We start from the raw sequence: 50037 nt of genomic DNA on the forward strand, positions 1-50037 counted from the left end.
CAAACTATGAAGGCTTTGCCTTCTAAGGATAAGCTGGCCCGCGCTTTAAAACGCTACTGGCGTTTATTGGTTAAGGATGCGGCCAAACTCAACTGGCACGATTTTAAGCGGCGAATAGGTTTTGGTGGTGCCCAGTTGAATGAACGTGAAGTGATCGATTGGCTGACCGCTACGAGTGATGCGCTTAGTACGGCGTATGGTTACTACCAACAACTGTTGTGTGCCCTTCATTTTCAAAGTTCAGAAGTCTTGGCAGAGTTATTAAAAACCAAGTTGACAGCTTTGCCTAAACCTTGTCAAAAGGCTCAACGCACGCTACGGAATCACCGTGAAGAAATCGAGCGTAGTTTTGAACAACCTTACAATAATGGCTCGTTAGAAGGGACGAACAACGTCATCAAAACGATCAAACGAGTTGCCTTTGGTTTCCGGAGCTTCCCCAATTTCCGACTTCGAATTCTACTAGTCGCTAAATCACCATATTTTAACGTCAAAACAGCTGCCTGAAAAAAGGCAGCTGTGGGGGTAGACCAATTATTCTTCTAAAAGTTCATCAGTACCAGTTGACGAAGAACCGCAAATACACTTAGTCGTCCTCTTTCGATTTACCTACCTAAATAATACATCGTAGGTATACACCTACTAACAACACAAAAAACAACATCCCCAACACAGGGAAACGACACAAAACCGAATAACTACATAGCTATCCAAAAGATCAAATATAATCAATCTTTATACCTTAAGGATAGCAAGTTAACTATGATTTGTCGATAGAAAAATATCATCTCGAGGTACTTTTCCTAGTTTTGATTAGTCAGCTCTACAGCCTTGAAGGTGCGTGGATGGTTCCATAAAGCAGCTTTCCAATCACCCACCCCAACGGCGTAATCCCAGCGGCCGGGTCTTGTGCGATATTTATTTGGTATTTCTATTGTTTGGATTCCCTCAGCGTTTAATGAGTTAATCATTTCATCGGTAACAGTGGCATAGGCTACATATCGATAATCTTCCCTGCTAACACGTGATAGACCTTCTACATATTTCTTTAAATCGGCTAAATCAGCAGAAGCAATGGGCAGAGTTTGCTTTTTGTGACGAATTAAGTACCACACGTTAACGATAAAACTGCGTTCAGTAAAGAAGACTAATTCTAGTGATTCTTGATCAGGGGCATCGAAAATCCCATCGTAAATGTACCACCGCTCAAGTTCCACTCCATTCATGGCCATCATTAACATGGCTTGATGGGAATCAGCTTTTAGTGATTTTGACTTTGCCATAATCCAGTAGTAACCAAGCAGGTAACTCAGCATCATTAAGATGACAATCGTAACCAAACCCGGCATTTTCTTAGCAACTGGTGGGATAACAGTCAAACAGGCAAAGCAGATGATTAAACCTAAATAACGACCTAACCAACGCATTGATCGTTGATAAGCATGGTAACTGCGATAGTGAGTTGCGTTACTCAGTGTATTGAGCACGCTGTTAGCCGCTTTAATTCCTCTTAATTGAGCTGCTTTCTTTTTTCTTCGTCCATTTTGCACCCTCCTGTGAACTTTTTCTTTGAACTAATAACCTAAGTCTGATTAGCTGGCTTATATGTTCAACACGGTTCTTAGAATTTGCCCATTTTTCAGCAATCTAAGCATTCCACCCCAACTCTTTCTTGAAGTGCTACTTTATAGCTATATAACAATCTGATTTGAGGTGAAATAATGTTTCAATTTGTAGCTCCTAAACATAAAACCCCAATTAATCTTTTGACCAATCATATGCGCTTGTTAACTCTAATTGGACACTTGGGTTTTGTAACTGACCAGCAACTAGATATGCTGTGGTCTGTTTGTGTACATTACCCAACTACCTTTACACGCTCTATTTTAAGGGAATGGTGCAGTTATGGTGGAATCCTTAAGAAACACGAAAAAAGCCCCTCTAGTAAGAAGAGTGGCATTTTATACACTGCTTATTCTCTAACTGATAATGGCAAGGCATTCATTTTAAAACATGCTTATTTAAGCGCTGAAGAGCTTGCTGTTGATACTGTTAGTGTCAACTCTCATAACTTACAAGCTATTGAGGTTGTTGTACAAGGCTTATATGCTGCCAGCTTTAAACATCACACTTTAGGTACTGATACCATTGCCTATACATCCCCTTTTAACAAGCAAACCATAACCTTAGCCAATCCTTATCTAAACACTGCTATCAACTTTAGTTCAGGTGGCGAGGAAGGGCCGGACGGTGCCGGCCCTTCCTCTTGTAGAACCCCGTTGGGGGCGGTGCCCCACGGGGTTGTAGACATGCTGATGAGAAGAAAAAAAGAAGAGCCCGGTGGGCAAGAAAGCCAGCGTTTGGCCAAGGGAAAACAGCAATACATGGCGTGTGTGCCGGTAAGCTTGTTGAAAGCAGTGAATGAGATCGTAACGGCAACGGTAAACCCAGTAGCATCCCCAGCCGAAGCTTCGCGCATAACAACAGAGGATAATCTTAACGATGGTCCAGTAGCTAGCATACCTAATGCTTACTTAGCCATGGTCCCGACCTTAACTAACCAGCTCAGTAGTTGGTTGGTTACAGGACTAGTGGATATCAAGATGGTGGCAATGGTTAACCCAGTGGATAGCCAAATGGTGATCCAGCAACAGGTCTTAAGGTCATTTATTAAGCGGCTAACTGATTACCAAACAGGTACCCAAGGAGTGCTGCAGTGGGTGGCAATAAGACACCTACTGACTATGGGGACCTTAGTAGCGGGGAGCATGACCCAATCGGGTTCGGTAGGCAATATGGACACGGGCGGACAAGAGCCGGTACCTTCCACGGCCATGCCAGCAGATTCGAAGGGCCAGCCCGGGAATGCGGGGGTTGCAAAACGCCACCCACGGGCCACTTCATTTGGTAGCAAACTCCCCGCCCTTAAACAAGCGGGTCAGCCTTCTACTGGTCACTCAATAGGTAAAACTGACGCAACGCCTACCCCCCAAGCAAGTGGTAATTCGAATAATGTTAACCCATTGGGTTGGTCCGGGCCAGTCGTTGATGCGTTTGATGAGTTGGGCTTGGTCCCTGAATCACCAACCGAGGACCAAACGACGGATCAAGTGGTAACTGCCCAAGCGGCGGCCAATTCAGACTTACTGGATCCTTCAGCCTTAATGGCGTCTTCCAACTTAACGGATTCTGTTGTTACCACCGGAAACAACTTCAGCAATCCTATCCATGATTTACCAGACGCGGCTACTAAGGCTAAGGATGCCACCCATGGGCCACAGGAACCCCTTGAATCAGCACCGGCCACAACAAGAACGGCTTCCGCAAGGTCATTACCAGTTAAGGCTCCCGCAGCAAGTGATCCCACTAAGGCTGCTAGCGACCTCACTACTAACGATGCCACGACTAACAATCAAGCGAAGAACAACCCAGTTGCCACCCAATTGACACCCAACCAAGCGCCATCCGTAAGAATGACTAGGACGGCTAATCGTCCAGCTAATCAGTCGCAAGCGGGTGAACTGGCGCGTGAGCAAACCGATAGACAGGTGGGTGCAGCGGGTAATCCGGGGGTGGCAAATCGCCCCACAAATGACACCAATTTGCCGGTTGATGGTAACACTGCTGATACCACACAACGTCACCCAACCGATGCTACCCAAGTAACTATTGGGGATGCCATTCAGGGGACCCCTAATGATTTTAATCGCCACCCAGTAATGACTCCTGCGCCACCCATGGTTTCGGATACGTTGGGACCATTGCCCTTTAACGACGTTGGCTGGTTGCCAATTTTGCAAACCAGTGTGACGAATCAAATCACGATGGTCGGGTGGTGGCGTCGGGGGGTTGCAATTCGCCACCCAAAGAGTGACCACAATGGCAACCCAAGCGCCACCCAGAATGGGGCTGATTTAGACTCTCATGGGGTCGCCGCTGGTACGCTGGGCTTAACTGATCCGTTGGCTGGTTCCTTGTCTAACGTTGCGCCTAATGGCCTGCAAACAGCGTCTCAGGAGCATTTAGGGCACTCTGGCGTACTGGACAACCCCGTAGGAACCACGGCTGGGCAGCACAGTTCTTCCTATGAAGCTATTAAAGCTGCTGATCATCAGGGGGGCTTGCTACCTTTAGGGAGTTTACGTGACCTCCAAGCGGGTACCGTTTGGGTGGCAAATTGGCTCCCAACTAGTTACCACTTAGCAACTAATTCAGTAACCCATGATGGCACAACATTAGCAACCCGTAACCGCACAACAAAAGCAACCCACCATGATCCTCATAATGCAAGAGATATAAGGGAAAAACCGGACGTACCGGACGCACAGAATGCATACGATACCTCCAAGCAGCACAAGCACACTGCACACAAAAATGCGCTTACTGGGGATGTGGGGCATTCTGGGGGCACTGATCGTTATGGGGATGTTGGGCGTACTGGGGATGCTAAGGGCACTTCCACGGACCCAAGCAACTCTTCCTTCAGCTCAACAGGCCGTGTGGCGCCAACTGCCCTACCCGATTGTGTCTTACAGCAATTGCTCCAAGCCAGCTTGGTGACGATCTTGGCCTTACAAAAGTCCGCCTTGCCTTCAGCACAAAAACCAACCTTGTCTTCAGCGCCTGCGCCGGATAAAGCTATGACCAGCGCGGCAATGATCACTGGGGATGTTAACCATAACGCTCCCCTCACCGCTTCCGGGACTTCGCCAAGGAAGACTGGCATTTTTAACCGTGATGCCCTTACTGGGGGTGCTGGCCAAACCAGTGGGGATGAATTGGGTACCCTGTCAGAGCGGCCCTCACGTCGCAGTGCGGATGCAGCGACTTATTTGGCCTCAACGGCTTGGGACGAAATTCGGTTAGCTAAGCCCCCGGTGCAAACCACATTCGCGTCAGGCGGTACCCACGATCAAACCGCCCCCGGGGATGCAATAAAAAGCATGGCAAAGCATTCAACGAACAGGAGCGGCCGATACAGTGGAGACAGCAGAGACGGAGCAAACGGAGAAGAAAATGGCACCAGCGGCCGTCATCCTTCGAACATTAAGCAGTCAGCCAGTTCACACTCCCTTAATCGGTTCACACTATTCGGGCAACGCCCTACCGACTTGATCAGCAATCCCACTTTCCACTTGGAAGACTACAACTTAGCTTCCTTTAGCCATCAATTTAAAGTCCGCAACCCGCAGCTATACCAAGCAACACACCGTTTAACCGTTAACGACCGCGGGGAATTCGTTCGGCAAGCCATTGACCCTGACACCAGCACGGCTGATTTCCCATTTGTCGCAGATGAAATGATCAGCTTCAAACGCGCGGGCCGGCCCCACGAACTATTCGTTGAACTCGATAATCGGACTGAAGGCAATGCGACCCAAATCCAAAAGGTCCTTAATTACATTTGGTATGCCTTAGAGCACCCCGAAAAAGAAATTATGATGGTGCTGGCCATTGCGGATGGCTCCGTACCCACGAAACAAATCTCCCAATATGGCAATATTGGCCGGAAGCTTGGCAATTTAGCCACCCGCCTGTTCCGGGCCTATGTACCGAATACTCATCATACACACTCACAGCAAGCCAATTTGAATGGGGATGATGGGCACGAAGAAATGGTGTACTTGACTGACCTCTATCAGCAAGCCACTAATCTCTCTGTCCGGTTAACTGGGGTTGGCGAAGCGCACCTTGATGTAGCTGAATTCCTTTTAGGGAGCGACTATTTCCTTGATTATGTAAGCAGTGTCTCACGATTGGTAGCTCACTATAATAATCGCGCTAACGACTGGCAGGCACGCTTTGAGCCGAGTGCTCAGTATCGTTCTTATGTATCGCAATTGCCAACCCGCTATGGGTTACAATACCACCCAAGTGGTACCCATTTAGTTAATCAAAAAACTCGCCATAATGATCCATCAAAGGACCACAATAGTAGTTCTAATGGGTGGCCAAATAGTGTATTTGCGGACCCTACTTTACGAAATCCCCCGGGGGATGCAGCTAGTGTCATCCCTCAAGGCACTAATCAAAACACCTTTGGGGATGAAAAATGCCACCCAAACAGCACCCAACAGCACCCATTAGTCCACGATACATTTGATCGCTGGGGGACCTTAGTGCTCACCCGGCAACAGTCTGACTACCAACGCACCCAACCAATTCTCTTTGGTCACGAACACAGCCTTGATACCCTCTGGCACCAATACCAATTATCTACCGCCCCACCGGCCTTAGGGCTGCCAACAATTCCACCTATTACAATCTACCCACACCGCGAGCGTTCTGTGACCGCCATCTCTCTTCCTGAGTACCGAACGATGTTTAACTACCCCACTACCCACGCTTTTCAAACCCCGCTGTTAATCCAGCCTTACTGGGGATTAACACAAAACTTACAATTGCAGCAAGAACTACGCTGGTTAATCTATCAATACCAACGTGACATTATCAAATACTTCCAGACTGGCGAACTTAATCCCTCATCGTCAGCACTCGCGGCCCTTCCCTTTAATTATCTCCCTTGTTTCAACCCCCTGTTTGGGGATGGAAACGCTCAAGCTAGCTTTTTTACAGGTTATGGTCAGTCGTTCAATCATCGTGGATGGGTTAGTGATGGAGTAGTTACAGGGGATGGTATCTACGTTGATCCTCTCAACACACCACCATTATCTACCATTTTTGCACCTATGCGCTCATGGCATGAGCTACATGCGCTTTTACAAGTACTATCTCCAGCAGCATTTATTAATCAACTTCGGCTTGACGAAGTTCCCTTACGACTGTTTCAACAGTTACTTCACCGGTGGCCAAAAACTGCCTTTTCACAACCCGTGATCCAGCCTTTAGCCCACTGGCTATCGCCCAACGTTGTTAACCACATGGATCAGTTACTGCAATTTCCTTCGTTAAGCTTAACGTACCCTAGTAACTTACTCCCTGATAGTCGGTTGCGCCCCAAAATCTAAATTATCCAGCCAAATCAAAAAGCCTAGTCCACTGGAAATGAAGTGGTACTAGGCTTTTCTCATGGCAAAATGATTAATTACTCCCATTTGGTGTTACATGATGCTAGCATCAGCCCCCGACGTGGGGGAAAGTTTTGCCTAACGTCGCCAAATAATTAATAGCCGCAGGTTCAGCCCCCGGTGTGGGGGAAAGAGACTAAATAATTGGCGGTCTCAACGCTTTTCTAATATCAGCAACCGACTTTTTCGGTTAACTTGTTATTAGTGTACTGGGTTAACTCCTAGAAAGCAACTAACGAAAATTGAGAAATGTAAGGGGTTCCTCCCGTTTTGCGTTGGGCCAAGTACAATAATCCCAAATGGAAAAAGTCTCTTAAATGCAACGACAGGAGGAAAACTGATGGTTTCAAAAAATAACTGAAACTTGAAAGCAAAAAAGAGCATAAAAATTCCCTATTCCCTTGATATAAGCGGGATATCACTGCATTAAATTAGTTTTTTTCACGCCTTTTGAAGCTGGAAAGCTATGCTTTGTGGTAGGCTGCTGATAAATTTATCAACTGTCTCATTAAGTTGTTTTATTGGTGCCACTGGTTCACTTTCTACAAGCTGATTTAGTAGTTTTATAAACCATACCAATACATCAGTCAGACTCAAATCAGGCATTGCTTCGCCCATGATATAGAACAGGTCTCCGATAGTACGTTCATCTTTTTCTTGGCGTTCTTGCCAAGCTAACAAATCATAGGTCATCATCACAATAGCTAAGTGACCACAAAGGCCGTCATAATTTTGAACTTGAGTCTTATCAAAGCGCAAATACTATTTAGCAGCCTTGAAATACGTCTCTATCTGCCATCTTCTACCATATAGTTGAATAATTTCATCTGGATGGAGTGATACTTTAGTAGTTGCAAGAACTAAGTAATTGTTGGCTTTGCGTTGATTGCGTACAAACACTAGCCGTAGTTCAATCCCACTATCACTTTTTACAACACAACTGTATTGATAAGTCGCCTTGGGCGACCGTTTTTCAGAACGTAGCCGTTCATAAAGTGCTTTAACAGAGTACAAACGTCCGCGATAACGATAGTATACCTTGGTAGACCTTTTAAGCATACCGATCCCATCTAATCCTAGTTGTTTAATTTGGTCAAACATCTTAGGCGAGCTATACCAACTATCAAAAAGAACATATTGAGCCGGAATATTATGTTTTAATGCTTGAGAAACAAGCTCGACAGCAACTTGATTCATTTTAGACTGTGCTTGATAACGCCTGCGACCAGCCAAAGATCGGCGGTCAAGATTATGACATGGCCCCAGAATATTTTTAGGATCCTTACTCGACATCAAAGCAAAGTTAACTGGTAAAAAAGTATTAGCGTCACTCCAACCAAGTGTAAGTGCACGATAACCGTGCAGAAATTCGTGTTTATCATGGTCATAAACACGAGCGAGTAGCTCGGTTCTCTTTGAATAGGGACGAGCAAAAAGACTATCATCGATTATTAGAGCTAGCCGCCGTCTTGAATCAATAAAGGGACGTAAGCACTTAATTACCGCACTAGCCAAAAGGCAGACAAACTTTTGCCAATTAATGCGACCATCATTCAAAAAATTACGAACAGTTCTAGTAGTGAAAGCGGGAGTTTCTTTAGCACGATACAAAGATTGACGTGCAAAGATAGCAGTAAGCAACCACTTGATAAACTCTGTCGGGTTAATTGGGGTATGTCGTTTGAAATTAACCTGGCGAATAATTTTAACTATACCAATTTGCTTAAAAAATGTATCAATTGAAAAATATGACTCGTTATTTTCTTGAGAATGATTTATACTGGACATGGCGCAAGGACCCCTTTGTTTTTTATTTGTGCACTTAAATTATAACGCGGGTGTCCCTGCGTTTTTCTATTTTTTAGTAAAAAAATAGCATAAAAATCTAGTTATCCGCATAAAAACTGGACTTATCACACTTTATCAAGGTCAAAACCACTCAATTTACTACTAATTTACTACTTATGAATGAGCTTTGATACGACGATTTATCCTTGAAAAGTGAAGATATAAAGATACTTCCAATAAAATTTGAATATTTAATAGGTAGACACTTCAAAAAATGAGGTGTCTATTTTTTTACCCGATTTTGAAAGGAAGTGAACTTATGAAAACAAAAAATCAAGAATTAAAAGGTCGTTCCCCACTCTTTAAGACCATCAAACATTCATTCAGCCAATAAAAAAGAAAGGATAGGTAAAAATATGGAACTTAAATTTGTGATTCCCAACATGGAAAAAACATTCGGCAATTTAGAATTTGCTGGCGAGGATAAAGTCGTTCAGCGAAGAATCAACGGACGGCTAACTGTCTTATCAAGAAGCTATAATCTCTATTCTGATGTTCAAAGAGCAGATGATATTGTGGTGGTGCTTCCTGCTGAAGCTGGCGAAAAACATTTCGGCTTTGAGGAACGTGTGAAGTTAGTCAATCCACGTATTACCGCAGAGGGCTACAAAATCGGCACTCGTGGTTTTACAAATTACCTTTTACATGCTGACGACATGATAAAAGAATAAAGAAAGAGAGGAAAAATGATGAGATTAGCAAATGGCATTGTATTAGATAAAGACACGACTTTTGGAGAATTGAAATTCTCTGCTCTACGTCGTGAAGTGAGAATCCAAAATGAAGACGGGTCGGTTTCAGATGAAATCAAGGAACGTACCTATGACTTAAAATCCAAAGGACAAGGACGCATGATTCAAGTAAGTATTCCTGCCAGCGTGCCTTTGAAAGAGTTTGATTATAACGCACGGGTGGAACTTATCAATCCCATTGCGGACACCGTTGCTACTGCCACCTATCAAGGAGCAGATGTTGACTGGTATATCAAGGCAGACGATATTGTGCTGACAAAGGATTCTAGTTCATTCAAAGCTCAACCACAAGCAAAGAAAGAACCGACACAAGACAAATAGTCGCTAGGTAGAAAGGAGACTTTTTCGCATGAAACAGCGTGGTAAAAGGATTCGCCCATCTGGTAAAGATTTAGTCTTTCATTTTACGATAGCGTCACTCCTGCCTGTTTTCCTGCTGGTTGTCGGACTGTTTCATGTGAAGACAATCCAGCAGATCAACTGGCAGGATTTTAACCTATCACAAGCAGATAAGATTGACATTCCCTATTTAATTATCAGTTTCAGTGTCGCAATTCTTATCTGCTTGCTGGTAGCGTTTGTATTCAAACGGGTTCGCTATGATACGGTTAAACAACTTTACCACCGTCAAAAACTGGCAAAGATGATACTTGAAAACAAGTGGTATGAATCTGAACAGGTCAAAACAGAGGGTTTCTTTAAAGATAGTGCTGGTCGTACAAAGGAAAAGATAACCTACTTCCCTAAAATGTATTATCGACTTAAAAATGGCTTGATACAGATACGGGTGGAAATCACGCTGGGAAAATATCAAGACCAACTCTTACACTTGGAAAAGAAATTAGAGAGTGGCTTGTACTGTGAGCTGACGGATAAAGAGTTAAAGGATTCCTATGTGGAATATACTTTGCTCTATGACACCATAGCCAGTCGTATTTCTATTGATGAAGTAGAAGCTAAAGATGGTAAACTTCGCTTAATGAAAAACGTATGGTGGGAATATGATAAGCTCCCTCATATGTTGATTGCTGGTGGTACAGGTGGCGGTAAAACTTACTTTATACTGACACTGATTGAAGCCTTGCTTCATACAGATTCAAAACTGTATATTCTTGACCCGAAAAATGCTGACCTTGCGGACTTAGGTTCTGTGATGGCAAATGTCTACTATAGAAAAGAAGACTTGCTTTCTTGCATTGAAACATTCTATGAAGAAATGATGAAACGTAGTGAGGAAATGAAGCAGATGAAGAACTATAAGACTGGCAAAAATTATGCTTACTTAGGTCTCCCGGCACACTTCTTAATCTTTGATGAATACGTCGCTTTCATGGAAATGCTGGGAACAAAAGAAAACACCGCAGTTATGAATAAGCTGAAACAGATTGTCATGTTAGGTCGTCAAGCTGGCTTCTTTCTAATACTGGCTTGTCAACGTCCAGACGCAAAATATTTAGGCGACGGAATCCGTGATCAGTTTAATTTCAGAGTGGCTTTAGGTCGTATGTCTGAAATGGGCTATGGCATGATGTTTGGCAGTGACGTACAAAAGGATTTCTTCTTAAAGCGAATCAAAGGTCGTGGCTATGTTGATGTAGGAACAAGTGTCATATCAGAGTTTTATACTCCCCTTGTACCAAAAGGATATGATTTCTTGGAGGAAATTAAAAAGTTATCCAACAGCAGACAGTCCACGCAGGCGACGTGCGAAGCGGAAGTCGCAGGTGTGGACTGATCTTGCTGGCTGGTGTGGCAATAGCCACGCCAGCACTTAACCCCCCGTATCTAACAGGGGGGTACAAATCGACAGGAAACAGTCAAAAAAACATTAGAAAATCCTTTGGTTACAAGGGATTTACAAAATTTCAGCGTATGTCAAATGGGCTTTAAAAGTTGACATACGCCTTTTTGATTGGAGGGATTTTTACTGAATGAACAAACTTGGTTACAGCATTTAAAAGAAAAACGCTTGGCTTATGGACTATCTCAAAACCGTTTAGCTGTTGCGACTGGTATTACAAGGCAGTATCTAAGCGATATTGAAACAGGAAAAGTCAAGCCATCAGAGGATTTACAGCAGTCCCTTTGGGAAGCTCTGGAACGCTTCAATCCCGACGCTCCCCTTGAAATGCTGTTTGATTATGTAAGGATTCGCTTTCCGACAACAGACGTACAGCAGGTGGTCGAAAACATCTTACAACTGAAACTGTCCTATTTTCTTCATGAGGACTATGGTTTCTATTCTTATTCAGAGCATTATGCTTTAGGCGACATATTCGTCCTTTGCTCCCATGAACTGGACAAAGGAGTTCTGGTGGAATTGAAAGGTCGTGGGTGCAGACAATTTGAAAGCTATCTTCTGGCACAACAAAGAAGCTGGTATGAGTTCTTTATGGACGTTTTGGTGGCTGGCGGTGTGATGAAACGCCTTGACCTTGCCATTAACGATAAGACAGGGATTTTGAATATCCCTGTACTCACTGAAAAGTGCCAACAGGAAGAATGTATCTCCGTCTTCCGCAGTTTTAAAAGCTATCGCAGTGGCGAACTGGTACGCAAAGAGGAAAAGGAATGTATGGGAAACACCCTCTATATCGGTTCATTACAAAGTGAAGTTTATTTCTGTATCTATGAAAAGGACTACGAGCAGTACAAGAAAAATGATATTCCCATTGAAGACGCAGAAGTAAAAAACCGTTTTGAGATTCGATTGAAAAATGAGCGTGCCTATTATGCAGTCCGTGATTTACTCGTCTATGACAATCCAGAGCATACCGCCTTTAAAATTATCAATCGGTATATCCGTTTTGTAGATAAAGACGATTCCAAACCTCGTTCTGATTGGAAACTGAATGAAGAATGGGCTTGGTTTATTGGGAACAATCGTGAACGATTAAAACTAACCACAAAACCAGAGCCTTACTCCTTCCAAAGGACGCTGAACTGGCTATCTCATCAAGTTGCCCCGACCTTAAAGGTTGCGATTAAACTTGATGAAATCAACCAGACGCAGGTTGTAAAAGACATTCTCGACCATGCGAAACTGACAGACCGACACAAGCAGATTTTGAAGCAACAGTCAGTAAAAGAACAGGACGTGATAACAACAAAAAAATAACTCAAATACAAATTCATTGAATATAGAGAGGAGAACATTTTTATGAATTTTGGACAAAACCTTTATAACTGGTTTCTATCAAACGCTCAATCACTGGTGCTTTTAGCAATCGTTGTGATTGGCTTGTATCTTGGCTTCAAGCGTGAGTTTAGCAAACTGATTGGCTTTTTAATTATTGCGATTATTGCGGTTGGCTTAGTCTTCAACGCTGCTGGAGTAAAAGACATTTTACTAGAGCTATTCAATCGCATTATTGGTGCTTAAATAAAACCGTTCTTTTGTGGAATATAAGTGGTTTTCTTATGTTCCGCAAAGGAATGGTACACCAAACGAAGTGCGGTAGGGATTTTTGAATCTCTACAAAGAAAGGACGTGAATATATGGACGATATGCAAGTCTATATTGCGAATTTAGGCAAATACAATGAGGGCGAATTGGTCGGTGCGTGGTTTACCTTTCCCATTGACTTTGAGGAAGTCAAAGAGAAAATCGGCTTGAATGATGAATATGAGGAATACGCCATTCATGACTACGAGTTACCCTTTACGGTTGACGAATACACTTCCATTGGCGAACTCAATCGACTATGGGAAATGGTATCGGAATTACCCGAAGAATTACAATCGGAGCTATCTGCTCTGCTCACTCATTTTTCAAGCATTGAAGAACTAAGCGAACATCAAGAGGATATTATCATTCATTCCGATTGTGATGATATGTATGACGTGGCACGCTACTACATTGAAGAAACGGGTGCTTTAGGCGAAGTACCAGCTAGTCTTCAAAACTATATTGATTATCAAGCCTATGGTCGGGATTTAGACCTTTCAGGAACGTTTATCTCAACCAATCATGGGATTTTTGAAATCGTCTATTAAATCTGTCGGTACATTACTACTGGCAGATTTTCTATTTTACGGGGTGGCTCAATCAGCTACCCCTATTTTTTATGAAAGGATTGATTACATGAAGAAAATACGAAGCTATACCAGTATCTGGTCTGTGGAAAAGGTACTGTATTCTATCAATGATTTTAGACTTCCGTTTCCCATAACCTTTACGCAAATGACATGGTTTGTCGTGTCACTCTTTGCAGTGATGATACTTGGCAACTTGCCCCCTCTTTCCATGATAGAGGGAGCATTTCTCAAATACTTTGGGATTCCTGTGGCTTTCACATGGTTTATGTCTACAAAAACTTTTGATGGTAAAAAGCCTTATGGATTTTTGAAGTCTGTCATTGCTTATGCACTGCGACCAAAGCTGACCTATGCAGGAAAAAAAGTAACGCTTGGCAGAAACCAGCCACAAGAAGCCATTACAGCAGTTAGGAGTGAATTTTATGGCATATCCAATTAAATACATTGAAAACAATCTCGTCTGGAATAAAGACGGGGAATGTTATGCTTACTATGAGCTTGTTCCTTACAATTACTCATTTCTAAGTCCAGAACAGAAAATACAAGTGCATGATTCTTTCAGACAGCTTATCGCACAAAATCGTGATGGCAAAATTCATGCTTTACAAATCAGTACAGAATCCAGCATACGTTCTGCACAAGAGCGTTCCAAAAATGAAGTCACTGGCAAGCTCAAAGCGGTTGCCTATGACAAAATCGACCAACAGACAGACGCTTTAATATCCATGATTGGCGAAAATCAAGTGAACTACCGTTTCTTTATCGGCTTTAAGTTGCTTCTCAACGATCAGGAGTTTTCTATGAAAAGTCTTACCGTTGAAGCAAAAAATGCTTTGTCTGATTTTGTCTATGATGTGAACCATAAGCTGATGGGCGATTTTGTTAGTATGAGTAATGATGAAATCCTGCGTTTTCAGAAGATGGAAAAGCTCTTAGAAAATAAAATCTCTCGTCGTTTCAAAATCCGCAGGTTAGATAAGGACGACTTCGGCTATCTGATTGAACACCTTTACGGACAGACAGGCACTGCCTATGAAGAGTATGAGTACCATCTATCAAAGAAAAAGCTGGATAATGAAACGCTGATTAAATACTATGACTTGATTAAGCCTACTCGCTGTTTGGTGGAAGAAAAACAGCGATATTTGAAAATCCAGCAGGAAGATGAAACCGTCTATGTAGCTTACTTTACCATTAACAGCATTGTCGGAGAACTGGACTTCCCGTCCTCTGAAATCTTCTACTACCAGCAACAGCAATTTACATTCCCGATTGATACGTCAATGAATGTGGAAATTGTAGCGAATCGTAAAGCCCTATCTACTGTCCGCAATAAAAAGAAAGAACTGAAAGACTTGGATAACCACGCTTGGCAAAGTGATAATGAAACCAGCTCCAATGTGGCGGAAGCTCTGGAAAGTGTGAATGAGCTGGAAACCAATTTAGACCAAAGCAAGGAATCTATGTACAAGCTGTCTTATGTGGTAAGGGTATCAGCAAATGATCTTGACGAACTCAAACGTCGTTGTAATGAAGTGAAAGATTTTTATGACGATTTAAGCGTAAAACTGGTACGACCATTTGGGGATATGCTCGGCTTACATGAAGAATTTTTACCTGCCAGCAAGCGTTATATGAATGATTATATTCAATACGTGACCTCTGATTTCCTCGCTGGTTTAGGTTTTGGTGCTACTCAAATGCTGGGGGAAAATGAGGGGATTTATGTTGGCTACAGCTTAGATACTGGACGCAATGTCTATCTGAAACCTGCTCTTGCCAGTCAAGGGGTTAAGGGTTCAGTAACCAATGCGTTAGCGTCGGCTTTTGTTGGTTCGCTGGGTGGTGGTAAATCCTTTGCGAATAACCTTATCGTCTATTATGCGGTGCTTTATGGGGCACAAGCAGTGATTGTAGACTCAAAAGCAGAACGTGGCAGATGGAAAGAAACCTTGCCAGAGATTTCCCATGAAATCAATATCGTCACTCTGACTTCTGATGAGAAAAACAAAGGCTTACTTGACCCTTATGTGATTATGAAAAATCCCAAAGATTCTGAATCACTGGCTATTGATATTCTGACATTTCTTACGGGGATTTCCTCTCGTGATGGGGAACGCTTCCCAATCCTTAGAAAAGCCATTCGTGCAGTAACCAATAGTGAAGTACGAGGGTTGATGAAAGTGATTGAGGAATTACGGGTTGAGAATACGCCACTAAGTACCAGTATAGCCGACCATATCGAAAGTTTTACAGACTATGACTTTGCACATTTATTATTCAGTAATGGTTATGTGGAGCAGTCTATCAGCTTAGAAAAACAACTGAACATTATACAGGTTGCGGACTTGGTACTTCCCGACAAGGAAACTTCCTTTGAGGAATATACCACTATGGAGCTTTTATCCGTTGCTATGCTGATTGTCATTAGTACCTTTGCTTTAGACTTTATCCATACAGACCGAAGCATTTTCAAGATTGTAGATTTAGACGAAGCATGGAGCTTTTTACAGGTAGCACAAGGAAAAACACTATCTATGAAGCTGGTTCGGGCTGGTCGTGCTATGAACGCTGGGGTATATTTCGTGACCCAAAATACAGACGACCTCTTAGATGAAAAACTGAAAAATAACCTCGGCTTAAAATTTGCATTTCGTTCCACTGACCTTAACGAGATTAAAAAGACCTTAGCCTTTTTTGGTGTAGACCCAGAGGACGAAAACAATCAGAAGCGATTGCGTGATTTGGAAAACGGGCAATGCCTTATCAGTGATTTATATGGTCGTGTCGGTGTGATACAGTTCCACCCTGTATTTGAAGAACTGCTCCATGCCTTTGATACCAGACCACCTGTGCGAAAAGAGGTGTAAATGTGAAACCATCAATAGTAAACAGAATAAAATCAAACTGGACGCTGAAACGTCTAGGTAAAGTGGCAATGACAGTGGCTTTCACACTTGTGATTGCCATTTTTCTTTTAGCCATGCTGGGAACGGTGGTTCAAGCTGCGGGCTTGGTAGATGATACGGTCAATGTGGCAAATGAATACAGCCGATACCCACTTGAAAACTATCAACTGGATTTTTATGTGGATAATAGCTGGGGCTGGCTTCCGTGGAACTGGTCGGACGGGATTGGAAAACAGGTCATGTATGGACTATATGCCATTACCAATTTTATTTGGACAATCAGTTTGTATGTTTCCAATGCGACAGGTTACTTAGTACAGGAAGCCTATTCCTTAGACTTCATTTCCGCTACAGCAGATTCCATTGGTAAGAATATGCAGACCTTAGCTGGTGTGAGTGCAAACGGATTTTCAACAGAGGGTTTCTATGTTGGATTCCTCTTACTCTTGATTTTGGTTCTTGGGGTTTATGTTGCCTATACGGGACTGATAAAGAGAGAAACCACAAAGGCAATTCATGCCATTATGAATTTTGTGCTGGTGTTTATCCTATCGGCTTCCTTTATTGCCTACGCTCCCGACTACATTAAAAAAATCAATGACTTTTCATCAGACATCAGTAATGCCAGTTTATCACTTGGCACGAAGATTGTCATGCCCCATTCCGATAGTCAAGGCAAGGACAGCGTGGACTTAATCAGAGATAGCCTGTTTTCCATACAGGTTCAGCAACCGTGGCTACTGCTTCAATACAACAGTTCAGACATTGAAAGTATCGGTATTGACCGTGTGGAAAGCCTGCTCTCCACCAGCCCAGATTCCAACAATGGCGAAGACAGAGAAAAAATTGTTGCGGAAGAAATTGAAGACAGAAGCAATACCAATCTAACCATTACAAAGACCATTAACCGTTTAGGTACAGTCTTCTTCCTATTTGTCTTCAATATTGGGATTTCCATATTTGTATTCCTATTAACAGGAATCATGATTTTCTCGCAGGTACTTTTTATCATCTATGCTATGTTTCTGCCTGTGAGCTTTATTTTAAGCATGATTCCATCATTTGATGGTATGTCAAAACGAGCCATAACAAAGCTCTTTAATACCATTTTGACACGAGCTGGAATCACATTGATTATTACGACAGCATTTAGTATTTCAACCATGCTCTATACCTTATCGGCTGGTTATCCGTTCTTTTTGATTGCTTTTCTACAGATTGTGACCTTTGCAGGAATCTACTTCAAGCTGGGCGATTTAATGAGTATGTTTTCTCTACAGAGTAACGATTCTCAAAGTGTGGGAAGTCGTGTGATGAGAAAACCTCGTATGCTTATGCACGCTCACATGCACCGTCTACAGCGGAAACTTGGACGTTCCATGACTACTCTAGGGGCTGGGTCTGCCATTGTTACAGGTAAAAAAGGACAGTCGGGTTCGGGGAGTTCTGCAAGGACACAAGCAGATCACTCCCGACCAGACGGAAAGGAAAAATCAACACTTGGAAAACGTATCGGTCAAACCATCGGTACAGTAGCTGATACCAAAGACAGAATGGTAGACACTGCTAGTGGTTTGAAAGAACAGGTTAAAGATTTGCCGACCAATGCAAGATATGCAGTATATCAAGGAAAATCCAAAGTAAAAGAGAATGTCCGTGATTTAACCAGTAGTATTTCTCAAACCAAAGCGGACAGAGCCAGTGGACGCAAGGAACAGCAGGAACAAAGGCGAAAAACCATTGCGAAGCGTCGCTCTGAAATGGAACAGGTCAAACAGAAAAAACAGCCTGCTTCTTCTGTTCATGAAAGACCGACTACAAGACAAGAACAATATCATGATGAACAGACCTCAAAACAGTCTAATATTCAGACTTCATATAAGGAATCTCAACAAGCCAAACAAGAGCGTCCAGCAGTTAAGTTCGATTTTTCAAGTCCAAAAGTGGAACGCCAAGGCAATACCGTTCAAGAAAAAACCGTTCAAAAGCCAGCAACTTCAACCACTACAGCAGATAGAACTTCACAACGTCCAATCACAAAAGAACGTCCGTCTACTGTTCAAAGAGTACCACTACAAAATACAAGAAGTAGACCACCAATCAAAACCGCCACCATTAAGAAAGTCGGTAAGAAACCATGAAGTTGAAAACTTTAGTGATTGGTGGTTCTGGATTATTCTTGATGGTCTTCTCACTGCTTCTGTTTGTTGCCATTTTATTTTCAGATGAACAGGACAGCGGAATTTCCAATATTCATTATGGAGGTGTGAATGTTTCCGCAGAAGTGCTGGCTCATAAGCCTATGGTAGAAAAATATGCCAAAGAATATGGCGTTGAAGAATATGTCAACATACTTCTTGCGATTATACAGGTGGAATCGGGCGGTACTGCGGAAGATGTTATGCAGTCCTCGGAATCCCTCGGTCTTCCACCTAATTCATTGAGTACAGAAGAATCCATTAAGCAAGGTGTGAAGTATTTCAGTGAATTATTAGCCAGTAGCGAAAGGCTCAGTGTAGATTTAGAATCGGTTATCCAGTCCTACAATTATGGTGGTGGTTTCTTAGGGTATGTGGCTAATCGTGGAAATAAATATACCTTTGAACTGGCTCAAAGTTTCTCAAAAGAGTATTCAGGTGGCGAAAAAGTGTCTTACCCCAATCCCATAGCCATACCTATCAATGGGGGCTGGCGATACAACTATGGCAATATGTTTTATGTGCAACTGGTAACGCAGTATCTTGTCACAACAGAGTTTGATGATGATACGGTACAAGCCATCATGGACGAAGCACTGAAATATGAGGGCTGGCGATACGTTTACGGTGGAGCTTCCCCGACTACTTCTTTTGATTGTAGCGGACTGACACAATGGACGTATGGAAAAGCTGGAATTAACTTACCACGAACCGCACAACAGCAATATGATGTGACCCAGCATATCCCACTATCGGAAGCACAAGCTGGCGATTTGGTTTTCTTTCATTCTACCTATAACGCTGGCTCTTATATTACTCATGTTGGGATATACCTTGGCAATAACCGTATGTTTCATGCAGGCGACCCAATCGGTTATGCCGACTTAACAAGCCCCTACTGGCAACAGCATTTAGTGGGAGCAGGACGAATCAAACAATGAGAAAGGAAGATTTAATGATGAAATTTAGAAAAAATCAGAATAAAGAAAAACAGATACCAAAGGAAAAGAAACCTCGTGTCTATAAGGTCAATCCTCATAAAAAGGTTGTGATTGCCTTGTGGGTACTTTTAGGGCTTAGTTTCAGCTTTGCGATATTCAAGCACTTTACAGCTATAGATACTCATACTATTCACGAAACAACTATCATAGAAAAGGAATACGTTGATACTCATCATGTAGAAAATTTTGTAGAGAACTTTGCGAAAGTCTACTATTCATGGGAGCAATCCGATAAGTCCATTGATAATCGAATGGAAAGTCTAAAAGGCTATCTGACAGATGAACTTCAAGCTCTCAATGTTGATACAGTACGCAAAGATATTCCTGTATCGTCTTCTGTAAGAGGATTTCAGATATGGACGGTAGAGCCAACTGGCGACAATGAGTTTAATGTAACCTACAGTGTAGACCAGCTCATTACAGAGGGAGAAAATACAAAGACCGTCCACTCTGCTTATATAGTGAGTGTCTATGTAGATGGTTCTGGAAATATGGTACTGGTTAAGAATCCGACCATTACCAACATACCTAAGAAATCAAGTTATAAACCAAAAGCCATTGAAAGTGAGGGGACGGTTGATTCCATTACAACCAATGAAATCAATGAGTTTTTAACGACGTTCTTCAAGCTCTATCCTACAGCGACAGCCAGTGAACTTTCCTACTATGTGAATGACGGGATATTAAAACCAATCGGAAAAGAGTACATCTTTCAAGAACTGGTAAATCCTATTCACAATCGTAAGGATAATCAAGTCACGGTATCGCTGACAGTGGAGTATATCGACCAGCAGACCAAAGCAACGCAGGTATCTCAATTTGATTTGGTACTTGAAAAGAACGGGAGTAATTGGAAGATTATAGAATAACAAATATTGGTACATTATTACAGCTATTTTGTAATCACGTACTCTCTTTGATAAAAAATTGGAGATTCCTTTACAAATATGCTCTTACGTGCTATTATTTAAGTATCTATTTAAAAGGAGTTAATAAATATGCGGCAAGGTATTCTTAAATAAACTGTCAATTTGATAGTGGGAACAAATAATTGGATGTCCTTTTTTAGGAGGGCTTAGTTTTTTGTACCCAGTTTAAAAATACCTTTATCATGTGATTCTAAAGTATCCAGAGAATATCTGTATGCTTTGTATACCTATGGTTATGCATAAAAATCCCAGTGATAAAAGTATTTATCACTGGGATTTTTATGCCCTTTTGGGTTTTTGAATGGAGGAAAATCACATGAAAATTATTAATATTGGAGTTTTAGCTCATGTTGATGCAGGAAAAACTACCTTAACAGAAAGCTTATTATATAACAGTGGAGCGATTACAGAATTAGGAAGCGTGGACAAAGGTACAACGAGGACGGATAATACGCTTTTAGAACGTCAGAGAGGAATTACAATTCAGACAGGAATAACCTCTTTTCAGTGGGAAAATACGAAGGTGAACATCATAGACACGCCAGGACATATGGATTTCTTAGCAGAAGTATATCGTTCATTATCAGTTTTAGATGGGGCAATTCTACTGATTTCTGCAAAAGATGGCGTACAAGCACAAACTCGTATATTATTTCATGCACTTAGGAAAATGGGGATTCCCACAATCTTTTTTATCAATAAGATTGACCAAAATGGAATTGATTTATCAACGGTTTATCAGGATATTAAAGAGAAACTTTCTGCCGAAATTGTAATCAAACAGAAGGTAGAACTGTATCCTAATATATGTGTGACGAACTTTACCGAATCTGAACAATGGGATACGGTAATAGAGGGAAACGATGACCTTTTAGAGAAATATATGTCCGGTAAATCATTAGAAGCATTGGAACTCGAACAAGAGGAAAGCATAAGATTTCAGAATTGTTCCCTGTTCCCTGTTTATCACGGAAGTGCAAAAAGTAATATAGGGATTGATAACCTTATAGAAGTTATTACTAATAAATTTTATTCATCAACACATCGAGGTCCGTCTGAACTTTGCGGAAATGTTTTCAAAATTGAATATACAAAAAAAAGACAACGTCTTGCATATATACGCCTTTATAGTGGAGTACTACATTTACGAGATTCGGTTAGAGTATCAGAATCAGAAAAAGAAAAAATAAAAGTTACAGAAATGTATACTTCAATAAATGGTGAATTATGTAAGATTGATAGAGCTTATTCTGGAGAAATTGTTATTTTGCAAAATGAGTTTTTGAAGTTAAATAGTGTTCTTGGAGATACAAAACTATTGCCACAGAGAAAAAAGATTGAAAATCCGCACCCTCTACTACAAACAACTGTTGAACCGAGTAAACCTGAACAGAGAGAAATGTTGCTTGATGCCCTTTTGGAAATCTCAGATAGTGATCCGCTTCTACGATATTACGTGGATTCTACGACACATGAAATTATACTTTCTTTCTTAGGGAAAGTACAAATGGAAGTGATTAGTGCACTGTTGCAAGAAAAGTATCATGTGGAGATAGAACTAAAAGAGCCTACAGTCATTTATATGGAGAGACCGTTAAAAAATGCAGAATATACCATTCACATCGAAGTGCCGCCAAATCCTTTCTGGGCTTCCATTGGTTTATCTGTATCACCGCTTCCGTTGGGAAGTGGAATGCAGTATGAGAGCTCGGTTTCTCTTGGATACTTAAATCAATCATTTCAAAATGCAGTTATGGAAGGGATACGCTATGGTTGCGAACAAGGATTGTATGGTTGGAATGTGACGGACTGTAAAATCTGTTTTAAGTATGGCTTATACTATAGCCCTGTTAGTACCCCAGCAGATTTTCGGATGCTTGCTCCTATTGTATTGGAACAAGTCTTAAAAAAAGCTGGAACAGAATTGTTAGAGCCATATCTTAGTTTTAAAATTTATGCGCCACAGGAATATCTTTCACGAGCATACAACGATGCTCCTAAATATCGTGCGAACATCGTAGACACTCAATTGAAAAATAATGAGGTCATTCTTAGTGGAGAAATCCCTGCTCGGTGTATTCAAGAATATCGTAGTGATTTAACTTTCTTTACAAATGGACGTAGTGTTTGTTTAACAGAGTTAAAAGGGTACCATGTTACTACCGGTGAACCTGTTTGCCAGCCCCGTCGTCCAAATAGTCGGATAGATAAAGTACGATATATGTTCAATAAAATAACTTAGTGTATTTTATGTTGTTATATAAATATGGTTTCTTGTTAAATGTTCAACAAACGGGCCATATTGTTGTATAAGTGATGAAATACTGAATTTAAAACTTAGTTTATATGTGGTAAAATGTTTTAATCAAGTTTAGGAGGAATTAATTATGAAGTGTAATGAATGTAACAGGGTTCAATACAACCAAATTTTAATTTGGCTTTGCATTTTATCTTTTTTTAGCGTATTAAATGAAATGGTTTTGAACGTCTCATTACCTGATATTGCAAATGATTTTAATAAACCACCTGCGAGTACAAACTGGGTGAACACAGCCTTTATGTTAACCTTTTCCATTGGAACAGCTGTATATGGAAAGCTATCTGATCAATTAGGCATCAAAAGGTTACTCCTATTTGGAATTATAATAAATTGTTTCGGGTCGGTAATTGGGTTTGTTGGCCATTCTTTCTTTTCCTTACTTATTATGGCTCGTTTTATTCAAGGGGCTGGTGCAGCTGCATTTCCAGCACTCGTAATGGTTGTAGTTGCGCGCTATATTCCAAAGGAAAATAGGGGTAAAGCATTTGGTCTTATTGGATCGATAGTAGCCATGGGAGAAGGAGTCGGTCCAGCGATTGGTGGAATGATAGCCCATTATATTCATTGGTCCTATCTTCTACTCATTCCTATGATAACAATTATCACTGTTCCGTTTCTTATGAAATTATTAAAGAAAGAAGTAAGGATAAAAGGTCATTTTGATATCAAAGGAATTATACTAATGTCTGTAGGCATTGTATTTTTTATGTTGTTTACAACATCATATAGCATTTCTTTTCTTATCGTTAGCGTGCTGTCATTCCTGATATTTGTAAAACATATCAGGAAAGTAACAGATCCTTTTGTTGATCCCGGATTAGGGAAAAATATACCTTTTATGATTGGAGTTCTTTGTGGGGGAATTATATTTGGAACAGTAGCAGGGTTTGTCTCTATGGTTCCTTATATGATGAAAGATGTTTACCAGCTAAGTACTGCCGAAATCGGAAGTGTAATTATTTCCCCTGGAACAATGAGTGTCATTATTTTCGGCTACATTGGTGGGATACTTGTTGATAGAAGAGGTCCTTTATACGTGTTAAACATCGGAGTTACATTTATTTCTGTTAGCTTTTTAACTGCTTCCTTTCTTTTAGAAACAACATCATGGTTCATGACAATTATAATCGTATTTGTTTTAGGTGGGCTTTCGTTCACCAAAACAGTTATATCAACAATTGTTTCAAGTAGCTTGAAACAGCAGGAAGCTGGTGCTGGAATGAGTTTGCTTAACTTTACCAGCTTTTTATCAGAGGGAACAGGTATTGCAATTGTAGGTGGTTTATTATCCATACCCTTACTTGATCAAAGGTTGTTACCTATGGAAGTTGATCAGTCAACTTATCTGTATAGTAATTTGTTATTACTTTTTTCAGGAATCATTGTCATTAGTTGGCTGGTTACCTTGAATGTATATAAACATTCTCAAAGGGATTTCTAAATCGTTAAGGGATCAACTTTGGGAGAGAGTTCAAAATTGATCCTTTTTTTATAACAGGAATTCAAATCTTTTTGTTCCATTAAAGGGCGCGATTGCTGAATAAAAGATACGAGAGACCTCTCTTGTATCTTTTTTATTTTGAGTGGTTTTGTCCGTTACACTAGAAAACCGAAAGACAATAAAAATTTTATTCTTGCTGAGTCTGGCTTTCGGTAAGCTAGACAAAACGGACAAAATAAAAATTGGCAAGGGTTTAAAGGTGGAGATTTTTTGAGTGATCTTCTCAAAAAATACTACCTGTCCCTTGCTGATTTTTAAACGAGCACGAGAGCAAAACCCCCCTTTGCTGAGGTGGCAGAGGGCAGGTTTTTTTGTTTCTTTTTTCTCGTAAAAAAAAGAAAGGTCTTAAAGGTTTTATGGTTTTGGTCGGCACTGCCGACAGCCTCGCAGAGCACACACTTTATGAATATAAAGTATAGTGTGTTATACTTTACTTGGAAGTGGTTGCCGGAAAGAGCGAAAATGCCTCACATTTGTGCCACCTAAAAAGGAGCGATTTACATATGAGTTATGCAGTTTGTAGAATGCAAAAAGTGAAATCAGCTGGACTAAAAGGCATGCAATTTCATAATCAAAGAGAGCGAAAAAGTAGAACGAATGATGATACTGTCCCTAAGACCGTACTAACAGAAGAACAGGAAGAAAAACTGTTAGCCTTTGCAAAAGCTGATAAAACCTACAGCAAAAATTATGATGAAATTCTGATACTCTTAAAAACAGGTCTTCGTATTTCAGAGTTTGGTGGTTTGACACTTCCAGATTTAGATTTTGAGAATCGTCTTGTCAATATAGACCATCAGCTATTGAGAGATACTGAAATTGGGTACTACATTGAAACACCAAAGACCAAAAGTGGCGAACGTCAAGTTCCTATGGTTGAAGAAGCCTATCAAGCATTTAAGCGAGTGTTAGCGAATCGAAAGAATGATAAGCGTGTTGAGATTGATGGATATAGTGATTTCCTCTTTCTTAATAGAAAGAACTATCCAAAAGTGGCAAGTGATTACAACGGCATGATGAAAGGTCTTGTTAAGAAATACAATAAGTATAACGAGGATAAATTGCCACACATCACTCCACATAGTTTGCGACATACATTCTGTACCAACTATGCAAATGCAGGAATGAATCCAAAGGCATTACAGTACATTATGGGACATGCTAATATAGCCATGACGCTGAACTATTACGCACATGCAACATTCGATTCTGCAATGGCAGAAATGAAACGCTTGAATAAAGAGAAGCAACAGGAGCGTCTTGTTGCTTAGTAGTACAAATGAATTTACTACTTATTTACCACTTCTGACAGCTAAGACATGAGGAAATATGCAAAGAAACGTGAAGTATCTTCCTACAGTAAAAATACTCGAAAGCACATAGAATAAGGCTTTACGAGCATTTAAGAAAATATAAAAAGATAATTAGAAATTTATACTTTGTTTAGGCAAAAAAGCATGAAATAGCGGGAAGTATCCACTATTTCATGCTTTCAAGTTTCAGAACATAATTTTAAGGATTTCATAAGGATGGAAATGATTTTTCAAGATTCAATTTATGATTGACTAAAGTAACTTCTCATCCAACTGTATATGCAAAGAGAGGATGGTTATGAGCCATCCTACATAATATATTATCTTTTCTTCACTTTCTTTTTTGCTTTCAGATGAATCGCTTTTTCATAAGAGTATGGAATAAAGACAATCATTAACACTGATAGAAGTAGCACAGCCAACATTGTGATATATGCCACTGCATTATTTCCTTGGGGAAGAACATCATATTGGATGATCCGTAAGCCAGCAGTAACCGGGTAATAATCGCTCAATCCCCTAGGAATAAGAAAATTCCCACAAAAGCCATACATAAATGCAATACACATCATCGGATAATATCCATTCACTTTCCTAAAGCCCCATATAATCAGGGGTAAAACGGATATATAAATACACATTCCAATACCACAAACCTGCAATAAGGATTTTATTAAATGAAAAGTTGTAATTTCAGGAAGATGCAATAACGCAGCTCCGATGACAACAAAAATGAAATTTGTCAACGATAGGATAAATGCTAATACACCAATAATAATGACCTTAGCAAAGGACAATCTCTTAATCGAAACAGGCACGGTCATAATGGATTTCAATGTAGCATTACTATACTCTTGATTAAAAATCATTCCGCCTGTAATCGTAATTGAAAATGGAAAAGCTACAAAAAAGTTATTCCAAATCGCTGCCATATAGAATTCCATAAAATTACTAACTTGATTGTCCACGCTCTTTGACATTACAAATTGAACATATGTCATAAAAGCAGAAAAGAAGGCTCCGGCAAGTATGATCCAAAAGACGTTACATCTCTTGAGTTTCTTCAATTCACAAATCAATAATTGACCCATTCTCTCTTACACCTCCTTCTTTCTGTACACCAATATTCCAATGAACACTGTGATTGCGAGGAAAATCAATATATAACCTATCATCACAGGCGTTGGAACGACATATAAGTTAAACTTTTCCAAGCGTTCCTCTAAAGGAAAATATCCAAGATACCATCGAAATACCATTACAATTGGCAACACTCCTATTTTCGATTTCAGAAGCACCTCTCCTCCGGGGCCAGTGCATAAGTATGCCAATGCAAAGCAAATTACTCCATAGATAAATGACGCAATATTGGATACTGTAAAATTTTTGCCAAACGTAATGACAAATAGCACGACTGGCATGGAACAAGTAAAAATAAATACACCACTTAAAATGCTAAATAATATAAATGAAGATGCGTTCGTGGCATTTCCAATCATGAAAGCAAATAATATACTTGCACTCAGCTCTAATAAGCAGTAAATAATCGCCAGTATCATAAGCATAATACACTTTGATAGAAAGATTTTTGTCCTGCTGACCGGTACAGTCAGTATATTTTTTAAAACATCGTTTTCATCTTCTGTTAAGAAAATAATTGTCGATAACACCCCTAATACACAAGGCAAAAATAGCATTTCTCCAAATATAAATACCATTCTGAATAACATGTAAAATGCTTGTTGCTGCCTAAGAGCAAGAAACAAAACGGGAAGCGGAAAAAGGCAGGCTACACCCATTGTTAAAGTGATAAATTTTCTTCTCTTTAACTTTTGAAACTCACACAGTACCAAATCAAGCAATGCCCTCACCTCCTGTAATTTTCTTGAAGTAATCTTCTAATGATTCTTCAAATAGATAAGCCTTATGCACATCAATTCCACTTTCTACGAATGCTTTGTTCATTTTTGCGATTGGCAAATTCGTGTCGTATACCTCAATATTTTCTTTACCGGAAATCTTAAAGTTATCCGTTTTAAATACTTCCTGCAAGATTATCGAAGCCTGACCAACATCTGAAAGCTGGAACTGAATAGATACTTTATTTTTATTTTCCAATTCCTCAAGACTGGATTCCTCTAATAAAGTTCCATGGTCAATAATCCCTATATCATCTGCTACCAAAGCTATTTCCGATAGAATGTGGCTTGAAATCAAAATCGTTTTTCTTCGTTCTTCAGACAAACTTCGTATCAGTTTTCTAACTTCTGCTATTCCAATAGGATCTAACCCGTTGATAGGCTCATCTAAGATTAGCAGTTCAGGATCGTGCATGACCGCCAAAGCAATGGCAAGCCTTTGCTTCATACCAAGTGAATACTCTGAAAAAAGCTTCTTATTCTCATTGTTTAAACCAACCAGCGTCAGTGCTTCCTCTATTGCATTTTTCTTTGTGACACCACGCATTCTGGCAAACAACTTTAAATTTTCATATCCGGTCAAATTCGGATAAAATCCGGGTGTTTCAATCAAATTCCCTACTCTTGGCAAGATTTTATGCAAGTCCTTTTTTACATTCATACCGAAAACAAATGTTTCGCCCTCACTTGCTGAAGTGAGTCCAAGCAGAATTTTCATAAGGGTACTTTTACCGGCACCATTTCTACCTAATAAACCATAAATAGAACCTTGCCTCACATGAATATTAATGTCCGCCAGAGCTTTCTGCTCTCCATAGAATTTCGTTAAATGATTTGTTTCAATAATGTATTTACTCATCCCTAGACCTCCTAAGTTTTCTTATCACGGAAAAGTTTATCATCCAGACATTACACAAACCTGATAGCAACCTTGCAATAACCTTGCAATTATGAAAAGAAAATCTCACGTCCATAAGAAAAACGTGAGATTTCAACTATTTGCCAAACTCAATTTTAAAAAGCGTAAACTGATTGGGAATACTTTCTACAAGGATTGTTCCTTTCATAAGCTGAGCAAGCTCATACGCAATGGATAAGCCAAGACCACTGCTATTTCCTCTGCGTGAAGGATTACATTTATATAATCGCTCAAAAACATGACCAATGCTTTCTTCAGGAATACCAATACCGTTATCTTTAATTGTCACACTGACCTTTCCGCTATCATCATCAATCCGAATCTCTACTTTGTCGGCATGACTATGGGAAATTACATTTTGAACAATATTCCCAAATATACGGTAATACGCATTTTTATCGAGTAAAACCCTTGATGGATATTCCGGTATATCCACCATATATTCCATTTTTCTTTCTTCAAAAACGGGAATCCAGTTGACCAAATAGCTTCGAGTCAATTCATTTATATCCACACTCTCGAAGTATAAGGCATATTCCTTTGAATTTAATTTAAACCATTCAAACATACTATCTGTATAAGAGCTAAGATCCGCTGCTTTTTCTCTTATCACTTCTAAATATGCTTCTTTTTCTTCTCCAACTACAGTTCCATTTTTTATTGCATCTAAATACGCACGTATTACCGTCAGAGGTGTACGTATATCATGGGAGAAGCTTGTCAGCAGCTGATTGGTCGTTTTTTCTTTTACTCTCAGTTGCGAAATTTGATCTTCATAATCTGCAATTGTATGGTTAATGCGAAAAGCAACAGGTGATAGAAAATCTCGTGGTTTCGATAATATTCTCCTATTGCCGTTACCACTATCTACATCCATCAAAACCTCTACGATTTCATTCATGCTTTTTTTCAACTTGTAGTATTGAAAAACTCCAAAAAGAACGACAGTCAGCAAAATTATAATTACAAAAATATATAGATTCATATTAGGTCTGCCTCCTATATTTTTTATTAAATCTATAGCCGACACCCTTTACCGTTTCTATATAGTCATTCATATTTGTAACAGTTTGCAGCTTCTTTCGTAGTCTACTGATCACTGCCATGATGTTGTTATCATCGTAAATATACTCATCCTTCCATACGGATTCGTAAATAGATTGCTTCGTTAAAATTTTACCCTGATTTTTTGCTAAGAAAAATAGAATCTCATACTCCTTTGGATGTAGTTCACAGATACCGAATTCACCATGTACAGAGCGGTCATCAGGAAGGATCTTCAGACCATCAAAGCATATTTCTGCATTTACTTCTTCAATCCCATTAAATACAGTGTAGCGACGAATCAAAGATAAAATTCTAACAACAAGTTCTGGCAGCTCAAATGGTTTCGTTAGATAATCATCCGCACCGGTTCTAAATCCTTCGATTTTTAGGATACTGTCTGTTCTTGCAGTAAGCATTAGTATAGGGATATTGCTAAATTCTCGAATTTGTCGAAGGGTTTCAAAGCCGTCCATACCCGGAAGCATGACATCCAGCACAACCGCCTGATAGTTGCCAGATTTTAGCTTAGAAATTCCTTCTAACCCAGACTCGCAAAAATCCAATGCGACATCTTCCGCAGCCATAGCTTTTTTTATGACATCACATAGCCTCAAATCATCATCTATCATTAAAATATTGTTCAAATAAATCACCCCAGCCATATCATTTTATTATTTACTCTAAATATCCAAAAACTCATAAGGTTTTGCCGAAAGACAAGATTCGCAGCACTCAGCAAGATACGCATCCTTCTCCTTTAGGCTCTCTATATCCGGATATACGTTTAATACTCTGTCCCCCAGATTCCAAAAATCATATGACCAAGACTGCGGGTTTTCCCATACGTGTGGATTCCCTTTCGCCCAATCCGGAAGCTCCTTACGAACCTTGGTTGCCACTGCAAGCTGGCCTTTTGCAGTTTTGTAAATCGTATCAATCCTTATTCCACCGTCTACCGGACGTTCTACACGAGTAATCTCCATACCATAGAACATTACCTTTCTTCTTACCCCTTTTTCATAGAGGTTTAACTCAATCTTGTCATATCCTTCACTTTTGTTGCGTTGAACACTTAGAAAGTCCTGAAGTGCTTGTATCACAGCGGCAGAAACACTTCCGGCGTACTTGGCAGCATCATCAAATAGGTGTAGATCTGCTTCTGCAACATAAATATTTTTTGTAGCCATAACTATACCTCCTTATTTTTGTAACTTGTATCTGAAGTTTAGTATCTATATGATTATAAACATAATTATAATCATATAGAAGTATTTTGTCAAGATAGGCCTGTCTTTCCATCATTATGATGTTAAAGACTGTGATTCTTCACTGAATAGTGATAGCCTAATATCAAAATGCAATATATAAAGTTCTTAATTTTTACAATAGAGTAGGGTGAATTCTTATATCTCACCCTCTCATTACACCGTACGTACGGGTCTCGTATACGGCGTTACATCATTATAGACTCAAGCGTTGTTTCTCATATAGTACTTTAGTGGGTTGATTAGTGCGTTTTTGTTCCCTAATTTTCTTCTCTAGCACTTCTGGCAATAGAAGGAAGTTGACGACGCTCATCCCACATTGTCTATATAATCCTAATCTACTGTTCGCTACTTGTCGTATTTATTCATCAGATATATTAACACTTTAGATGGTTTCTTAGTTGGCTCAGGCGCTTATACTTAGTCTTGGGCCTTTTCCACATTTTCATGATACTTTCTGAGATTAATCCATCATCCATCATCCATTATCCCTACTCTTAGAAAGTTTCTGATAAGGTTATGTGTTGGCGCTTTGTTAAACTTTTCTCTTAAGATTGATATTAGCTTATCATGGTTTACTGTTTCGAAATATTTCTCAATATCTATATCAATGATCCATTCATATCCTTCGTTTAGATATAGGGTAGTCTGTTCTATAGCCATATAATCACTCTGATTTGGTCTAAAACCATAACTGTATTCGCTAAAATATCTTTCATATCCTTTAGATAGTACTTGTGCAACAGCTTATTGCACTATTCTGTCTACAACAGTGGGAATACCTAAGGGTGGTGTGGGCCCTGTTAAGTAGATACTAAAAAAATATAAAATTTATGCAGCTTGATTTCGGTATTCTACCAGAGTTAGGCTGTTTAATTTCCATTGATAACTTTTAGTGTTGTAGTAAGTAACATAGTCGTTAATACCAGCTACTAATTCTTTATAGGTTGTGAAAGTCTTGTCGTAGTGATACTCATCTTTAAAGTGGCTCTAAAAACTTTCCATAGGTGCGTTATCAATACATCTACCTACTCGTGACATACTACGAGTTATCCCCGCTTTAGCTACCTCACGGGCATATTCTTTTGATGTGTACTGAAAACCACGGTCGCTATGTAGTATGGGGGTTGCCTCAGGATTTTTGTCTAAAGCTTGGTGAAGAGTCTTCATAACTAAAGGATTATCGTTAGTTTTACTTACAACCCAACTTATTATCTGACCTCCACATAAATCTTTTATAGTGCTAAAATAGGCTTTATACTCCTTTTTTCCATACTTCAAGAAAGTAACAAGAGGGCATTCTCCACTTCTAAGCGTTGAATTTTAGCTTTGGCTTCACGAAGCTCCAATTCCAGTTTTCGGAATCCGTTAATTCGGACAAATCACGCTTCTCAAACTGTTTACCCTGATTATCCTTGAGTCCATTTTTCCCTTTAGCGAGATATTTTTTAACCCAGTTATATACTTGTTGGTAAAAAACGTTATACTTCTTGGCAGTAGCGGAATAATTTTTATCATGTTCAATGGTATATATGGTAATTTCAATCCGTTCTTCAAATGTTGTTTTACGTCCAGCTTTCATTCGCGTAGATCCTCCGTTAGTGGCTTTGATTTCTTTACCACTATTATACTGAGAAATCCATCTCCGTAGTACAGAATCAAAAGAGATATTGTATTTAACACAACATTCTAATGATGAAAATTTTCCTGATAAATAATTACTAACAACTGCACGTTTAAGTTCTAGCGGATATTTTCTCTGTGTATGTGACTTTTTTAATCCATCTATACCATTATTTTGTAAGAGCTAATCCAAATTTTCAATGTAGGAACTATAGTCCCAAACTTTCTAGCTACTTCAGTGTAGAAATAATTTCCAGATAAATACATCTCAACAGTTTCAATACGTTGTTTCCATGTGAAATTTGTTCTTTTTGACAATATAAAAACCCCCTTCAGAGTAAGATACAGAATTTACATATTTCTGTGTCTACTCTAAAGGGAGCATATCATATTCAGTTGTAAAGGACTTTTATATATTTTTTCGATTTTGGGGTAAAAAAAAAGTGAGCAACTGTTTTTCGACTGCTCACTATAGCTTTATTATTCTATAGACTAGAATTTACTTATTTCAAACTGAAGAAATTTATGGCCGTTTTGTAATGATATATAACTTATTTCTTAAAAACAATAATGTGATACTAATATAAAGTACCCATACTCCTGGAAGCAATATCATATAAATCAAATGATTTGAAATATACTGCCTAATAGAAGATATCCCCATAATTGCAATGAATATGAATGTAAGGAGCAACATTAGATATGTACAAATTAGCCAAACCGTATTGAGTTTATACTCAATAAAAAATTCTCCATCTTCATTTAACTTGAGTATATTACTTCTGATTCCAAAAAAATCCTTTACATAAACTTCGTCCTGTGCTTCATCTGTTTTAAATTGGTTATCAATTAAAACCCCAATTCTCCCTTTAACTTTTCCATTAATTACAAAATATTTGGTGCTTCGATCATCAATAAATGTAAAATTTCTTTTTACATGAATCGTCTTCATAACGTGTACCTCCTGAATTTAATCATTGAATTTCCTTGTAACACAAACTTTTACTGTCAAGGGCGGAATGAAATTGTACAAAAATGGCGGTTTAAATTGTACAATTTCATATCCACTTATCCTTTAGATTGTTCTTCTGAAACTTGAAAGCATGAAATAGCGGGAAGTATCCACTATTTCATGCTTTCAAGTTTCAGAAACTAATTTAATGCAGTGATATCCCGCTTATATCAAGGGAATAGGGAATTTTTATGCTCTTTTTTGCTTTCAAGTTTCAGAAAATAATTTAAAATTGCGGGATCAGTGGACAACCAAACAGGTGCCCCACTATGGCTTACGGAAGTTAGGGCTTGGCGTTGCGTCCGTATTGCTGTCGACTACTATTTATGGCGTTTTGACGGCACAAGCGGATGTTAACCACACATCAATCGCTACAGGCGCAAGCGCTCATACGGTTGATACAAATGAGTATCATTTTGATAACAAATTATATCAAAATGATAAATCAAGTTTAAGCATTAGCTCAACCAACGATCCAAAAATCGATTCGCCATCAGCAACACAAGCATCCCCCCAACCACAATCGCCTGCCTCATCCCCTGCCCGCCCGTCACTTACGAAAACCAATACAACAACCTCCCCGGTCGCTGCTATCAAAAATGAACAACCTGCAACAAGACGCAGTGTTTCCCCTCAATTAACCCATGCCCCGGCAATTAAGCTGGCCCAAGTCAATCAGCCAGCTGCGCAACCAGCCCAAACCCAAGACCCGGGCTTTATCAAAGCGGGGAGTGTCTCCCCGTCCGGAGGGATGGATTCCAACGAAATCATTAAGGAAGCCCAAGACTTGGGGCTGAATGCGGTAACCGTGTCGCTACTGACCGACTTTGGTGACTTGCATGGTAGTGATCCATATATCGCCCAAAAGGATTGGGATAAAATGGTCGAAAACGTCAATGCCTTGCAAGCTAAAGGGTATAAAGTCATCATCCAACTCTACCCGGTGGTCAACCAACTGCGAGATGTTGAAACCGCTTGGGCCCCAAGTAATAAAGATCAATTCTTTGCTAAGTATGATCAATTGTTAGAGCGCACAGCTAAGTTTGCCGAACAAAACCACGTCTACGGGATGTATATGGCCACCAATCTGATCCAGACCGAACAGTACGAAGATGACTGGGAAACGGCGATTCAAAAGGTCCGGGCTCTCTACCATGGCCAAATCTTTTTCCGGACCAACTGGTGGTACTATGCCGATTGGGCATCGGATACCGTGACCAACTATAACAACATGCTGAACCGGAAGTTCTGGAAAGACGTTGATGTGATTGCGATTGCGGCCTACTTCGAACTGACTGACAAGGCTAATCCAACTTCCGAAGATTTACAAAAAGCCCTCTATGACGTGCCCTATAATAATCGGCACCAAAATATCGTAGCGCAAATCCAAGCTTTGCATGACAAATGGCAGAAACCGATTTTCTTCGGTGAGTTGGGGATTCCTCCCTACGCCAAAGCCGCCGCCAGCCCGTGGGATAACGGGCCGGCCCAACACACGCCGAGCAATGACCAAGTTGTTGCCAACTGGTTCGATGCTTTTTACAAGGTCTTTGCTAAGTACGACTGGTGGAAAGGCTACTCCATTTTCACCATTGACGATAATGGTTCTTGGTATAACCCCTATAACCACCCAGCGGCTACCACAATCAAGAATCAGTCCATTGAAGAGACGGCTGCATACAAAGCTGCCCAGCCCAAAACGCAAGATGTTTCCGCCACTGATCCCGGGGCCAAAACCAATGTGACGCGGACCATTAACGTCACCAACCCGCTGACGAAACAGGTCACCACCGTTACCCAAACCGTGAAGTTCAAACGGACAGCAACCAAAGACCTGAGCACGAATAAGGTTAGTTATGGCAATTGGCAGGTGGATGGCAATAGCCAATGGGCGGCCTATACCCCACCGGCCGTCGCTGGTTATACGCCGAACCCCGCAACTGTGAGTGCAGTGACCCCAAACGCAAACAGCGGGAAACAAACGATTAATGTTACCTACACCGCTAATGCCCAGACGGCCACCATCAAGTACGTTGATGATGACAAAGGTGGGGCCCAAGTGGGGGCTACTCAAACTATCAAGGGCCCAACTGGCAGTAAAGTAGCCACGGGAATCAAAGCTCCGACTAATTATCAAATTGTGGGGACCGCCCCAGCTGAATACACTTTTACCAGCGCAGGCAACCAACAACTGACGGTCCACCTTAAGCACCAAACCCAAACCGTTACCGATCAACGGACGATTACCCGGACGGTTAATTATACTGATCCCGCAACTAAGCAAACGAAGACAGTTACCAAGCAAAGTGTTATCTTAAAGCGGACGGGGACCAAAGACTTGGTGACCAACGGTACGAATTGGCAAGGCTGGTCCACCGGCCAATGGGCAGCCGTAAGCGCCCCGGTAATTGCCGGTTATCAAGTTACCAACCCTACTGCCGCCGGGGCAATGAAGGTGACGGACAGCACTAAAGATCAAACAGTAACTTTCACCTATTCGGCGGCAACGCAAGTGCTGATGATCAAATTCGTCGATGACCAAAAGGCTCAACAACTGGTTAAAACGGAAACCCAGACCGGGGCTACGAACACCAAGGTGACACTGGGCATTGTCGCCCCAGCAAATTACCAATTCAGCGGGGCCATCCCCACTGACTACACCTTTACCGGACAAGCAGGGCAAACCTTAACGATTCACCTGCGCCATGCTGAACAGACTGTATCGGAGCAACACCAAGTCAAACGGCTGGTGAACTACCAAGATCCCACAACCAAGCAGCTTAAACCAGTCACCACCCAAACGGTCACTTTAAAGCGGACGGGGGTGAAAGACCTCGTTACCAATGCCACGAATTGGCAACCATGGTCAACGGATCAGTTTAAGGCTGTCAACGCCCCAACTATCAAAGGCTATCAGGTCGCTAACGCTGACGCCGCCCCCGTTTTGCCGGTTACCTCAACTAGCCCGGACCAAACTGTAACCTTTACTTACCGGGCCGCAAACCAGACCTTAACAATTAAGTACGTTGATGATGATCATCAAGGTCAGGTCGTCAAAACCGACACCGTGACCGGAACAACAGGAGCTAAGCAACAATTAACGCTCAGTGTGCCCGCAAACTATCAAGCCACTGGAACATTGCCGACCAGCTATACATTTACCGGGGCAGATGACTTGTTGACGATTCATTTGCGCCACCTCGTTACAGCGGTTAAAGATACTAAGCAGGTCACCCGGACCATCAACTATCGGGATCCCCTCACTCAGACAGTTAAGCCAGTCACTACCCAAACAGTGACCTTGCAACGGAACGGCAAGACTGATCACGTAACGAAGCAAACCACTTGGGACAACTGGACGACAGATCACTTTGCCGCCGTCACCCCACCAACCATTAAGGGGTACCACGTTATGAATGGGACATCAGCACCCGCTATGACGGTTGGCAGTCAAACCGCTAATCAAACCGTAACCTTCGAATACACGGCTGATCAAAGCGAGCCAACCAACCCTACCGACCATGATGATCACGAAACCATCCCCCGGACCTTAACCCTCTCAATTCGCTATCTGGATGACGATCAAGCACAAGCACAAGTTGGCCCGGTTAAGGCCATTACAGGAATGACGGGCCAAACGGTGACCCTTCCGATCCAAGCCCCAGTCAACTACCTGCTTGTTGGTAACTACCCGACTACGTATCGCTTTGACGGAGAGGTTGATCCCGCTCCCCTGCTAGTCCATTTAAAACATCAAATCCGGCCCGTACACGAGCAAAAAACGGTGACCCGGACCATTAACTATCTTGACCCGCAAAGTGGCGCTAATCGCCTCCTAACGACGCAGACGGCCACGTTAAACCGGACAGGTAATCAAGACCTCGTCACCCAACAAACTTCTTGGCAGGCTTGGTCAACAGCGCAATTAGTGGCTGTTCCAGCCCCAACAATTACTGGCTACACACCCGTCACTACGGTTCCAGCCTTAACTGTCGATGGACAAACCACAGACCAAACGATTACGATTCGCTACCAAGCTACCACTGACTCTAGCAAAATTGACCAGCCGGGGGATGAAGGTAACAACAGCCACACTGTACAACCACCCGTTGACAACTCTGATACTACAACCACCCCACCGGACAACCCCGATCAATCCGAACAAGGCAACGGTAAGCCGGGTAATCATGAGAATCCCGACAATTCGAATTCGGCTAATTCCGGTGATCCTGCCGATGGGCAAAACAAGCCCTCAACGGACAACCAGTCCGGTGATTCTGATGAGCAACCTACGCCGGCTACCCAAACATTGCTAATCCAATATCGGGATGAAGCGGACCAAGTAATCCAAACCCTGTCAATCCAAGGAACCATTGGGCAGACCTTATCACTTCCGCAAACCTTCCCATCAGGGTGGCAATTAGCCCCAACTGCGACCTTGCCACTGACGGTTACCCTCCAAGCTGACCAACCCCCACTGGTTGTTCCAATCGTCCACCGCCATCAAGTTGTCGACAAGGATCACTTACCACTTGGCGTGGCCTTGGCGGACCTCCAGAAAGAGGTAACGCGGACCATCAAGTACCAAACACCTCATGGGGCTCAACAAACCACGCAAATCGCCAATCTGACCCGGACTGGGGATGTTGACCTGGTCACGATGCACGTTACCTTCGGGCCTTGGTCCACCGCCAGCTGGCCGGCCTTTTCCCTCCCAACCATTCCGGGGTACACCGTTACAGATGCTGGTTACCCAATCACCCCAGTAACTGGCACCACCCAAGACACGACGCTTACCTTACCGGCGGATGTTTATCAAGCTGCCCCCCAAAGCGCCGTCATTGAATTTGTTGATACCAATAACTCAAATAAGGTTATCGCTACCCAAGCACTAAATGGCGTTACGGGGCAAACCATCCCCCTCACCTATCAAGTTCCTACCGGCTGGCAACTGGAACCGGGGCAAGACCTGCCTCGAACGTTGACCTTCGCAGCGCAAGGTAATCCTACTTTCACGGTCTTTATCCAAGCTTTCTCGTCTGACTTGACTCCTTCTCAGCCAAGCAATGAGGAAAACGTCGATAAGCCTACCCAGCACGATGACGCACGTGTTCCTGATTCCAACAATTCGGCAACCATGGCCGGTACGACTAGCAATCCATCCCCTTCGACAAGCAGTCGCGGGGATGATGTTAATACACCGCCTTCAGCGTCTATCATCGGCTCCTCTATCAGCAGCGGTAGCTCTGCTTTAGCCGCTAACTTTATGGCACGCAGTCAGCCACTTGGCTTTGTCTCCAGTTACCATGGTGGTACTGAGCTCCCGCAGACTGGGGATGGTACCTCTGACAATATTGCTTTGCTTGGAGCTTCGTTAACTAGTTGTCTTGCCCTGTTGGGAATCGCTAATTCTCATAGTCATAGAAAGCGAGATAATCATGACAAAAAATATTATGCAATTATTCAGACAAGAATTAATAAAACAACAGAAAAAAGGATCCGTTAATAATCGTCACTCATATAAATTGAAAACAGGTCATAAAGCTGATTACACAAGAATCTATTCTCATCGCAGTTACGAAATTCACTGGAAACGAGCTCAGACTTTTGCGATTTGGTTAAAAGAACAGACTCTCATTCGTTCGATGGACGAAATCACACGAGACGTTGCTATTCAGTACCTTATTTATCAACGAGATAAGGGGCTCAGCGCAAGTACGCTCAATGCTGACGCCTTAATGATTAATCACTTAATGATTGGATCTCAATACTGGAAGCCTGAAGAAAGAATCATTAAATCTAAAATTAGTGGAATGCCTAAAAGAAGCTATTTAGAGCGGAGAAATAAGTTGCTAACTTCTGATGAATGGCGGCGATTTTATCCTGATCGTTATCAACGATATCGTGATGAGATAGACACTATACGAGCTTTTGGATTGCGACGCCGCGAAATGTTTTCTGTTCATTCTCAGGCAAAATCTGAAGGATTTGGTCCTCAATCTGTCTACCGTGATGAAAGTGGTCGCTTATTAGCCCTGGTACGCGGAAAAGGAGGTAAAATTCGTCTTGCTCCAGTAAGAGATGCTCTATGTAATCGTATGGAAGAACTTTACGGTTGCTATGCCTATCCTGTAACTGAAGAATTGCTAAAAAAAGAAGTATACCATCGTCATATGCGCGCAAATAAACCATTCTACGTTGATATGCCACACTCTATTCCCGCTCACATTTTCCGGGCTGAATATGCTCAAGAAAGGCTGAAAGAGCTTGATAAGGTGGCGTATAGTGGCACTCGCACCGTTAAAACTTATGTACGTAATGGTCACAAGCCTGACGGTAGATGGCATTGGGTTGCGTCAACCAAAGAAATTAATCTTTCAGATAACTGGCAGGTAGGAGCATACAAAGCGCAGTATGGAGCATTCTTCGAATTGAGTAAAGAACTTGGTCATAATAGGCTTGATGTTTTGCATCATTACTTAGGTGTTGGACGTTAAATATCCGTACTAGAAAAGCCCTATAAGCATTCGTATTGTAGATGCTTATAGGGCTTGTCTGGTTAAAACCAGAGGCCGTGGTCCCCCTCATGGGAGAAGTTAGCAATTTTAGCCTAGTTGGGTCATGGGTTACAATTCCCGGTTGGCCTCGGACTTAATGGCAATAGTGCGGCTTATATCCTAGCACAAACCTTAACTTTATTCTATCTCAAAGTGGCGAAAAAGTCATTCTACGATGATAATTAGTTCAAGCAGTCGCCAACTAAAAAAATAAGTGCTACAATATTTATGTAAAGAGGCCGCTTTAAAGGCGGTGGCTTAGTGACAAGAAACGATTAGAAAACCGTCCTGAAACCTGCCAAAGTTATCAAGGGACGGTTTTCTAATGCACTGAAATCAATTACTTTCGGTTGTTGTTGCAAATGGTAGCTACTAGCATACCAAAAGCAATCATCAACGTCAGCGCTTGAAACGTCGACATTGGGCTTCCCTTTCGTCCAGAGTTGTTCCAATGGAACCACCTCATTTCTACTGAGTCAGCCACCGCCCTTAAAACTTCCTCGCTGAATATTATAGCATGAAAACTCCTTGCAAATACTGGTATTACAGCATTTGCAAGGAGTTTTTTGCCTCTTCTGTTATCGTTCTGGGGATGCCTCTTAGGCTACTATTTCAGAAAGTTTTGCTTGTACTGACCTACGATATTTTCAACCGTGAAGCCCGAACGCTTAATCAGATCATCCCCATTACCACTAGCGCCGAAATGATCAATGCCAATGGAGACACCATCAAGACCCACGAATTGCGCCCAGTCGTCCGTCGTGGCCATTTCAACAGAAAGCCGTTGTCGTAGGACTGGTGGTAACACTTCGTCCCGGTAAGCCTGTGGCTGAGCCTTAAAGAGCTCGAAGCTCGGCATCGATACTACCCGGACAAAGATGTTGTCGGTCGCAAGTTGAGCTTGAGCTGCTAAGAGTAACGTAACTTTGGACCCTGTTCCCATCAGGATCCCACTTGGTTCATTGTTCGCAGCTTCAGATAGGATGTACCCACCTTTTGGCACCCCTTGCTTAACCGCATCTTGATACTTAAACAGCGTTGGGAGCTTTTGCCGGCCGAGGGCCATTAAGACTGGATGTTGTTGATTCAGGGCGGTTTCCCAAGCATACATAGTCTCCAATGCATCCGCTGGACGGAACACCGTTAAGTTTGGCATGGCCCGGAAGCCTGCTAGTTGTTCGATTGGCTGGTGAGTCGGACCATCCGGACCGAGGGAAATGGAGTCGTGGCCAAACAAGTAGAGGGTTGGCAGATCCATCAGCGCCGCAGACCGAATGGCACTTCGCATGTATTCGGAAAAGATCAGGAAGGTATTACCGTAGGCGCGACTACCACCGTAGAGGGCAATCCCATTTAGAGCGGCCCCTTCGGCAAATTCTCGAATCCCAAAAGCGATGTTTTTCTGGTCGTACCGATCCGGTTGGAAGCCCTTATCCGCATCAAGGTAAGTCTTATCAGAACTTCCCAAATCAGCGGAACCACCCCAAAGATTGAGTTCGGATTGTTCAGCAGTTACTTGGAGCAATTGGTGGATTGCGTCCCGCGTGGCTTCATTTTCGGCGAAATCAGGTGCTAGCTTCGAAGCTTCAAACTTAATCGCATTGGTAAGATTGGCTTGTAAGTTTTGAGCCTCTTGTGGGAAAGATTTCGCGTATTGGGTCATTAGGTCATCCCAAGCCTTGTGTGCGGCTTGCCCACGTTCACGCAACTGTTGGAAATGCGCATAGACCTCTTCAGGAACCGCAAATGGGGCTGCTTGGTAATTTAAGTTTGCCTTCGTGGCCTGTACTTGCTCAGCTGTCAAAACGGTCCCGTGCGCCTTATGACTATCTGCTAATGGTGACGCATAGCCAAGGGTCGTTTTAACCTCAATTAAGGTCGGCCGGGTTTGTTCATCCTTAGCGATTTGGACCGCCGCATCAATCGCTTCTAGATCATTCCCATCTTCAACTACAAGGTAATTCCAACCGTAGGCCTTGAAGCGTTCTGCAACATTGTCGTTGCTTTCATCGCTCAGTAGGGAGTCCATCGTGTTCCGGTTCGAATCAAGCAAAACAATTAAGTTGTTTAAGCGCAAGTGACCAGCAAGACTAGCCGCTTCGTGGCTAATCCCTTCCATCAGGTCACCATCCCCAGCTTCGACATAGATCCGGTTGTCAATAACTGGGTAATCCGGCCGATTGTAGATTGCTGCTAAGTGCTTCGCGGCCATTAGGCTCCCAACCTTAACAATGTCTTGATTTGGAACCCCCATTAACCAAGCGATTGGGGCAAAGACGTACCCGATAATCGTGGTGAAGGAAATGCGGATGAGTTGTTTAAGAAGACCGCGACAACGACGAACTTCTCTCTTCGGTTTCCGCAATTAAGTTGCCAAGTAGAATGTCAAAAGAACTTTTTTCGTAATCTGCCGCCCGACTGTCAACTTGTTTTCGTTGTTCGCCTAAGTCATTCATGACTTCGAGGCGATCCGGAGAAAATAATTCTGAGTAACTATCGAAGTGTTCCCAGAAGCGGTCTACATTCGCCGCAATTTCTTTGACAATCGCATACTCAGTTATATCCTCTTTCGTAATTGTCTGAATGTAACTAACAATCCCCTTTAAATCACTTGGCTTAAGGCCACATTCTTGCATGCGATTGGCCACATAAGCAGGATTAGCTTTTGTGCTTGATCTAATATTGGCTGCTGCTTTTGAGCTAGTCGAGTCAGCCAGATCACTCATGTTGTCTTTCATGGAAAGCTGTTGTGAGTTGTACTGGTCTATTTTGGCTTTAATAGCCTGTTTTATGGCGTCCTTAGCACGACTCACTAAGGCGAGAGCTTTATTCTGGTCAAATTCACCGGTTGTCATGATTGAGTGGCCTAGCGCTGCTCGAAATTCTTTTTCGACTTCAATAATCGTGCTAGTTGTCTGGTTAGTCAAATTAATCAAGACGTTTTCATCTTGTAATTCCGAACCGTTTACATCACGATAGTGTAAGGTTACCACTACAGCTGAAGATCCTTCTTTGACCTTGCTAAAACTGAACGTTGGGACAGCTGGTTTTGCTAACTTCTTAAAGCCATTGCTTCGATAATCGTACATTCGTCGATTAGCTTCTTGATACTGCTCAGAGTGCTGTTCAGCGCTCATTCCGCCTTGATAAGTCAGTTTAGCGTCCGTTTCATTCAACATTGTTTCAACGGCCTTAGCAGGCTTCTTATTCATATTTTGAAGGTAGTGTTGGTATTCCGGAAGTACAACATCATCAAATTCGGTATCAGAGATGATCCCTTCCATCTTGGTGCCTAAGCGTTGAGTCATCTTAAGTTGACTTTCAATTGAACGATAGGCCGGGAAGGTGTAGATGTAAATTTCACCTGTCTTAGCGTCTTTGCGTGGCCGGTCAATCCGCCCAATTCGCTGTTCCAAAGTCATTGGGTTGTAAGGCAAGTCAATGTTCATTAAGGTAACCGCGTCTTGCAAATTTTGACCTGTCGAAATCGTATCTGTCCCCACTAAGAGCTCAATTTCCTGAGGCGTGCCCAGCAGATCAAGCCGGTTTTTGGAACGGGGCGAAAATGACTCTAAGATTGCCTGCTTACTTGCCTGATCCTGATTAAGCCGGTTGCCATCGTTATTGCCACCCCCGAGTACCTTCCCCATTGGTAGGTTAAGGGGATGTTGATCATCATGCCCTTGATTGTCGCCATTGAAGTGTGCGTATAGTGCATCATAGTAATACTGAACAGTATCCGCAAATTGTGACACTAGGATCACCTTGTGATGTTGCTGGACCTCGTAATCAACTTGCTTAAGCACTGTATCTAATTTTTCGTCAATTTTTACGTATGCCTTATTAAGACGCTCAATCAAGCGTTGTAAAATGCTTAAATCAGCTACAATGTCTTGATACATTTCTTCCACTACTTTAGTCGCCGTGTTTACTTTGATCGACTCAATCTGTTCAGTAATATGATCAAGATATTGTTGTTTGCGCAACTTAGAATTCTGTTCTTGTTCATCAAGATTCTCTTCTTGGCCATCCACTACAAAGAAGCCCAGGTTTTCTGATTGATAGTTACTCAAGTCATACGCTTCGCCTAATAAGTTCTGGTAAGCCCTGAGCAGCCCCTTCCCCTTTTTGAGCATAATATCTTGTTCGAACCGCTTCTTGAGCTTGAACAAACGACCTTCAATGTTTTCCAGCGAATCGCGAAAGGCGATCCAACTTGAATCAGCCCGTTTTAACAACAGCAACTTTAATTGCTTAGCCATGCTGCGATCCTTGTTGGGATCAACATAGGTAATTGGGTCCATGTAGGGAAAGTGAAGGTTAGCAATCGCTTCAAAATTATCTGAGAAAATTTGCTCCTTTTGCGGTTCGTATGGAATCGCAATTGAGGGAAAGTTTCGCTTCGGAAATTGGGCTCCCTGTCCCCCGTAGGTATGCCGGGTTCGTTGTAAGTACAGGTCCCGCCAAAACTCATTGAAGGCCTTATCGTCCGTTGCCAGCTTCTTCACCGTTTTACCAGTCGTTCCACCAAGTAACAGGTATTGCTTGTAGGTCCGATCAGCCGGCACCCCATCCAGATTCATGAAGAGTAAACCAATATTTAAAACATCGTCGCGGCGGTTATTCCAAGGCGTTGCCGTTAACATTAACCCCTTCGTATCCGGAAACTTTCGTTTAATCCGTTGTAGGGTTCGATAAGACCGCGTCCGGCTGTTCTTAAAGCCTTGATGGGCTTCATCAACGACAATCAGAGTAAAGTGCATTCGGTCAATCTCTTTTAAGGGCCGGCGGACTAATTCATCACGTGACATTAACGTGTACTGATCAGGAGCTACTCCCACGGCTTTCATTTCTTCCCGCCATTGAGTGTGAAGCTTGCTGTCAGCTAAAATCAGAACCTTGTTAACTGTTTCGGATTCCATATACTTTCGCAGTACCCCAGCAGCCGTCCGCGTTTTACCAAGCCCAACCCCATCAGAAAGTACCGCGGTACCAAAGGTGTCCAAGCGGTCTTTGATTGCAACGACTCCCGAGCGTTGGTGTGGGTAGAGATCCTTGACCCAATCTTTTTTAGGGTCCAACTCGGTATAAGGTTTCGCATAGAGGTTAGCGAAATCAAAGTAAGTTTCCTCTACTGTCTTATAAGGAAGTCCCTGTGGCTTATCAGGTACATTGGAGTGCACAATTTTAATCAAATCCGGGGAAAAATCTTGGACCTCCTCTTCTGAAAGCCAAAGATTACTATACCAGCGATGAAGCGCTAGATAATTGTCTTTCGACAGTACATTCAGTTCTGTATTGCCCTCTAATCCATTCCGCGAGAAGTTAGAAGAACCGACAATAGCCGTCCCTTCGTCCGCGTTCTGTGAGCTGGCAAATAAGTAGCTTTTAGCATGGAAGTAGTTGGCCTCACCAGTGTAGACCTTCACTTCAATCCGCCCCTGAGCTAACCACTCTTCCACCATTGCTAAGAATTCTTGGTCACTAACTTGGGCCGTATCACTCTTTGATTGGTTATAGATGTACTGGTAGTAGTTTCCCTCACTATTCGTATCAAGTAGTTTAACTGTGGCCTTATTAGTTTCATTCCCCATTAAAATCCGAAAATGACCATTTCGCTGGTTCATAAAATCAGTAAATACGTCTTTAACCAACAGCAAACCCGACAGGTAGAAATATCCCACCGCAATATCTAAACTCTTAACTTCCTGCTTGCCGAGCAAGTAATTAATCGCTTGCGTCATGGTAATTTGCCGGTTATCAATTACCCGGTCACTTAACAAGCGGGTTGTTTGTTCGTCCGTTAGTTTAAAAAAGTCAGTAGTTTTAGTCATGATTCCGTTCCTCTACTAGACGATCATAGACATCGATAATGCGTTGTGTTTCCTCTTTGACCTTCTTTGCGTGCTTAGCACTTTCAAAACTCTTCATTAGGTAAACCACTTCTTCTCTTGTTAGATCAAAGTCCAGCATGATTCGCGCATTGAGTTCAGCAATCAAATCATCGTGTTGCCATCCCCGGTAATCATCCCCCGGAACCAAGTTATCTAAGTCTGGGTACATCCCCTTATTTTCCAGCAACAATTCTTTGGTAATCTGGACAAGGTTATCCGCATCCGCAACGTCGTTTATTTGAGGAATTGGTAATTGTTTAACATAAATTTGACTAATATTGGTTGTTACCATGTGGCGTAGTACATAATCAATTGGATATGAATTTAAAAAGCCTAAAGCAAATAATTTAAATTTCAAATCAATTTCAATATTAATCTGGCCAAACAAACTATGCGTGAATGTTTTATGTGGTGGTAACAATGTTGCAATCATAGTTCGGGTATCGGTAGCACGACCAATAGATCGATGAACAATCCGATATTCGTGATAACGATCTTTAACTTTTTGCTTCACCCGCTGTACATTTAAATCAACTGCTTGCACAGGTGCGGCAGGAGATAATTCACTAAATTGTTCAGGAGACAGCAATTTAAATTGATTCATTGTCTTTCCTTCATACAGAAGTAGTTCGTTTTCTGCCCCAGTGTATGGGACAAATAATGATGAGTCGTTGGTTTTATGGAAGTCATTACCAAACTTCAGTAAACCAGTATCCCTCAAAGCTGGATAGCGCAATCGCAATTTGAGATACAGGTCCAATTCCTCTTGACTTTGCGCTTCAAACAAAGCTAACCGTTCCGCGTCCATTTGCCGAATCGTAGCTAGTTGGTAGGTTAACTTTCGATCGTTATTAACGAGCGCATCCAGAGACTGTTGGTAGAAGAACGCCTTGAACTGATCCGTTTGGGGATGTTCGCTGTTAACCGTTAAGACAGCAAACTTGTAACTCCTGTGCACGGCAGGAAAAATCCCCTTACCATTGTCAAAAGACAGGAACTCTTCAACTTGGTAGTGTTCAAACAACATGTGCCGTAAGCCAGTGGAGCCCGCATCCGTGACCAAATTGTCCGGCACCAGCACTGATAACCGCCCTTGCCCGCTCAAAAGTTGAGCAAACCGTTCTAAAGCCACCTTGTATAAGTTCAAGTCAGCAGACGTCTTGCGGCCACCTACGACCCAAGATTGATAGCGAAAGGCATCGTCACTACGGAAGAAGATGGAGCCTAATTTGTTGCGATCGTTTTCTTCTTGCCATTTCCGATCAAGCGTCGGGAACTTGGCAATCAGTTCTTTTTGGCGGGCCAACTTCTTTTGCTTTCCGAGTTTCAAGTAACCAGCATCATACGGCCCAAAGAACTCATCCGAATTTGGCTTCCAAACTTCCCATGGCGGGTTGCCAATGATTACATCCATCCCCCCGTGCGGCTTCAAAGTCCCATCCGCTTCAAAGAACACTTCAGGTAAGTTAAGTTCGATCGCCTCAATGTGGAGGACTTCGGCGTACTTCGCCACCGGACCTGCGTACTTCATTACTTTGGTTTGCAGTTCCTTGCGGAGTTGCTCAAAGGCCGAAAAATCAGTTTGCTTTAGCTGACGAAGCTTCGCAATATCTTTCTTCAATGGAGTGAAAGCTTCTTCCCGCTTGTAGTATGGCACCGCATTGATTAGGGTGTTTTGGTGAATCAACGTCCGACCAATCAATTCTGGTAATTTGGTATCGTGTGGGTGATTTTCGAGTGACGAAAGGGTTAAGGTCAGACTAGCGATAATGATAGCCTTGTAGTCAATATCAACCCCGTAAATCATATGTTCCAAGACATACTTTTCCCATTGATATTGACCATCAGCACTGGCAGCCAACATTGGATAACGTTTGACGATATCATCTGGCAAATTAAGTGTTGTAAGGAGTTCATATTTGCCCGCTAACTTAAGAAAGGCTCCGCGCAAGAACGACCCACCACCAGCGGTAAAGTCAGCTACTTTTAGATCCAGCAAATGGTCAAGCGTGGCAATAATTTGTGCTGAGTCATTGTTATCCAAAGCAGCCTTGATGGCATCAAACCGCTTCTCAAACTCCACATTGACAGTTTGATTCACCATGTAGTTAACGAAACGCTGGTCAGTGTAATAAGCCCCCTTATCCTTTTGTTCCTTCTTGTCATCACCATAAAAGACAATAGGGTTTTGATTTTCGTCATCGAGCTTGATTTGGATATCCTTACTCATAGACTCTTCATACTGCTTTTCCAATGCTTCCGGCGGCATATCTTGGTAACGGAAGGAGTAGTTACCCGATGCCGTATCTGCCCATAATTTAGCAATAATTTCTGGGAATTCTTCAGCCATGCGAGCATCAATTTTGTTAGTTACTTCAGCAACGCTCCCTGCAAACAGATCCCCATGGTAGGCCAGCCGGAATTGTTCCGTGGCCAGCTTAGTTAATTCCGCAATTTCTTCTTTCTTGCCAGCTTTGATATTTACGTTACTGGTTTGTTCAATTTCGTCATCGTTGAACAAGTCTTCAAAGAGGTCAATTTCCTGAATTGGATTAGGTTTGCGGTTTAACTTTTTGAAGGACTGTTCATCCCCCAAGTGGCTGTTAATATCCACAGCTTGTTGGATTGCTTCATCCATCGTGCCACTACCAACCCCAAGCGCGATATCATTCACTTCAAAGGCTTTTGGCCCGTAGTACCCTTCCAAGAAGCGCCGCATTAATTGGCGTAAAATCAAAGTGTCCACCACCACAGCCAACGAAGACGTATACGAATCCTCTTGGATCAAGTTGTTAAGATCGCTATGGTGTAAGTAAATCTTGGCGTTATCGTACAGCAACGGTTCCAACTCATTCTTAAGATCCGATCCAGTAATTAGTTCCGAGAGCTTCTTGCGGTAAAAGGCCACTACTGATAAGAAATGGGTTGTTAATTCTTTGCGGAACACCGCATCCGAAATCTTAATCGTGTAGCCACCAAAGAAAATATCTTCTTCGAGTTTTAGATTTGCATCCTTTAGTTGCTCTAAGTTGTCAAGATATAGGTTCTTGGTAATCGTATCAGGGTTAAGGTCCAATCGTGTGTCCCGGTTCCCTGCCGTGCCCGGAAAAACAACCAAACGTTGCTGACCCACGAACGCGACCGCCGAAACCGCAAATGATCCCCCAAACGATTCCGTTAAGTCCGTCACCTGTTGGTAAAGCTTGCGAACTTCCATGGTAGAGGTTGATGGTGACAGTTCGTCGACCGGACGAATTGCCATCACCCCGGCTTCCTTGCCCTCCACGCGTGGCGAGAAATAGATTCGCCAATCACCATCAGCGTTAACTGGGTTCAGACCAACTTGATATCCCAGATACTCAGCGATTAATTCGATAGACTGGTTATCTGCTTTTAGTGCCTTGAGCACATCCTTGAACTCCATTATTTTCCCTCATTTCTCATTTTGATGAGTTTCATCGTAATAGGTCGCAAGCGCATTGACTCTTTCCCAAGCCGCCATTCTTAACTTTTCCGGATTAGCCCGGTACAGCTTGAGTGTCGGGTGACTAATTCCCGTTACTTTGGCTACTTCAGACAATGGGTAATTCTTATCGCTTACCATCAATTGCGCCTTTTCTAGATCGCTTATACTAGTTTGCACAGTCCTCCTCCTTCCTTAACTTAAGCTAATTGTACGCCTTTGGTGTCTAATATAATAGCCAAAATGGATATTTCATTATCCACCATTTTGCTGGTTAATTTTGGTATCTCTATTTTCAATAACTAATTTATGATTATTATTTTTATTAGTTTAAATGTATTTAGCTGTTTTCAGTATACCAAAGAAAGGAAGTGATTTGACAAGTTATTTCAAAAATATGCCGACTCCGCGAGTTTGCACCTTAACGCGCCCAAGCGATCCAGCAATTTTTAGGTTTTACCAGTTTCGTATTTTTACTCCGCACGTTTTGTCATAAATATT

At 41.9% G+C, this 50037-nt stretch carries 32 protein-coding genes and 6 pseudogenes; 20 read left to right on the forward strand and 18 right to left on the reverse strand.

The features are described from left to right. The coding region (locus tag FC43_RS06435; protein ID WP_162258990.1) for a transposase at nt 1–507 on the forward strand (507 nt) is incomplete at its 5' end. A gap of 296 nt (nt 508–803) precedes the next feature. On the opposite strand, the gene FC43_RS06440 is transcribed toward FC43_RS06435, so the two are convergent. After that, complete coding sequence (locus FC43_RS06440; RefSeq protein ID WP_156648312.1) at nt 804–1550, reverse strand: hypothetical protein; 747 nt, start codon at nt 1548–1550, stop codon at nt 804–806. A 765-nt stretch (nt 1551–2315) separates the two neighbouring features. Between FC43_RS06440 and FC43_RS06445 the strand changes: the two genes are divergently transcribed. After that, nucleotides 2316–6968, forward strand: coding sequence for a hypothetical protein (locus tag FC43_RS06445; RefSeq protein ID WP_156648314.1), 4653 nt, complete (start codon nt 2316–2318; stop codon nt 6966–6968). A gap of 501 nt (nt 6969–7469) precedes the next feature. Here FC43_RS06445 and FC43_RS06450 read toward each other — a convergent pair. Continuing rightward, nucleotides 7470–8816, reverse strand: a pseudogene (locus FC43_RS06450) (IS4 family transposase). A 416-nt stretch (nt 8817–9232) separates the two neighbouring features. Here FC43_RS06450 and FC43_RS06455 point away from each other — a divergent pair. The 15 genes and pseudogenes from FC43_RS06455 to FC43_RS06520 form a co-directional block, all read left to right on the forward strand. Continuing rightward, entirely contained in the window at nt 9233–9547 is a 315-nt protein-coding gene (locus FC43_RS06455; RefSeq protein ID WP_000420682.1) for a YdcP family protein, read from the forward strand. 15 nt (nt 9548–9562) lie between these two features. After that, nucleotides 9563–9949 carry a YdcP family protein gene (locus FC43_RS06460; protein ID WP_000985015.1) on the forward strand — a complete coding sequence of 129 codons (387 nt, stop codon included), beginning with the start codon at nt 9563–9565 and terminating at the stop codon, nt 9947–9949. A gap of 28 nt (nt 9950–9977) precedes the next feature. Next, nucleotides 9978–11363: an FtsK/SpoIIIE domain-containing protein gene (locus tag FC43_RS06465; protein WP_000813488.1), complete on the forward strand. Its 1386-nt coding sequence runs from the start codon at nt 9978–9980 to the stop codon at nt 11361–11363. A gap of 177 nt (nt 11364–11540) precedes the next feature. After that, entirely contained in the window at nt 11541–12746 is a 1206-nt protein-coding gene (gene mobT / locus FC43_RS06470; protein WP_000398284.1) for a MobT family relaxase, read from the forward strand. A gap of 42 nt (nt 12747–12788) precedes the next feature. Further along, nucleotides 12789–13010, forward strand: a complete 222-nt coding sequence (locus tag FC43_RS06475) for a hypothetical protein (RefSeq protein ID WP_001009056.1) — start codon at nt 12789–12791, stop codon at nt 13008–13010. A gap of 116 nt (nt 13011–13126) precedes the next feature. Continuing rightward, nucleotides 13127–13624, forward strand: coding sequence for an antirestriction protein ArdA (locus FC43_RS06480; RefSeq protein WP_000342539.1), 498 nt, complete (start codon nt 13127–13129; stop codon nt 13622–13624). Nucleotides 13625–13712: 88 nt separating this feature from the next. Further along, on the forward strand, nt 13713–14105 hold the full coding sequence (locus FC43_RS06485) for a conjugal transfer protein (RefSeq protein ID WP_000723888.1): 393 nt from the start codon (nt 13713–13715) through the stop codon (nt 14103–14105). Continuing rightward, nucleotides 14089–16536, forward strand: coding sequence for a conjugal transfer ATPase TcpF (tcpF, locus tag FC43_RS06490; RefSeq protein ID WP_056955031.1), 2448 nt, complete (start codon nt 14089–14091; stop codon nt 16534–16536). The genes FC43_RS06485 and tcpF overlap by 17 nt, the downstream gene beginning before the upstream one ends. Nucleotides 16537–16538: 2 nt before the next feature. Then, on the forward strand, nt 16539–18716 hold the full coding sequence (locus tag FC43_RS06495) for a CD3337/EF1877 family mobilome membrane protein (protein ID WP_056955034.1): 2178 nt from the start codon (nt 16539–16541) through the stop codon (nt 18714–18716). Further along, a complete protein-coding gene (locus FC43_RS06500; RefSeq protein ID WP_000769868.1) occupies nt 18713–19714 on the forward strand; it encodes a bifunctional lytic transglycosylase/C40 family peptidase in 1002 nt (333 codons plus the stop codon). The genes FC43_RS06495 and FC43_RS06500 overlap by 4 nt, the downstream gene beginning before the upstream one ends. After that, entirely contained in the window at nt 19711–20643 is a 933-nt protein-coding gene (locus tag FC43_RS06505) for a conjugal transfer protein (protein WP_001224318.1), read from the forward strand. Before FC43_RS06500 ends, FC43_RS06505 begins: the two co-directional genes overlap by 4 nt. Nucleotides 20644–20956: 313 nt before the next feature. Then, a pseudogene (locus FC43_RS11575) lies at nt 20957–21004 on the forward strand (hypothetical protein); the annotation flags it as partial. A 15-nt stretch (nt 21005–21019) separates the two neighbouring features. Further along, entirely contained in the window at nt 21020–22945 is a 1926-nt protein-coding gene (tet(M), locus tag FC43_RS06510) for a tetracycline resistance ribosomal protection protein Tet(M) (protein ID WP_056955036.1), read from the forward strand. 145 nt (nt 22946–23090) lie between these two features. Next, entirely contained in the window at nt 23091–24464 is a 1374-nt protein-coding gene (gene tet(L) / locus FC43_RS06515) for a tetracycline efflux MFS transporter Tet(L) (RefSeq protein ID WP_056955038.1), read from the forward strand. Nucleotides 24465–25108: 644 nt separating this feature from the next. After that, nucleotides 25109–25795, forward strand: a pseudogene (locus FC43_RS06520) (site-specific integrase); the annotation flags it as partial. A gap of 362 nt (nt 25796–26157) precedes the next feature. On the opposite strand, the gene FC43_RS06525 reads toward FC43_RS06520, so the two are convergent. The 11 genes and pseudogenes from FC43_RS06525 to FC43_RS06565 all read right to left on the reverse strand — a co-directional run bounded on the left by FC43_RS06525 (nt 26158) and on the right by FC43_RS06565 (nt 33562). After that, nucleotides 26158–26928 (reverse strand): ABC transporter permease, encoded by a 771-nt coding sequence (locus tag FC43_RS06525; protein WP_056955040.1) that lies wholly within the window; start codon nt 26926–26928, stop codon nt 26158–26160. A gap of 6 nt (nt 26929–26934) precedes the next feature. Beyond that, nucleotides 26935–27699 carry an ABC transporter permease gene (locus FC43_RS06530; RefSeq protein ID WP_056955042.1) on the reverse strand — a complete coding sequence of 255 codons (765 nt, stop codon included), beginning with the start codon at nt 27697–27699 and terminating at the stop codon, nt 26935–26937. Then, complete coding sequence (locus FC43_RS06535) at nt 27692–28615, reverse strand: ABC transporter ATP-binding protein (protein WP_056955044.1); 924 nt, start codon at nt 28613–28615, stop codon at nt 27692–27694. Before FC43_RS06535 ends, FC43_RS06530 begins: the two co-directional genes overlap by 8 nt. Before the next feature lie 136 nt (nt 28616–28751). After that, nucleotides 28752–29660 carry a sensor histidine kinase gene (locus FC43_RS06540; RefSeq protein ID WP_056955046.1) on the reverse strand — a complete coding sequence of 303 codons (909 nt, stop codon included), beginning with the start codon at nt 29658–29660 and terminating at the stop codon, nt 28752–28754. A gap of 1 nt (nt 29661) precedes the next feature. Further along, on the reverse strand, nt 29662–30375 hold the full coding sequence (locus FC43_RS06545; RefSeq protein WP_477218337.1) for a response regulator transcription factor: 714 nt from the start codon (nt 30373–30375) through the stop codon (nt 29662–29664). 27 nt (nt 30376–30402) lie between these two features. After that, complete coding sequence (locus tag FC43_RS06550; RefSeq protein ID WP_056955050.1) at nt 30403–30909, reverse strand: EXLDI protein; 507 nt, start codon at nt 30907–30909, stop codon at nt 30403–30405. Between the two features lie 549 nt (nt 30910–31458). Then, a pseudogene (locus FC43_RS11390) lies at nt 31459–31698 on the reverse strand (group II intron reverse transcriptase/maturase); the annotation flags it as partial. A 120-nt stretch (nt 31699–31818) separates the two neighbouring features. Next, nucleotides 31819–31962: pseudogene (locus tag FC43_RS11580) on the reverse strand (IS3 family transposase); the annotation flags it as partial. A 15-nt stretch (nt 31963–31977) separates the two neighbouring features. Beyond that, on the reverse strand, nt 31978–32268 hold the full coding sequence (locus FC43_RS11585; RefSeq protein WP_082611472.1) for a DDE-type integrase/transposase/recombinase: 291 nt from the start codon (nt 32266–32268) through the stop codon (nt 31978–31980). Between the two features lie 28 nt (nt 32269–32296). Continuing rightward, nucleotides 32297–32569, reverse strand: a complete 273-nt coding sequence (locus FC43_RS11085) for a helix-turn-helix domain-containing protein (RefSeq protein WP_056955054.1) — start codon at nt 32567–32569, stop codon at nt 32297–32299. 564 nt (nt 32570–33133) lie between these two features. Continuing rightward, complete coding sequence (locus tag FC43_RS06565) at nt 33134–33562, reverse strand: hypothetical protein (protein ID WP_056955056.1); 429 nt, start codon at nt 33560–33562, stop codon at nt 33134–33136. Nucleotides 33563–33881: 319 nt separating this feature from the next. On the opposite strand from FC43_RS06565, the pseudogene FC43_RS11590 reads away from it, so the two are divergent. The 3 genes and pseudogenes from FC43_RS11590 to FC43_RS06575 all read left to right on the forward strand — a co-directional run. Then, nucleotides 33882–33947 (forward strand): annotated as a pseudogene (locus FC43_RS11590) (YSIRK-type signal peptide-containing protein); the annotation flags it as partial. 426 nt (nt 33948–34373) lie between these two features. After that, the gene (locus tag FC43_RS06570) at nt 34374–39128 is read left to right on the forward strand and encodes a mucin-binding protein (RefSeq protein WP_156648316.1); all 4755 of its coding nucleotides are present in this window, start codon (nt 34374–34376) and stop codon (nt 39126–39128) included. Continuing rightward, nucleotides 39061–40119 carry a hypothetical protein gene (locus FC43_RS06575; protein ID WP_156648318.1) on the forward strand — a complete coding sequence of 353 codons (1059 nt, stop codon included), beginning with the start codon at nt 39061–39063 and terminating at the stop codon, nt 40117–40119. The genes FC43_RS06570 and FC43_RS06575 overlap by 68 nt, the downstream gene beginning before the upstream one ends. A 400-nt stretch (nt 40120–40519) precedes the next feature. Here the strand turns inward: FC43_RS06575 and FC43_RS11595 are convergent, their stop codons facing one another. The 5 genes from FC43_RS11595 to FC43_RS06595 form a co-directional block, all read right to left on the reverse strand. Next, nucleotides 40520–40645, reverse strand: a complete 126-nt coding sequence (locus FC43_RS11595; protein ID WP_420864771.1) for a putative holin-like toxin — start codon at nt 40643–40645, stop codon at nt 40520–40522. Nucleotides 40646–40786: 141 nt separating this feature from the next. Next, nucleotides 40787–42544, reverse strand: coding sequence for a transketolase-like TK C-terminal-containing protein (locus FC43_RS11535; RefSeq protein WP_082611474.1), 1758 nt, complete (start codon nt 42542–42544; stop codon nt 40787–40789). Further along, nucleotides 42498–46013, reverse strand: a complete 3516-nt coding sequence (locus tag FC43_RS06585; protein WP_056955065.1) for a DEAD/DEAH box helicase family protein — start codon at nt 46011–46013, stop codon at nt 42498–42500. Before FC43_RS06585 ends, FC43_RS11535 begins: the two co-directional genes overlap by 47 nt. Beyond that, nucleotides 46006–49497 (reverse strand): Eco57I restriction-modification methylase domain-containing protein, encoded by a 3492-nt coding sequence (locus FC43_RS06590; protein ID WP_056955067.1) that lies wholly within the window; start codon nt 49495–49497, stop codon nt 46006–46008. Before FC43_RS06590 ends, FC43_RS06585 begins: the two co-directional genes overlap by 8 nt. A 9-nt stretch (nt 49498–49506) precedes the next feature. Then, nucleotides 49507–49716, reverse strand: coding sequence for a hypothetical protein (locus FC43_RS06595; protein ID WP_056955070.1), 210 nt, complete (start codon nt 49714–49716; stop codon nt 49507–49509). Between the last annotated feature and the right edge of the window lie 321 nt (nt 49717–50037).

It is taken from the genome of Limosilactobacillus ingluviei DSM 15946, from assembly GCF_001435775.1.
GTDB classification, from domain to species: domain Bacteria; phylum Bacillota; class Bacilli; order Lactobacillales; family Lactobacillaceae; genus Limosilactobacillus; species Limosilactobacillus ingluviei.

Bases quoted from the DNA above. Each gene is read 5' to 3' on its own strand.
- FC43_RS06445 (WP_156648314.1), top strand. From the start codon at position 2,316: ATGAGAAGAAAAAAAGAAGAGCCCGGTGGGCAAGAAAGCCAGCGTTTG.
- FC43_RS06455 (WP_000420682.1), top strand. From the start codon at position 9,233: ATGGAACTTAAATTTGTGATTCCCAACATGGAAAAAACATTCGGCAAT.
- FC43_RS06460 (WP_000985015.1), top strand. From the start codon at position 9,563: ATGATGAGATTAGCAAATGGCATTGTATTAGATAAAGACACGACTTTT.
- FC43_RS06465 (WP_000813488.1), top strand. From the start codon at position 9,978: ATGAAACAGCGTGGTAAAAGGATTCGCCCATCTGGTAAAGATTTAGTC.
- FC43_RS06475 (WP_001009056.1), top strand. From the start codon at position 12,789: ATGAATTTTGGACAAAACCTTTATAACTGGTTTCTATCAAACGCTCAA.
- FC43_RS06480 (WP_000342539.1), top strand. From the start codon at position 13,127: ATGGACGATATGCAAGTCTATATTGCGAATTTAGGCAAATACAATGAG.
- FC43_RS06485 (WP_000723888.1), top strand. From the start codon at position 13,713: ATGAAGAAAATACGAAGCTATACCAGTATCTGGTCTGTGGAAAAGGTA.
- tcpF (WP_056955031.1), top strand. From the start codon at position 14,089: ATGGCATATCCAATTAAATACATTGAAAACAATCTCGTCTGGAATAAA.
- FC43_RS06500 (WP_000769868.1), top strand. From the start codon at position 18,713: ATGAAGTTGAAAACTTTAGTGATTGGTGGTTCTGGATTATTCTTGATG.
- FC43_RS06505 (WP_001224318.1), top strand. From the start codon at position 19,711: ATGAGAAAGGAAGATTTAATGATGAAATTTAGAAAAAATCAGAATAAA.
- FC43_RS06525 (WP_056955040.1), bottom strand. From the start codon at position 26,928: ATGGGTCAATTATTGATTTGTGAATTGAAGAAACTCAAGAGATGTAAC.
- FC43_RS06535 (WP_056955044.1), bottom strand. From the start codon at position 28,615: ATGAGTAAATACATTATTGAAACAAATCATTTAACGAAATTCTATGGA.
- FC43_RS06540 (WP_056955046.1), bottom strand. From the start codon at position 29,660: ATGAATCTATATATTTTTGTAATTATAATTTTGCTGACTGTCGTTCTT.
- FC43_RS06550 (WP_056955050.1), bottom strand. From the start codon at position 30,909: ATGGCTACAAAAAATATTTATGTTGCAGAAGCAGATCTACACCTATTT.
- FC43_RS11085 (WP_056955054.1), bottom strand. From the start codon at position 32,569: ATGAAAGCTGGACGTAAAACAACATTTGAAGAACGGATTGAAATTACC.
- FC43_RS06565 (WP_056955056.1), bottom strand. From the start codon at position 33,562: ATGAAGACGATTCATGTAAAAAGAAATTTTACATTTATTGATGATCGA.
- FC43_RS06570 (WP_156648316.1), top strand. From the start codon at position 34,374: ATGGATTCCAACGAAATCATTAAGGAAGCCCAAGACTTGGGGCTGAAT.
- FC43_RS06575 (WP_156648318.1), top strand. From the start codon at position 39,061: ATGACAAAAAATATTATGCAATTATTCAGACAAGAATTAATAAAACAA.
- FC43_RS11595 (WP_420864771.1), bottom strand. From the start codon at position 40,645: ATGAGGTGGTTCCATTGGAACAACTCTGGACGAAAGGGAAGCCCAATG.
- FC43_RS06585 (WP_056955065.1), bottom strand. From the start codon at position 46,013: ATGACTAAAACTACTGACTTTTTTAAACTAACGGACGAACAAACAACC.
- FC43_RS06590 (WP_056955067.1), bottom strand. From the start codon at position 49,497: ATGGAGTTCAAGGATGTGCTCAAGGCACTAAAAGCAGATAACCAGTCT.